The sequence below is a fragment of the Streptomyces sp. SYSU D01066-1 genome, assembly GCF_054956795.1.
The window spans coordinates 57157-112690 of the sequence record NZ_JBUDHV010000019.1 but is presented as its reverse complement, the minus strand read 5'-3'; the positions used below and the strand labels follow the sequence as shown (position 1 = coordinate 112690).

At 71.5% G+C, this 55534-nt stretch carries 56 protein-coding genes, 1 tRNA gene and 2 pseudogenes (2 of these 59 running past the window's edge); 24 read left to right on the top strand and 35 right to left on the bottom strand.

The genetic code is table 11. The features are described 5' to 3' along the window. From ACY1JF_RS19275 to ACY1JF_RS19255, 5 genes are all read left to right on the top strand, one after another. A protein-coding gene (locus tag ACY1JF_RS19275) for a cellulose-binding protein (protein WP_462706387.1) crosses the window boundary here: on the top strand, positions 1-899 show its 3' portion. Its footprint begins 37 nt before the window's first position; the window shows 899 of its 936 coding nt (coding positions 38-936); its start codon lies off the left edge, out of view; it ends in the stop codon at positions 897-899. Positions 900-982: 83 nt separating this feature from the next. Beyond that, on the top strand, positions 983-1951 hold the full coding sequence (locus ACY1JF_RS19270; protein WP_462706386.1) for an ABC transporter ATP-binding protein: 969 nt from the start codon (positions 983-985) through the stop codon (positions 1949-1951). Further along, on the top strand, positions 1948-2724 hold the full coding sequence (locus tag ACY1JF_RS19265; protein WP_462706385.1) for an ABC transporter permease subunit: 777 nt from the start codon (positions 1948-1950) through the stop codon (positions 2722-2724). The genes ACY1JF_RS19270 and ACY1JF_RS19265 overlap by 4 nt, the downstream gene beginning before the upstream one ends. Before the next feature lie 123 nt (positions 2725-2847). Continuing rightward, the gene (locus tag ACY1JF_RS19260) at positions 2848-4182 is read left to right on the top strand and encodes an ABC transporter ATP-binding protein (RefSeq protein WP_462706384.1); all 1335 of its coding nucleotides are present in this window, start codon (positions 2848-2850) and stop codon (positions 4180-4182) included. Beyond that, the gene (locus ACY1JF_RS19255) at positions 4179-5042 is read left to right on the top strand and encodes an ABC transporter permease subunit (protein WP_462706383.1); all 864 of its coding nucleotides are present in this window, start codon (positions 4179-4181) and stop codon (positions 5040-5042) included. The genes ACY1JF_RS19260 and ACY1JF_RS19255 overlap by 4 nt, the downstream gene beginning before the upstream one ends. Before the next feature lie 15 nt (positions 5043-5057). Here ACY1JF_RS19255 and ACY1JF_RS19250 read toward each other — a convergent pair whose 3' ends face one another. Then, on the bottom strand, positions 5058-5390 hold the full coding sequence (locus ACY1JF_RS19250; protein WP_462706382.1) for an ATP/GTP-binding protein: 333 nt from the start codon (positions 5388-5390) through the stop codon (positions 5058-5060). 333 nt (positions 5391-5723) lie between these two features. On the opposite strand from ACY1JF_RS19250, the gene ACY1JF_RS19245 reads away from it, so the two are divergent. Then, a complete protein-coding gene (locus tag ACY1JF_RS19245; protein WP_462706381.1) occupies positions 5724-6752 on the top strand; it encodes an LLM class flavin-dependent oxidoreductase in 1029 nt (342 codons plus the stop codon). A 76-nt stretch (positions 6753-6828) separates the two neighbouring features. Here the strand turns inward: ACY1JF_RS19245 and ACY1JF_RS19240 are convergent, their stop codons facing one another. Further along, positions 6829-7221 (bottom strand): SCO5389 family protein, encoded by a 393-nt coding sequence (locus tag ACY1JF_RS19240; RefSeq protein ID WP_462706380.1) that lies wholly within the window; start codon positions 7219-7221, stop codon positions 6829-6831. Positions 7222-7513: 292 nt separating this feature from the next. Here ACY1JF_RS19240 and nucS point away from each other — a divergent pair, with 292 nt between their 5' ends. Further along, on the top strand, positions 7514-8185 hold the full coding sequence (gene nucS / locus ACY1JF_RS19235; protein WP_462706379.1) for an endonuclease NucS: 672 nt from the start codon (positions 7514-7516) through the stop codon (positions 8183-8185). Between the two features lie 86 nt (positions 8186-8271). Here nucS and ACY1JF_RS19230 read toward each other — a convergent pair whose 3' ends face one another. The 4 genes and pseudogenes from ACY1JF_RS19230 to ACY1JF_RS19215 all read right to left on the bottom strand — a co-directional run. Next, the gene (locus tag ACY1JF_RS19230; protein WP_462706378.1) at positions 8272-10914 is read right to left on the bottom strand and encodes an ATP-binding protein; all 2643 of its coding nucleotides are present in this window, start codon (positions 10912-10914) and stop codon (positions 8272-8274) included. A 278-nt stretch (positions 10915-11192) separates the two neighbouring features. Beyond that, positions 11193-11516 carry an STAS domain-containing protein gene (locus tag ACY1JF_RS19225; protein WP_462706377.1) on the bottom strand — a complete coding sequence of 108 codons (324 nt, stop codon included), beginning with the start codon at positions 11514-11516 and terminating at the stop codon, positions 11193-11195. Between the two features lie 186 nt (positions 11517-11702). Further along, positions 11703-12551, bottom strand: a complete 849-nt coding sequence (locus ACY1JF_RS19220) for a 3-hydroxyacyl-CoA dehydrogenase family protein (protein ID WP_462706376.1) — start codon at positions 12549-12551, stop codon at positions 11703-11705. Between the two features lie 124 nt (positions 12552-12675). Then, positions 12676-13122, bottom strand: a pseudogene (locus ACY1JF_RS19215) (TetR/AcrR family transcriptional regulator); the annotation flags it as partial. Between ACY1JF_RS19215 and ACY1JF_RS19210 the strand changes: the two are divergent. After that, entirely contained in the window at positions 13105-13251 is a 147-nt protein-coding gene (locus tag ACY1JF_RS19210; protein WP_462706402.1) for a hypothetical protein, read from the top strand. The pseudogene ACY1JF_RS19215 and the gene ACY1JF_RS19210 overlap by 18 nt on opposite strands. Before the next feature lie 13 nt (positions 13252-13264). Then, positions 13265-13837, top strand: coding sequence for a cob(I)yrinic acid a,c-diamide adenosyltransferase (locus tag ACY1JF_RS19205; RefSeq protein ID WP_462706375.1), 573 nt, complete (start codon positions 13265-13267; stop codon positions 13835-13837). Here ACY1JF_RS19205 and ACY1JF_RS19200 read toward each other — a convergent pair whose 3' ends face one another. Beyond that, positions 13838-14404: a hypothetical protein gene (locus ACY1JF_RS19200; protein ID WP_462706374.1), complete on the bottom strand. Its 567-nt coding sequence runs from the start codon at positions 14402-14404 to the stop codon at positions 13838-13840. A gap of 153 nt (positions 14405-14557) precedes the next feature. On the opposite strand from ACY1JF_RS19200, the gene ACY1JF_RS19195 reads away from it, so the two are divergent. From ACY1JF_RS19195 to ACY1JF_RS19185, 3 genes are all read left to right on the top strand, one after another. Continuing rightward, positions 14558-15733 carry a sensor histidine kinase gene (locus ACY1JF_RS19195; RefSeq protein ID WP_462706373.1) on the top strand — a complete coding sequence of 392 codons (1176 nt, stop codon included), beginning with the start codon at positions 14558-14560 and terminating at the stop codon, positions 15731-15733. Beyond that, positions 15730-16371: a response regulator gene (locus tag ACY1JF_RS19190; RefSeq protein WP_462706372.1), complete on the top strand. Its 642-nt coding sequence runs from the start codon at positions 15730-15732 to the stop codon at positions 16369-16371. The genes ACY1JF_RS19195 and ACY1JF_RS19190 overlap by 4 nt, the downstream gene beginning before the upstream one ends. Before the next feature lie 124 nt (positions 16372-16495). Continuing rightward, positions 16496-18322, top strand: coding sequence for a glycosyl hydrolase family 18 protein (locus ACY1JF_RS19185; protein WP_462706371.1), 1827 nt, complete (start codon positions 16496-16498; stop codon positions 18320-18322). Between the two features lie 71 nt (positions 18323-18393). On the opposite strand, the gene ACY1JF_RS19180 is transcribed toward ACY1JF_RS19185, so the two are convergent. The 25 genes from ACY1JF_RS19180 to ACY1JF_RS19060 all read right to left on the bottom strand — a co-directional run bounded on the left by ACY1JF_RS19180 (position 18394) and on the right by ACY1JF_RS19060 (position 44636). Continuing rightward, a complete protein-coding gene (locus ACY1JF_RS19180; protein ID WP_462706370.1) occupies positions 18394-18840 on the bottom strand; it encodes a DUF2550 domain-containing protein in 447 nt (148 codons plus the stop codon). Positions 18841-18968: 128 nt separating this feature from the next. Further along, entirely contained in the window at positions 18969-19343 is a 375-nt protein-coding gene (locus ACY1JF_RS19175) for a F0F1 ATP synthase subunit epsilon (RefSeq protein ID WP_189414930.1), read from the bottom strand. Between the two features lie 122 nt (positions 19344-19465). After that, complete coding sequence (gene atpD, locus ACY1JF_RS19170; RefSeq protein WP_462706369.1) at positions 19466-20902, bottom strand: F0F1 ATP synthase subunit beta; 1437 nt, start codon at positions 20900-20902, stop codon at positions 19466-19468. After that, a complete protein-coding gene (locus tag ACY1JF_RS19165; protein WP_462706368.1) occupies positions 20902-21813 on the bottom strand; it encodes a F0F1 ATP synthase subunit gamma in 912 nt (303 codons plus the stop codon). The genes atpD and ACY1JF_RS19165 overlap by 1 nt, the downstream gene beginning before the upstream one ends. A gap of 21 nt (positions 21814-21834) precedes the next feature. Further along, the gene (gene atpA, locus ACY1JF_RS19160) at positions 21835-23427 is read right to left on the bottom strand and encodes a F0F1 ATP synthase subunit alpha (RefSeq protein ID WP_462706367.1); all 1593 of its coding nucleotides are present in this window, start codon (positions 23425-23427) and stop codon (positions 21835-21837) included. Between the two features lie 153 nt (positions 23428-23580). Then, on the bottom strand, positions 23581-24396 hold the full coding sequence (locus ACY1JF_RS19155; RefSeq protein WP_462706366.1) for a F0F1 ATP synthase subunit delta: 816 nt from the start codon (positions 24394-24396) through the stop codon (positions 23581-23583). Continuing rightward, positions 24393-24944 (bottom strand): F0F1 ATP synthase subunit B, encoded by a 552-nt coding sequence (locus ACY1JF_RS19150; RefSeq protein ID WP_215165680.1) that lies wholly within the window; start codon positions 24942-24944, stop codon positions 24393-24395. Before ACY1JF_RS19150 ends, ACY1JF_RS19155 begins: the two co-directional genes overlap by 4 nt. 40 nt (positions 24945-24984) lie before the next feature. Beyond that, entirely contained in the window at positions 24985-25209 is a 225-nt protein-coding gene (gene atpE / locus ACY1JF_RS19145; RefSeq protein WP_215165679.1) for an ATP synthase F0 subunit C, read from the bottom strand. 69 nt (positions 25210-25278) lie between these two features. Then, the gene (gene atpB, locus ACY1JF_RS19140) at positions 25279-26124 is read right to left on the bottom strand and encodes a F0F1 ATP synthase subunit A (RefSeq protein WP_462706365.1); all 846 of its coding nucleotides are present in this window, start codon (positions 26122-26124) and stop codon (positions 25279-25281) included. 210 nt (positions 26125-26334) lie between these two features. Continuing rightward, on the bottom strand, positions 26335-26769 hold the full coding sequence (locus ACY1JF_RS19135) for a hypothetical protein (RefSeq protein ID WP_462706364.1): 435 nt from the start codon (positions 26767-26769) through the stop codon (positions 26335-26337). A gap of 287 nt (positions 26770-27056) precedes the next feature. Further along, positions 27057-28352 carry an MraY family glycosyltransferase gene (locus ACY1JF_RS19130; RefSeq protein WP_462706363.1) on the bottom strand — a complete coding sequence of 432 codons (1296 nt, stop codon included), beginning with the start codon at positions 28350-28352 and terminating at the stop codon, positions 27057-27059. Between the two features lie 131 nt (positions 28353-28483). Continuing rightward, a complete protein-coding gene (locus ACY1JF_RS19125; protein ID WP_462706362.1) occupies positions 28484-29749 on the bottom strand; it encodes a serine hydroxymethyltransferase in 1266 nt (421 codons plus the stop codon). Positions 29750-29854: 105 nt separating this feature from the next. Beyond that, positions 29855-30526, bottom strand: coding sequence for an arsenate reductase/protein-tyrosine-phosphatase family protein (locus ACY1JF_RS19120; protein ID WP_462706361.1), 672 nt, complete (start codon positions 30524-30526; stop codon positions 29855-29857). After that, positions 30523-31170, bottom strand: a complete 648-nt coding sequence (locus tag ACY1JF_RS19115) for an L-threonylcarbamoyladenylate synthase (protein WP_462706360.1) — start codon at positions 31168-31170, stop codon at positions 30523-30525. The genes ACY1JF_RS19120 and ACY1JF_RS19115 overlap by 4 nt, the downstream gene beginning before the upstream one ends. Positions 31171-31222: 52 nt before the next feature. Continuing rightward, a complete protein-coding gene (gene prmC, locus ACY1JF_RS19110; protein ID WP_462706359.1) occupies positions 31223-32068 on the bottom strand; it encodes a peptide chain release factor N(5)-glutamine methyltransferase in 846 nt (281 codons plus the stop codon). A gap of 38 nt (positions 32069-32106) precedes the next feature. Then, the gene (gene prfA, locus ACY1JF_RS19105; RefSeq protein ID WP_462706358.1) at positions 32107-33183 is read right to left on the bottom strand and encodes a peptide chain release factor 1; all 1077 of its coding nucleotides are present in this window, start codon (positions 33181-33183) and stop codon (positions 32107-32109) included. Positions 33184-33290: 107 nt separating this feature from the next. After that, entirely contained in the window at positions 33291-33515 is a 225-nt protein-coding gene (rpmE, locus tag ACY1JF_RS19100) for a 50S ribosomal protein L31 (RefSeq protein WP_019326867.1), read from the bottom strand. 136 nt (positions 33516-33651) lie between these two features. Beyond that, positions 33652-34791 carry an LCP family protein gene (locus ACY1JF_RS19095; RefSeq protein WP_462706357.1) on the bottom strand — a complete coding sequence of 380 codons (1140 nt, stop codon included), beginning with the start codon at positions 34789-34791 and terminating at the stop codon, positions 33652-33654. Between the two features lie 322 nt (positions 34792-35113). Beyond that, positions 35114-37147, bottom strand: coding sequence for a transcription termination factor Rho (rho, locus tag ACY1JF_RS19090; RefSeq protein ID WP_462706356.1), 2034 nt, complete (start codon positions 37145-37147; stop codon positions 35114-35116). 408 nt (positions 37148-37555) lie between these two features. After that, on the bottom strand, positions 37556-38485 hold the full coding sequence (gene thrB, locus ACY1JF_RS19085; protein WP_462706355.1) for a homoserine kinase: 930 nt from the start codon (positions 38483-38485) through the stop codon (positions 37556-37558). 409 nt (positions 38486-38894) lie between these two features. Then, the gene (gene thrC / locus ACY1JF_RS19080) at positions 38895-39953 is read right to left on the bottom strand and encodes a threonine synthase (RefSeq protein WP_462706354.1); all 1059 of its coding nucleotides are present in this window, start codon (positions 39951-39953) and stop codon (positions 38895-38897) included. A 6-nt stretch (positions 39954-39959) separates the two neighbouring features. Further along, a complete protein-coding gene (locus tag ACY1JF_RS19075; RefSeq protein ID WP_462706400.1) occupies positions 39960-41285 on the bottom strand; it encodes a homoserine dehydrogenase in 1326 nt (441 codons plus the stop codon). Between the two features lie 182 nt (positions 41286-41467). After that, complete coding sequence (gene lysA / locus ACY1JF_RS19070; protein WP_462706353.1) at positions 41468-42859, bottom strand: diaminopimelate decarboxylase; 1392 nt, start codon at positions 42857-42859, stop codon at positions 41468-41470. Between the two features lie 40 nt (positions 42860-42899). Then, on the bottom strand, positions 42900-43976 hold the full coding sequence (nrtL, locus tag ACY1JF_RS19065; protein WP_462706352.1) for an ArgS-related anticodon-binding protein NrtL: 1077 nt from the start codon (positions 43974-43976) through the stop codon (positions 42900-42902). Between the two features lie 198 nt (positions 43977-44174). After that, complete coding sequence (locus ACY1JF_RS19060) at positions 44175-44636, bottom strand: response regulator (protein ID WP_462706351.1); 462 nt, start codon at positions 44634-44636, stop codon at positions 44175-44177. A 177-nt stretch (positions 44637-44813) separates the two neighbouring features. Here ACY1JF_RS19060 and ACY1JF_RS19055 point away from each other — a divergent pair. From ACY1JF_RS19055 to ACY1JF_RS19040, 4 genes are all read left to right on the top strand, one after another. Next, positions 44814-44885, top strand: a tRNA-Arg gene (locus tag ACY1JF_RS19055). Positions 44886-45137: 252 nt separating this feature from the next. After that, positions 45138-45404, top strand: coding sequence for a hypothetical protein (locus ACY1JF_RS19050; protein WP_462706350.1), 267 nt, complete (start codon positions 45138-45140; stop codon positions 45402-45404). 301 nt (positions 45405-45705) lie between these two features. Then, entirely contained in the window at positions 45706-45885 is a 180-nt protein-coding gene (locus ACY1JF_RS19045; RefSeq protein ID WP_462706349.1) for a hypothetical protein, read from the top strand. Positions 45886-46425: 540 nt separating this feature from the next. Next, positions 46426-47289, top strand: a complete 864-nt coding sequence (locus ACY1JF_RS19040) for a hypothetical protein (RefSeq protein ID WP_462706348.1) — start codon at positions 46426-46428, stop codon at positions 47287-47289. A 476-nt stretch (positions 47290-47765) separates the two neighbouring features. Here the strand turns inward: ACY1JF_RS19040 and ACY1JF_RS19035 are convergent, their stop codons facing one another. Next, a complete protein-coding gene (locus ACY1JF_RS19035) occupies positions 47766-48047 on the bottom strand; it encodes a hypothetical protein (protein WP_462706347.1) in 282 nt (93 codons plus the stop codon). A gap of 149 nt (positions 48048-48196) precedes the next feature. Between ACY1JF_RS19035 and ACY1JF_RS19030 the strand changes: the two are divergent. After that, positions 48197-48454 (top strand): annotated as a pseudogene (locus tag ACY1JF_RS19030) (CopG family transcriptional regulator). A gap of 35 nt (positions 48455-48489) precedes the next feature. On the opposite strand, the gene ACY1JF_RS19025 reads toward ACY1JF_RS19030, so the two are convergent. Next, positions 48490-48894, bottom strand: coding sequence for an ATP-binding protein (locus tag ACY1JF_RS19025; protein ID WP_462706346.1), 405 nt, complete (start codon positions 48892-48894; stop codon positions 48490-48492). 253 nt (positions 48895-49147) lie between these two features. Between ACY1JF_RS19025 and ACY1JF_RS19020 the strand changes: the two genes are divergently transcribed. From ACY1JF_RS19020 to ACY1JF_RS18990, 7 genes are all read left to right on the top strand, one after another. Continuing rightward, on the top strand, positions 49148-49999 hold the full coding sequence (locus ACY1JF_RS19020) for a helix-turn-helix domain-containing protein (RefSeq protein ID WP_462706345.1): 852 nt from the start codon (positions 49148-49150) through the stop codon (positions 49997-49999). An 11-nt stretch (positions 50000-50010) separates the two neighbouring features. After that, positions 50011-50202, top strand: a complete 192-nt coding sequence (locus tag ACY1JF_RS19015) for a hypothetical protein (protein ID WP_462706344.1) — start codon at positions 50011-50013, stop codon at positions 50200-50202. Between the two features lie 257 nt (positions 50203-50459). Continuing rightward, positions 50460-50534 carry a putative leader peptide gene (locus ACY1JF_RS19010; protein ID WP_403533894.1) on the top strand — a complete coding sequence of 25 codons (75 nt, stop codon included), beginning with the start codon at positions 50460-50462 and terminating at the stop codon, positions 50532-50534. 206 nt (positions 50535-50740) lie between these two features. Then, the gene (locus ACY1JF_RS19005; RefSeq protein WP_462706343.1) at positions 50741-51832 is read left to right on the top strand and encodes an LLM class flavin-dependent oxidoreductase; all 1092 of its coding nucleotides are present in this window, start codon (positions 50741-50743) and stop codon (positions 51830-51832) included. 49 nt (positions 51833-51881) lie between these two features. Further along, entirely contained in the window at positions 51882-53183 is a 1302-nt protein-coding gene (locus ACY1JF_RS19000) for an ABC transporter substrate-binding protein (protein ID WP_462706342.1), read from the top strand. Next, the gene (locus ACY1JF_RS18995) at positions 53158-54051 is read left to right on the top strand and encodes a carbohydrate ABC transporter permease (protein WP_462706341.1); all 894 of its coding nucleotides are present in this window, start codon (positions 53158-53160) and stop codon (positions 54049-54051) included. Before ACY1JF_RS19000 ends, ACY1JF_RS18995 begins: the two co-directional genes overlap by 26 nt. Continuing rightward, positions 54048-54863 (top strand): carbohydrate ABC transporter permease, encoded by an 816-nt coding sequence (locus tag ACY1JF_RS18990; RefSeq protein ID WP_462706340.1) that lies wholly within the window; start codon positions 54048-54050, stop codon positions 54861-54863. Before ACY1JF_RS18995 ends, ACY1JF_RS18990 begins: the two co-directional genes overlap by 4 nt. 126 nt (positions 54864-54989) lie before the next feature. Here the strand turns inward: ACY1JF_RS18990 and ACY1JF_RS18985 are convergent, their stop codons facing one another. Beyond that, positions 54990-55534, bottom strand: partial view of a LacI family DNA-binding transcriptional regulator gene (locus ACY1JF_RS18985; RefSeq protein WP_462706339.1) — the 3' portion only. Its footprint extends 463 nt past the window's final position; only the last 545 of its 1008 coding nucleotides appear in the window; its start codon lies beyond the right edge, outside the window; its stop codon occupies positions 54990-54992.

The following is a 55534-nucleotide window of genomic DNA, read 5'->3' as shown; positions in this document are numbered from 1 at the left end:
GGCGTGGGTACGACCGCGCTCAGGTGGACGAACGAATCTCCAAGCTCGTCTCCGACCGTGACAGCGCTCTCGCCCGCATCACCGCTCTGGAAAAGCGCATCGAGGAGCTTCACCTCGAGACCCAGAACGCCCAGGCCCAGGTCTCCGACGCCGAGCCGTCGTACGCCGGGCTCGGCGCGCGGGTCGAGAAGATCCTGCGGCTCGCCGAGGAAGAGGCGAAGGAGCTGCGCGAGGAGGCCCGGCGCGCGGCGGAGCAGCACCGCGAGCTGGCCGAGTCGGCGGCCCAGCAGGTGCGCAACGACGCCGAGTCGTACGCGTCCGACCGCAAGGCCAAGGCGGAGGACGAGGGCGTCCGGATCGTCGAGAAGGCCAAGAGCGACGCCTCGCAGCTGCGCGCCGAGGCCCAGAAGGACGCGCAGTCCAAGCGCGAGGAGGCCGAGGCCCTCTTCGAGGAGACCCGCGCCAAGGCCGCCCAGGCCGCCGCCGACTTCGAGACCAACCTCGCCAAGCGCCGCGAGCAGTCCGAGCGCGACCTGGCCTCCCGTCAGGCCAAGGCCGAGAAGCGCCTCGCGGAGATCGAGCACCGCGCGGAGCAGCTCCGCCTGGAGGCGGAGAAGCTGCGCACGGACGCCGAGCGCCGCGCCCGGCAGACCGTGGAGACGGCGCAGCGCCAGGCCGAGGACATCGTGGCCGACGCCAACGCCAAGGCCGACCGCATCCGTTCGGAGTCCGAGCGCGAGCTGGCCGCCCTCACCAACCGCCGCGACTCGATCAACGCCCAGCTCACCAACGTGCGCGAGATGCTGGCGACCCTCACGGGTGCCGCCGTGGCCGCCGCCGGCACGCCGTCCGACGACGACTCCATCTCCCGCGGGGTGCCCGCCCAGCAGTCCCGCTGACGTCCACACCCGGGTCGGACCATTGACGTAGCCCTCTGCCACTGGGGTGGCAGAGGGCTACGCCGCGTTCTAGCGTGGGCGGCATGATCGAGCTGACGGGGCTGACCAAGCGGTACGGCGAGAAGGTGGCGGTCGACGACCTGACCTTCACCGTCCGGCCGGGGATCATCACGGGTTTCCTCGGCCCCAACGGCGCGGGCAAGTCGACGACCATGCGGATGGTCCTGGGCCTGGACCGGCCCACCGCCGGGGACGTCCGGATCGACGGCGTCCACTACGACCAGCTCAGGAACCCGCTGACGTACATCGGCGCGCTGCTGGACGCCAAGGCGATGCACGGCGGGCGCAGCGCCTACCACCACCTGCTCTGCCTGGCGCAGGCCAACGGGATCCCGGCCCGGCGGGTGCACGAGGTGCTGGACACGGTGGGCCTGACGGCGGTGGCGAAGAAGAAGGCCAAGGGGTTCTCGCTCGGCATGGGGCAGCGGCTCGGCATCGCGGGCGCGCTCCTCGGCGACCCGCGCATCCTGATGTTCGACGAGCCGGTCAACGGCCTCGACCCCGAGGGCATCCACTGGATCCGGAACCTGATGAAGACCCTGGCCGCGCAGGGGCGGACCGTCTTCGTGTCGAGCCACCTGATGAGCGAGATGGCGCTGACCGCGGACCACCTGGTCGTCATCGGGCAGGGCCGGCTGCTGGCCGACACCTCGATGGACCGGTTCATCGCCGAGAACTCGCGCTCCTACGTCCGGATCCGCAGCCCGCAGCGGGAGCGGCTGCTGGACGTGCTCGCCGCGGCCGGGATCACCCCCGCGCGGACCACGGACGAGGCGCTGGAGGTGGACGGCGACAAGTCCGAGGCGATCGGCGAGCTGGCCGCGCGCCACCAGGTCGTGCTGCACGAGCTGAGTCCCCGGCAGGCATCCCTGGAGGAGGCGTTCATGCGGTTGACGGCGGAGTCGGTGGAGTACCACGCGCACGACGGGCGGCCGCCCGCACAGCGGCAGCCGCAGCAGCGGGCCTGGGGCGGCGACTGGAGGAAGGGATGAGCGCGGCGGTGACGCAGGTGGTCCGCTCGGAGTGGACCAAGATCCGGTCGGTGGCGTCCACCGTGTGGACGCTGGGGCTGGCCGTGGTCGTCACCATCGCCCTCGGCATGCTGATCTCGGCGCTGACGAAGAGCCGGTTCGACGACATGAGCCGGCAGAACCAGCTCGCCTTCGACCCGACGTTCATCAGCTTCGCCGGCATGAGCCTGGGGCAGCTGGCGATGATCGTGTTCGGGGTGCTGGTGGTGGCCAACGAGTACAGCAGCGGCATGATCCGCACCTCGCTGGCCGCCGTCCCGCAGCGCGGCACCTTCCTGACCAGCAAGATCGTGGTCGCCACCCTGCTCGCCCTGGTGGTCTCCATGGCCACCAGCTTCGCCTCCTTCTTCCTGGGGCAGGCGATGCTGGGCGACCTGAGGGCGTCCATCGGCGACGACGGGGTGCTGCGCGCGGTGATCGGCGGCGGCCTCTACATGACGCTGATCGCGATGTTCTCGATGGGCGTCGCGGCGATGCTGCGCTCGCCGATGCTGTCGCTGGGCGTCCTGATGCCGTTCTTCTTCCTGATCTCCAACATCCTGGGCAACGTCGACGTGACCAAGAAGGTCGGGCAGTTCCTGCCGGACCAGGCCGGCAACAAGATCATGCAAGTGGTCCCGCCGCCCGACGACGACACCCCCTACGGCCCGTGGGGCGGTCTGGGCATCATGGTGCTCTGGGTGGTCGCGGCCCTCGTCGGCGGATACACGGTGCTGAAGCGGCGGGACGCCTGAGGAGCGACCGCGGGGCGATGTGATGCGGCCGGATGTGAACGGAACCGTCAGCTCCTGGATAAGCTCCTAACCCTTACGGGGGCGTGCGCCCCGTTGTCCTGATCCTTTCGATGGGTGCGGAGCATGATCGAGGCTGTCGGCCTGACCAAGCGCTACGGCGACAAGACCGCTGTGTACAACCTGTCCTTCCAGGTGCGTCCCGGCACTGTCACCGGTTTCCTCGGGCCCAACGGCTCGGGCAAGTCGACGACGATGCGGATGATCCTCGGTCTGGACAACCCCACCGCGGGACACGTGACGATCGGCGGGTTCCCCTACCGCAAGCTGCCCAACGCCCCCCGTCAGGTCGGTGCCCTCCTCGACGCCAAGGCCGTGCACGGCGGCCGGGCCGCCCGCAACCACCTGCTGAGCCTCGCCCAGCTCTCCGGCATCCCCGCCCGCCGGGTGGACGAGGTGCTCGGCGTGGTCGGCCTCCAGGACGTCGCCAGGCGGCGCTCCAAGGGCTTCTCCCTCGGCATGGGCCAGCGGCTCGGCATCGCCGCGGCCCTCCTCGGCGACCCCCAGGTGCTGCTCTTCGACGAGCCGGTCAACGGCCTCGACCCCGAGGGCATCCTGTGGGTGCGCAACCTGATGAAGGCGCTCGCCGCCGAGGGCCGTACCGTCTTCGTCTCCTCGCACCTGATGAGCGAGATGGCGCTGACCGCCGACCACCTGATCGTCATCGGGCGCGGGCAGTTGATGGCCGACATGAGCGTGCGGGACTTCATCTCGGCCAACTCCGCCGGTTTCGCCCGGGTCCGCACCCCCGACACCGAGCCCCGGCTGCGCGAGAAGCTCTCCTCGGCGCTCACCGAGGCGGGCGGCCACGTGCTGCCGGAGCAGGACGGCGCGCTGCGGGTGACCGGGCTGCCGCTCCCCCGGATCAGCGACGTCGCGCACGAGACCGGCGTACGGCTGTGGGAGCTGTCGCCGCATCAGGCGTCGCTGGAGGAGGCGTACATGCGGATGACGCAGGGCGCCGTGGACTACCGCTCGACCGCCGACGAGAAGGCCGGGCTCCAGCGGCCCCTGCCGCCCGGCGCGCAGCCGCCGCTGCCGGTGCCGGGACAGGGCCAGCCCGGCTGGTACGCCCCGCCGCCGCCCCAGCAGGGCGGGCAGCCGTTCGCGCCCCCCGCGCAGGTTCCCCGGGGCCCGTACGGCGCACCGGGGACGCCCGCCGCGCCGCCGGCCGGCCCGCACCCGCACCCGCACCCGCACCCGCAGACGGCACCGGTCCAGGTGCCGGCACCGGGTCAGGTGCCGCAGCAGCCCGCCGCCCCCTCCCCCGCACCCGCGCCCACCGCCTCTCCCACTCCGCCTCCCGCCCCCACCCCCTCTCCCACTCCCGCCCCCGCTCCCCCTCCCGCCCCCGCCTCCTCTCCCACTCCCTCCCCGACCGAGCCCGAGGACGCCCGATGAGCACGCCCCAGCCCCCGATGCCGCAGGCCGCACCCGACCGGTGGGCGGCGCCCGGTCCGGCGTACGCCGGTTACACCTCTCCCATCCCGGTCGTGCGCGCCAACCTGACGCACGCCGTCGCCTCCGAGTGGACGAAGATCCGGTCGGTGCGCTCGACGCTGTGGACGCTCGGCGTCTTCGTCCTGCTGGTGGTCGGCATCGGTCTGCTGGTCGGCGCGGTGGTGGCCCGCACCGAGGCCGACCTGGCCGGCACCAGCCCGCTGCAACTGGGTTTCTTCGGTGTGCTGCTCGGCAGCATGTGCCTGATGACGCTCGGCGTGCTGACCACGGCGTCGGAGTACGGCACCGGCCTGATCCGGACCACCATGACCGCCTGCCCCAGCCGCGGCCGGGTGCTGGCCGCCAAGGGCCTGGTGTTCTTCCTGCTCTCGTTCGTGGTGACGCTGGTCTCCGTCACGCTCGTCGCCTTCGCGCACGTGGCCCTGTTGAGCGGGGCGGAGGAGCCCACCGGCCAGGACTGGCTCAAGGCCACCGTCGGCGTCTCCCTCTACATGGCGCTGCTCGGCCTGCTCTCGCTCGCCGTCGGCTCGATCGTCCGCCACTCGGCGGGCGCCATCACCGTCATGATCGGCCTGTTGCTGGCGCCGCTGGTGATCGCGATGTTCATGTTCTCGGAGTCGCTGAACGGGGTGCAGGCGTTCCTGCTGGAGTACTCGATCCCGAACCAGCTCAGCGTCTTCTACGCCAACTCGCTCTCGGACTCCGGCCCGTCGGGCTGGGAACCGCTGTGGATCGTCCTCGGCGTCACGGCCGTGGTCTACGGCGTCGCCCTGGCGCTGCTGGAGCGGCGGGACGTCTGAGCCGGCGCCGGGCCGTCAGAACCGCGGCGCGTTCCGGGACCGCCGCACCCGTGTGGTGCGGCGGTCCCGCGCGTTCCAGCAGGACTTGTGCCAGTGCCGGCGGTCGTCGACGCCCGCGTGGTCGGGCCAGGCCACCACGTGCGGGACACCGTCCGGGATCATCTGGTCGCAGCCGGGGCACCGGTAGGACTTGCCCTGCGCGCTCGCGCCCGCCACGTGCCGCACGTACCAGTCCTCGCCCTGCCAGCTCTCGGCGGACTGCCAGCCGCCGTAGCGGCCGGGACGGTCGTCCTCGGCGCTGCGGCCGGACGAACCGGCTCCCTTGGGTCGGTTGCGACGCGGGGACACAGGACACCTCACGGGTCTATACAGGGAAGTACGGGCCGTAACCAGCCTACGCGGGCGCGGTGAGGGGTACGCGTACGGCGCCCGGGGCGGGGGAGATCCGCGCCCGGGGTGTCCCGGGCGGCACGGGGCCGCCGGCGATCCGCCGGACGGCCTGTTCAGCGGCCTGCCAAAGGCCCTGCCCGGCGATCCGCCGACGGACCGCCGACGGACCGCCGGCGGCCTATTCGGCAGACAATCCGGAAATCTCCTCGCTCGGCCGTGTCCTCGTCACGTGTCAGCCGGTTATGCCCTGTGGGGGAGCTCCGGTCGGAGCCGAGGAAGCAGGAAAAGGCAATGCGCGTAGGAAGTTTCGTGCTGGCGGCCCAGTTCCCGGGGCAGGGCCAGGGGGAGGCGCTGCACCGGGCGGTCCGCTCGGCCGAGGTGGCGGAGGAGGCGGGGCTGGACACGGCCTGGCTCGCCGAGCACCACTTCGTGCCGTACGGCACCTGTCCGTCGGCGGTGACCCTGGCCGCGCTGCTGCTCGGCCGCACCCGTCGGCTGAGGGTCGGCACGGCGGTCAGCGTGCTGCCCACCTGCCACCCCGTGGCCCTCGGCGAACAGGCCGCGCTGCTCCACGTGACCAGCGGCGGCCGGTTCTCGCTGGGCGTGGGCCGCGGCGGGCCCTGGATCGACCTGGAGGTCTTCGGCGCGGGCCTGGAGGCGTACGAGAAGGGGTTCCCGGAATCCCTCGACCTGCTGCTGCGCTGGCTGCGGGAGCCGACGGTCGGGGCCATGGGGGAACGCTTCCGGTTCCGTGCGGTGCCGGTCGTCCCGCGGCCGTCGGAGGCGCTCACCGACACGGCCGGCCCCGAGGTCGTCGTCGCCTGCACCTCACCGGCGAGCGTCCGCCTGGCCGCCGAGCGGGCGCTGCCGATGCTGCTCGGGATGCACGTCGGGGACGAGGAGAAGGCCGAGATGATCGCCCTGTGGCGGCGGCACGCGCGGACGGCCGGCCGGACCGCCGAGGAGATCCGGTCCGCCGCCCATGTCTCGGCCGGCGTCTGCCAGATCGCCGACCGGCGTGCCGACGCCTCGGAGGCGCTGGCGAAGGCGATGCCGGGCTGGCTGCGGCAGGGGCTCGACGCCCACGTCACGGTGGACGGCCGCCCCCGCCGGATGCGCGACCCGCTGGCCTACACCGAACTCCTCTGCGGCCTGCACCCGGTCGGCACCCCCCGGCTGTGCGCGGACCGGCTCGCGGCGACCAGCGAGCGCACCGGGGTGGACCGCTTCGCCCTGCTGGTGGAGGGCACCGGCGACCTCGCGGCCACCGAGGAGAACGTACGGCGGCTCGGCGCGGAGGTCCTGCCCCAGCTCCGCTGACCGGCCGCGGAGAGCTTGCCGCTCCGGTACGACCGCACCTCCCGCGTGCGGAGCGGCAAGCGGACGAGCGGCGGCGTCAGCAGTCGCGCAGTTCGGGCGACTGGTTCAGCAACTGGTTGCGCACCGAGGTGAAGCGGGCCAGCGTGTCGTCGACCGAGGGATCGGTCGGGAAGACCGCCACCCGGTGGCAGTTCTGGAAGGCCAGCCGGACACCGAAGTGCCGTTGCAGGGCGCCGCGTATCGCGTCACTCGCGAGCACACGCAGCAGCTGGCCGCGTGCCTGCTCGTTCGGCGGAGGCGTCTGGTTGTCGGCGAAGTCACCGCCGTCGACCTTCAGCTGTGCCACCAGAGAGCTGATCATCTCCCATGCGTAGGGCAGGGAGGTCCGGACGCAGTCGACGAAGTCCGCTTCGTCAACCTCGCCTCGCTCGGCCTGTTCGAGTAGGGCCGGTGAGACGTCGAGCGACATGAGTACTCCTCTCGCACCCCCGACCAGCAGGGGGTTGCCGGACAGAAAAGGGAGACCGCGACAATGAACACGCTGCGTACGCGACCCGCGACCTCCCGTCGAATACCGTAAGCACCCCGACGGGGCCGCACCAGGAGAATGGCCGGATGCGCGGATTCCCGTAGGCACACAATCGGCCAGTGCGCAAGACGGTGCTTATGGGAGAAGTGGGACGGGCCGTGACCGCGCCGGGCGGTGCCGGCCCGGGGCGCGAATCGCGCCGGGGCGGGCGCGTCGAGTAGCGTTGCCGACCATGCGTCTCGTCATTGCCCGCTGCTCCGTGGACTACGCCGGGCGGCTCACCGCGCACCTGCCCCTGGCTCCCCGTCTGATCCTGGTCAAGGCGGACGGCAGCGTCTCGATCCACGCCGACGACCGGGCCTACAAGCCCCTGAACTGGATGTCGCCGCCGTGCGTCCTGAAGGAGGGCACCGGCGACGAGGCGGGCGTGTGGACCGTCGTCAACAAGGCGGGTGAGAAGCTCATCATCACGATGGAGGAGATCCTCCACGACTCCTCGCACGAACTGGGCGTCGATCCCGGCCTGATCAAGGACGGCGTGGAAGCGCACCTCCAGGAACTGCTCGCCGACCGCATCGAGACCCTCGGCGAGGGCTACACCCTGATCCGCCGCGAGTACCCGACGGCCATCGGACCGGTGGACATCCTGTGCCGGGACGCGGAGGGGAAGACCGTCGCCGTGGAGATCAAGCGGCGCGGGGAGATCGACGGCGTCGAGCAGCTGACCCGTTACCTCGATCTGCTGAACCGTGACCCCCACCTCGCCCCGGTGCGCGGTGTCTTCGCCGCCCAGGAGATCAAGCCGCAGGCCCGGGTCCTGGCCACCGACCGCGGCATCGGCTGCCAGGTGCTGGACTACGACGCGCTGCGCGGCATCGAGGACGACAAGCTGCGGCTGTTCTGAACCGGGGCGTGTCCGCGGCGGTACACGCGTGAACGGCCGAGGGCCGGGGGAAGACCCCCGGCCCTCGGCCGTTGCGCCGGTCGCCCTCAGATGACCTGCGGCGACGCCGAGTCAGGACCGCCACCGCTCGCGCCGGGCTGCGGCGCGCTCGCCGAACCGCTCATGGAGGCGCTGCTGGTGGCCGTGGGTCCGCTGGCCGAGTCGGACGTCTCCGGGGACGTCTCGGCCGGCGGCTCCGAGGTCTCCGCCGGCGGCTCGGAGGTGTCCGGCGGCCCGGAGGTGTCCGGGGGCTCGGAGGTGCCCGGCGGCTCGGAGGTGTCCGGGGGTTCCGAGGTGCCCGGCGAACCGGAACCGCCCGGGCGCTCCGTCGCCGACGGGCCGTCCGAGTCGTCCGGGTCGTCCGGGTCGCTCGGCCCGCGGGTGCCGCTCGGGTCGTCCGACGGTGTCCCGCTACCCGTGGGCGAGGGGTCGTCGGAGGTGCCGGGGGTGCCGTCCGGGCCCGGGTCGGTGACGTCGGAGCCGGCCGCGCCGGGCTCCCCCGCGCCGTCGCCGCCGTCGTCCTCGGGGCGGTCGGCGCCCAGGCCGCCGTCGTCGACGCCCTGGCTGGCGGACGGGTTGACGCCGACCTGGTCCGAGGGGTCGGTGCCGTCGCCGTCGGAGGTGGCGCCGAGGGTGACGACCGTGCCGAGCACCGCGACGAGCAGGGCGCTCGCGCCGGCCGCGACCAGGTTGCGCCGGGCGAAGCCCTTGATGCCGCCCCCGGCCTTGTGGGACGGGCCCATGGACGAACGGCCGGCGGCCGGGGCGCCGCGGGTGACCACGGTCGGGGACCGCGGCGTCGGCTGGAGCGGCGGGAAGGGCGCCGGGACACCCGCGGGCGGCGACGCCGACTCCTCGTTCCGGGCGTCGGGCACCTCCTCGCCCGCCGTCGGTCCGAACACGGCGGCGCCGGCCCCCGCCGCCCCGGCCCCGGCGCCGGGCAGGCCGACGGCGCCGGGGCCCGGGGTGTCGCCGGAGCGGTCGGCGACCAGGGCGAGGGCGCGGCGGCCGGCCACGGTGCCGCGCCGGTCGGCGGCGGCGCCGCGCAGCGCGACGGACGCCTCCAGCTCGGCGCGGGCCCGGTCGAGGTGGTCCTCGCACAGTGCGAGGACGCCCAGCTCGTGGTGGAAGTAGGCCTGTTCGGCGACGTCGCCGGCGAGCCGGCTGGCCTCGCTGCCCGAGCGCAGCGCCCGCTCCCAGGCGCTCCAGTGCAGTCCGGCGGCGAACGCGGGCGCCGCCGCGCGGGCCAGCCGCACGGCCGGGTTCCCCTCGTCCTCGTCGGTGTCGCCGTCCTCGGCGGGCGGTGCCGCGGCCGGCGCGAGCACGGCCAGGGCGGCCAGTACGGCGTCGGCCTCGGCGCAGACGCGCTCCGGGGTGACCGAGGGGTGTCCGGACCACCAGGCGTAGTGCCGGGCCGCCTCCAGGAGCCGCCCGTCGGCGGCGTCGCCGTACCCGGCGGCCTCCAGCTGGGTCAGCACCCCGGCGGCGAGCCGGTAGCGGGAGCCGACCGGGGAGACCAGTCCGCAGGCGGCCAGCTCGCCGAGGGCGGCGTCCGCGTGGGTGTCACCGGCCAGCGCGGGCAGGTGGGCCTGGTGGGGCACCTCGCCGCCGAGGGCGACGGCGAACTCCAGGGCGGTACGGGCGGAGCCGCTGAGCGTGGCGGCGAGCAGCGGCGCGGGCGCGGCGGCCTCCCCCAGGGAGGGCAGCGGGACGTCGTCGGCGGGGCCCGCGTCCTCGGGGGCGGCGTCGGTGGGCACGCCGGACTCGTCGGCGGCGCCGGCGCCCGCCCGCAGCCGGTCGCGGTGGCGCAGCAGGGCGCCGGCCTGGACGAAGCGCAGCGGCAGGCCCTCGGACTCGAACCAGAGGTCGCCGGCCCAGTTGGCCTCCTCCTCGGTGAGGGACCGGCCGGCGGCGCGCTCCAGCAGGGCGACGCCCTCGGAGCGGTCGAGGCCGGTGAGGAGGACCTCCTCGACGGCCGCGTCGGCGGAGGGGGCGGCCACCTCGGGGGTGGCGGTGATCAGGAAGGCGCACTCGGGGGTGGCGTCCAGCAGGTCGTCGAGGGCGGGGCCGCCGAACTCGATGTCGTCCAGGACGACGACCGCGCCGATCTCCCGGACGTGGTCGAGCAGCTCCGCCCGCGACGGGCGGTGCAGGGGCGCGCGGTAGACGGCGTGGAAGAGGTCGTGGAGCAGGTCGTCGGCCGAGCGGCGGAAGCCGCTGAGGCGGACCACGCCGTCGGGGGCGAGGTCGGCGCAGTCCTCGGCGACGCGGTCGAGGAGGCTGGTGCGGCCACAGCCGCCGGGGCCGGTGAGGCGGACCGAGCGGCCACGGGCCAGCAGGCGCACCAGGCGGTCCCGCTCGTCCTGGCGGGCCAGCAGCGGCAGCGCGGGCAGTGCCGGGCCGGGCGGGACGGGGGGCCGGGCGGCGCGTTCCACCTCGGCGCGTTCGGCGGCGGTCAGCTTCCGCGGGCGGGCGGGGCGCTCGCCCGGCGGGCAGACCTCGATCTCGCTGCCGTCGACGGGGTTGACGGTGAGCAGGAAGTCGCCCGAGACGAGCTGCACCGTGCGGGCCGGCGCGGGCGCCGCCTGGCCGAAGTCGGGTGTGAGGGGGTCCCTGGGCGGGCGCGGGCGCGGCGCGTCGCCGTCGCCGTCCTGGCCGTACTCCGCAGGTCCCCGGTTGTTCGGGTCCATAGGTTCAAGCCCCCCAAAAGCGTCGTGTGCTTCGGTCACCGGTCGGGACCACCCTTCCCGGCCTTGCCGCACACCGCGCTGTCGCTTCTGGTCCGGGCCCGCCAGTGGGTCGTCGAGGCGGCGGGCAGCCAGACCCTAAACCGTAGTCCAGTATCTCCGACAGTCCGGGGTACCACGCCGCCCGAGACGTCACAGTCTCGTGAGGATTGCGTGTGTCGCGCGGTTCGGCGGAGGCTGTCCGGCCTCGCCCGGCCCCGGGGCCCCGCCGGTCCGCGCGGTCACACCCTGGGCAGGGTCTCCACCCCGATGCCGCCCTCGATCGCCAGGATGCGGTGCAGCCGGGTGGCCACCAGCAGGCGCTGCATCTGCGGCGGTACGTCGCGCAGCACCAGGCGCCGGCCGCGGCGGCCGGCCCGCCGGTGGACCCCCATGATCACACCGAGTCCGGTGGCGTCCCAGGAGTCCAGTTCGGACAGGTCGAGCACCAGGTCGCCGGCCCCGTCGTCGACGGCCGAGTGCAAGGCCGTGCGGGCGTCCGCCGCGCTGCGGACGTCGAGGCGGCCCCCGACGGCCAGCTCGGCGTGGTCGCCCCTGATGTGCATATGCGCTCCCCGTGCGTGCGTCTCGTGCTCCGCGGTGTGGTCTGGTGCCGGTGGCCGGTGTGCTCGGTGTGCCGTGAAGAGGTGATGCATCCTCTGACTGTGTGCAACGCCGCGGGGTTGCCGCTCGTGAGCCAACCGATACCGAATTCACTCCGGCGTGTGACGTCGGCCGGAGCGTGCGCGGGCTCAGTGCTTGTAGAAGCCCTGCCCGCTCTTGCGTCCGACGTCACCGGCGTCCACCATCCGGCGCATCAGCTCCGGCGGGGCGAACTTCTCGTCCTGCGACTCGGCGTAGATGTTGTCGGTGGCGTGCAGCAGGACGTCCACGCCGGTCAGGTCGGCGGTGGCCAGGGGCCCCATGGCGTGGCCGAAGCCCAGCCTGCAGGCGAGGTCGATGTCCTCGGCGGTGGCGACGCCGGACTCGTGGAGCCTGGCCGCCTCCACGACGAGGGCGGAGATGAGCCGGGTGGTCACGAACCCGGCGACGTCCCGGTTGACGACGATGCAGGTCTTGCCCGTCGACTCGGCGAACTCCCGCGCGGTGGCCAGGGTCTCGTCGCTCGTCTTGTGGCCGCGCACCAGCTCGCACAGCCGCATCATCGGCACCGGCGAGAAGAAGTGCGTGCCGACGACGCGCTCCGGGCGGTCCGTCACGGCGGCGATCTTGGTGATCGGGATGGCGGAGGTGTTGGAGGCGAGGACCGCCTCGTCCTTGGCCAGCCTGTCCAGCGCCCGGAAGATCTCGTGCTTGACGTCCAGCTTCTCGAAGACCGCCTCGACGACGACGTCCGCGTCGGCGACCGCCTCCAGCTCGGTGGTCGCGGTGATCCGGGCGAGGGCGGCGTCGGCGTCGTGCGCCTCCAGCTTCCCCTTGGCGACGAACTTGTCGTACGACGCCTTGATGGAGTCGGTGCCGCGCCGCAGCGCCTCGTCAGTGATGTCGCGCAGGACGACGTCCCAGCCCGCCTGGGCGGAGACCTGGGCGATGCCGGACCCCATGAGGCCGGCTCCGATGACGGCGAGCTTCCGTGCCACTGTGCGACTCCCCTGGATACGGGTCCTTGTGTGTCTCCGGCGGACATTAGCGGGCGGGAGGGGCCCTGTGACCGGTAAGTAACGCGCGTCACGTCTCACATGACGGACATCACACCGGGGTGGCTCACCCGGCGCCCCGTACGGCGTAGTTGAGCACCTTCTCGCTCAGCAGCCCCTCCATCTCGTCGAGGAGCAGCAGCATCTCGCGGGAGACCTCGGCGGGGGCGCCGCCGGCCAGCATGCGCTGCCCGACGGCGGCCATCAGGGTGCTGTGCAGCCAGTTGACCTGACCGGCCATCAGGGACGGGAGCGGGTCGTCGTCCGGGGCGCCGGTCTCCTCGCGCAACTCACGCTCCAGGGTGTGCAGGACCTCCTGGCCGATCGCCCAAAGCCGCGACCGCAGCGCGGGCGAGTCCTCGATGACCCGCATGAACTCGGCGTACCCGGCCATCAGGCCGAGGCGCGGGGAGACCGACTCGACCTCCTCGCGCAGGACGGCGGCGCGGCCACCGTCGCCGGACACGACCTGGCCGGCGACCCGGCCCCTGATGCCGTGCGCCATCTGGTCGACGGCCTGCGGGACGCCTACACCGGCTCCTACGCCAGCGCGCCCATGCTCCACGGCGCCCTGGTCGCCGTCGCCTTCGCCGCGCTGGCCGTGGCGGCGGGCGCGCGTGTCTTCCGCGCGGACGCCGCGTAACTACGCTGGCGGCATGGTCAACCTGACGCGCATCTACACCAGGACCGGCGACCGGGGCACCACCGCCCTCGGGGACATGAGCCGCGTGCCCAAGACCGACCTCAGGATCGCCGCGTACGCCGACGCCAACGAGGCCAACGCGGTGCTCGGCACGGCGATCGCGCTCGGGGCGCTGGAGGAGGAGGTCGTCAAGGTCCTCGTACGGGTCCAGAACGACCTGTTCGACGTGGGCGCGGACCTGTCGACGCCGGTGGTGGAGGAGCCGGAGTTCCCGCCGCTGCGGGTGGAGCAGTTCTACGTCGACCGGCTGGAGGCCGACTGCGACCGCTTCCTCGCCGAACTGGAGAAGCTGCGCTCCTTCATCCTGCCCGGCGGCACGCCCGGCGCGGCCCTGCTGCACCAGGCGTGCACGGTGGTCCGGCGGGCCGAGCGCTCGACGTGGGCCGCGCTGGAGGCGCACGGCGAGACGATGAACCCGCTCACCGCCACCTACCTCAACCGCCTCTCCGACCTCCTGTTCATCCTGGCGCGGTACGCCAACAAGGAGGTCGGGGACGTGCTGTGGGTGCCGGGCGGGGAGCGGTAGTCAGCGGCCGGCGCGCTCCTTCTCCAGGGCCGGGCGCTCGGGTGCCTTCTTCGGCCAGATCGCGTAGCTCAGCGCGATCAGGCCGTGGACGCCGGCCACCCGCCAGGCCGTGTACTGCCAGCTCTCCAGGGAGGTGGTGCGGGACGGGTCGGCGACGTACCACACGGCGAGCTGGAGCAGGCCGGTGGCGACGGCCGCGGCGACCAGCGTGCCGAGCCACACCCTGCCCTCGTGCGCGGCGCGGGCCATGCCGTAGCGCGGGGGCCGCGGCAGCGGACGGCCGTCGAAGCGGTGGGCCGCGTGGCCGTCGAGCCACTTCACCGTGCGGTGGCCGTGGCCGACGGTGTAGCCGATGTACAGCGCGGCCAGTCCGTGGGTCCAGTTCGGGTCGGCGCCGTTCCTCAGGTCGAGCGCGGTGACGACCAGCAGCACGACCTCCAGAAGCGGCTCGCACAGCAGCAGGGCGAGGCCGGTGCGCTCCCTCCGCAGCAGGTAGCGGGTGGCCAGCCCGGCCGCCAGCAGTACCCAGAAGCCGATCTCACAGACGACGATCAAAGTGACGATCATGGTGGGTTCCTCTCGGTCACCCTTCCAGGCTTCCGCGCCCGGCGGCCCGGTGCGTCGTCGCCGGTGACGAACCTCCCGTACATCGAAGGATGCAGCCCGGGACCGTCCGCGCGGAGCAGGCGGGGGCCGCGCCCGCCGTGTTGGATGGGTCCCATGGCCGTACGACTCCCCCGCCCGCACCGCTTCGACGGATGCGTCGCGGCCGGCGGTCTGCTCGGCGGGGTGCTGCTGTGGGCCATCGGGCTGGGCGTGCGGCCCGCCGGCGACCCGGTCGTGCTGTTCGACGGGCGCTGGCCGCCGCTGCTCCCGCTCGCCGTCACCGCGGGCTGCGAGCTGCTGCGCCGGGCCGCGCCGCGCACCGCCGTCCTGATCGGCACGGCCGCCCTGGCGCTGGACACGATGACCCAGGGCAGCCTGATCACGCTGTTGATGTACACCGATCTCGTCTACGCCGTCGTCCTGTACGGCAGCCCGGCCACCGCCCGCCGCGTCCCGTGGATCGCGGGACTGCTGACGGTGGCGGCCACGGTCGTGCCGTTCGCGGTGTGGCGGGTGCCCGAGGCCCTGCTGGTCGGGGTGGCGGCCGGGGTGGTCGCCTTCGCCCCCGCCGCCACCGGCCTGATCGTGCGCAGCCACCGGGAGGCCGCCGACGCCGCCCGGCTGCGCGCCGAACAGACCGCGCTGCTGGCGGAGGTGGACCGGGTCCAGGCGGTGACCGCGGAGCGCGCGCGGATGGCACGGGAGCTGCACGACCTGGTCGCCAACCACCTGTCCGCCATCGCCATCCACTCCACGGCCGCGCTCTGTCTGGACGAGCCGGCCACCACCCGGCGGGCGCTCGGCGTGATCCGGGAGAACAGCGTCGAGGGCCTGGCGGAGATGCGGCGGCTGATCGGCCTCCTGCGGGACACCGGCGCCGACACCGAGCCGGCCGCCGCCCCCACCCTGGACGGCCTCGGCGCCCTGGTGGACGGCGCCCGCGCCAACGGCCTGGACGTCACCCTGGAGGCGGCGCACGGCCCGGACCTGCCCACGCCGGTCGAACTGGCCGCGTACCGGATCGTGCAGGAGTCGCTCACCAACGCGCTCAAGCACGCGTCGAAGGGCCCGGTACGCGTATGCCTCACCCGCGCCGACGGCGTCCTGCGCATCCGGGTGACCAGCCCCTACGGCGACCCCGGCACCCCGCGCGCCCCCGGCTCCGGCGCCGGGCTGGTCGGCATGCGGGAGCGGGCCGCGCTGCTGGGCGGCACGTTCGACGCCGGCCCCGACGGCGCGCTGTGGACCGTACGCGCCGCCCTTCCCCTCGATCAAGGAGCTTCCCGATGATCCGCGTCCTTGTCGCAGAAGACCAGTCCGCCGTGCGCGCCGGCCTGGTGCTCATCCTGGGCAGCGCCCCCGACATCGAGGTGGCCGGCGAGGCCGCGGACGGCGAGCGGGCGGTGGCCCTCGCCCGTGAGCTGCGGCCGGACGTGGTCCTGATGGACGTACAGATGCCGCGTCTGGACGGGGTGGCGGCCACCCGTCAGGTGGTCGAGGAGGGGCTGGCCGACGTCCTGGTGCTGACCACCTTCGACCTGGACGCGTACGTGTTCGGGGCGCTGCGCGCGGGCGCCGCCGGGTTCCTGCTGAAGAACACGGAGGCGGCGGACCTGATCGCCGCCGTGCGCACGGTGGCCGCCGGGGAGGGCGTCGTCGCCCCGGCCGTCACCCGGCGGCTGATCGCGGAGTTCGCCGCGAAGCCGGTCCGCGGGAGCGGGGCCGATCCGGCGGTCCTGGACCAGCTGACCCGGCGGGAGCGCGAGGTGCTGTCCTGCCTCGGCGAGGGGCTGTCCAACGCGGCGGTCGCGGACCGCCTCGACATGGCCGAGGCGACGGTGAAGACGCACGTCAGCCGGGTGCTGGGGAAGCTGGGGCTGCGCAGCAGGGTGCAAGCGGCGATGCTGGCGCGGGAGTTGGGGGTTTAGAAACCCACTCTTCGACCAGTGGTCCAGACCTATTGACCTGTGGTCCAGACCTTTCTATCCTCGCGGCACTGCGGGCGTGCCGGTCAGGCATGCCCACGACATCCCCCCTACAAGGGAGGCGCACGTGCGCTTCAGACACAGAGCCGCGGCCCTGCTCGCGACCCTCGCACTCCCCCTCACCGGACTCGTCGCCCTCGCCGCCCCCGCCCAGGCGGCCACCGCCGCGACCGCCACCTACACCAAGGCCTCGGACTGGGGCACCGGCTTCGAGGGCAAGTGGACGGTGAAGAACACCGGCACCACCTCCCTCAGCTCCTGGACCGTCGAGTGGGACTTCCCCTCCGGCACCTCCGTCACCTCCGCCTGGGACGCCGACGTCACCTCCTCGGGCACCCACTGGACCGCCAGGAACAAGTCCTGGAACGGCACCCTCGCCCCCGGCGCCTCGGTCTCCTTCGGCTTCAACGGCACCGGCACCGGCTCCCCCACCGCCTGCAAGCTCAACGGCGGCTCCTGCGACGGCACCTCCGTCCCGGGCGACGCCGCCCCCTCCGCCCCCGGCACCCCCACCGCCTCGGACATCACCGACACCTCGGTGAGACTGTCCTGGTCGGCGGCGACCGACGACAAGGGGATCAAGAACTACGACGTCCTGCGCGACGGCGCTAAAGTCGCCACGGTGACGGGCACCACCTACAGCGACACCGGCCTCACCAAGGGCACCGCCTACTCCTACAGCGTCCAGGCGCGCGACACCGCCGACCAGACCGGCCCGGCCGGCGGCTCGGTCAAGGTCACCACCACCGGCGGCGGCTCCACCGACCCGGGCACCCCGGCCGGCAAGGTCAACCTCGGCTACTTCGCCGAGTGGGGCGTCTACGGCCGCAACTACCACGTCAAGAACCTGGTGACCTCCGGCTCCGCCGAGAAGATCACCCACATCAACTACGCGTTCGGCAACGTCAAGAACGGCCAGTGCACGGTCGACGACACCTTCGCCGCGTACGAGAAGTCCTACACCGCCGACCAGTCCGTCAGCGGCACCGCCGACACCTGGGACCAGCCGCTGCGCGGCAACTTCAACCAGCTGCGCCAGCTGAAGGCGAAGTACCCGCACATCAAGATCCTGTACTCCTTCGGCGGCTGGACCTACTCCGGCGGCTTCGGGCAGGCCGCGCAGAACCCGGCCGCGTTCGCCGCGTCCTGCAAGGCCGTCGTGGAGGACCCGCGCTGGGCCGACGTCTTCGACGGCATCGACATCGACTGGGAGTACCCGAACGCCTGCGGCCTGACCTGCGACACCTCGGGCGCCGCCGCCTTCAGGAACCTCAGCCAGGCGCTGCGCTCGGAGTTCGGCGACGACTACCTGATCACCGCCGCGATCACCGGCGACGGCTCCTCCGGCGGCAAGCTGGACGCGGCCGACTACGGCGGCGCCGCGCAGTACCTCGACTGGTACAACGTGATGACCTACGACTACTTCGGCGCCTGGGCCACCACCGGCCCGACCGCCCCGCACTCCCCGCTGACCTCGTACTCCGGCATCCCGACCGCCGGCTTCGACAGCGCGGACGCGATCGCCAAGCTCAAGGCCAAGGGCGTCCCGTCCGCCAAGCTGCTGCTCGGCATCGGCTTCTACGGCCGCGGCTGGAGCGGCGTCACCCAGTCCGCCCCCGGCGGCACGGCGACCGGCGCGGCCCCCGGCACCTACGAGGCCGGCATCGAGGACTACAAGGTCCTGAAGAACTCCTGTCCGGCCACCGGCACCGTCGCCGGCACGGCGTACGCGCACTGCGGCACCCAGTGGTGGTCCTACGACACCCCGTCGACGATCGCCGGGAAGATGAGCTGGGCCAAGGAGCAGGGGCTGGGCGGCGCGTTCTTCTGGGAGTTCAGCGGCGACACGAGCAACGGCGAACTGGTGAGCGCGATCAGCAACGGACTCCGGTAAAGGCCCCGCCGAGCGGCACCGACGCTCCCCCGGACCCTGTCCGGGGGACCCCACGCGGCGAGTGAGTGCGGCTACGCCACATTCACTCGCTGTCCGGGCGGGGCCGCCTCCAGCCACGCGAGGAATCCGGTCAGCGCGTCCTCGCTCATCGCCAGCTCCAGCCGGGTCCCGCGGTGCACGCACGCGAGGACCACGGCGTCGGAGAGCAGGGCCAGCTCCTCCTCCCCGTCGGGGAAGCGGCGGCCGGCCACCTCGATCGAGCCCCGTTCCAGGACGCGGCGCGGACGGGGGGAGTACGAGAAGACGCGGTACCACTCCACGCGGTCACCGTTGTAGCGGCAGACGCCGTAGGCCCAGCCCTTGCCGTTGCCGTCGCCCTCCTCGGGGGCGTCCCAGCGCAGGGAGCAGTCGAAGGTGCCGCCCGAGCGCTGGATCAGCCGGCGGCGCAGGCCGAAGACGAAGAGTCCCACCACCACGACGGCGATGACGATTCCGCACACGGTCAGAGCGAGGACCACCGGCACCGACCTCCTCGTCTCCTAGGTAACGGAACGTAAAAACATCCACATCTGCCTCAGCCGCGGCCGGGTCCGGATCGCTCCGGTCCCAGCCGCGGCTGAGTCACGTCATAGCACGGCGCCCAGGTTCAGCGCGCCGACGCCGCCCGCAGTCGGACGTCCGCGCGGCGCTCGGCGGAGGCGTCGCCCTCCGCCTTGGCGCGCTCCAGTTCCCGCTCCGCGCGCTGGACGTCGATCTCGTCCGACAGCTCGGCGATCTCGGCCAGCAGCGACAGCTTGTCGTCGGCGAACGAGATGAAACCGCCGTGCACCGCCGCGACGACGGTCCCGCCGTCACTCGTACGGATGGTCACCGGGCCCGACTCCAGCACACCGAGCAGCGGCTGGTGACCGGGCATGACGCCGATGTCGCCGGACGTGGTGCGCGCGACGACCAGGGTGGCCTCGCCGGACCAGACCTCTCGGTCGGCCGCGACCAGCGCGACGTGCAGCTCAGCAGCCAAGGGTGGCTCCTCGGGTCACCACCCGGCGGGTGTGCCGGGTGTTGGTTACAAGTCTAAGGGGCGTGAGTGAGGGGGCGGGACGCGCCCGCCCCCTCACTCGTTCACTCACGCGGCAGCCGGGGTCAGGAGACGCCCAGCTCCTTCGCGTTCTTCTTCAGGTCCTCGATACCACCGCACATGAAGAACGCCTGCTCGGGGAAGTGGTCGTACTCACCGTCGCAGATCGCGTTGAACGCGGCGATCGACTCGTCCAGCGGCACGTCGGAGCCGTCCACGCCGGTGAACTGCTTGGCGACGTGGGTGTTCTGGGACAGGAAGCGCTCCACGCGGCGGGCACGCTGGACGACCAGCTTGTCCTCCTCGCCGAGCTCGTCGATGCCGAGGATCGCGATGATGTCCTGCAGGTCCTTGTACTTCTGCAGGATGTTCTTCACGCGCATGGCCGCGTCGTAGTGGTCCTGCGCGATGTAGCGCGGGTCCAGGATGCGGGACGTGGAGTCCAGCGGGTCGACGGCCGGGTAGATGCCCTTCTCCGAGATCGGACGGGAGAGCACCGTCGTCGCGTCGAGGTGGGCGAAGGTGGTGGCCGGGGCCGGGTCGGTCAGGTCGTCCGCGGGGACGTAGATCGCCTGCATCGAGGTGATCGAGTGACCGCGGGTCGAGGTGATGCGCTCCTGGAGGAGACCCATCTCGTCGGCCAGGTTCGGCTGGTAGCCCACCGCGGAGGGCATGCGGCCGAGCAGGGTCGAGACCTCGGAGCCGGCCTGCGTGAAGCGGAAGATGTTGTCGATGAAGAACAGCACGTCCTGCTTCTGGACGTCACGGAAGTACTCGGCCATGGTCAGGCCGGCCAGCGCGACGCGCAGACGGGTGCCCGGCGGCTCGTCCATCTGACCGAAGACCAGCGCGGTCTTGTCGATGACGCCGGACTCGCTCATCTCGTCGATGAGGTCGTTGCCCTCACGGGTGCGCTCACCGACACCGGCGAACACGGAGACACCGTCGTGGTTGTTGGCGACGCGGTAGATCATCTCCTGGATGAGCACCGTCTTGCCGACGCCGGCGCCGCCGAACAGACCGATCTTGCCGCCCTTGACGTACGGGGTCAGCAGGTCGATGACCTTGACGCCGGTCTCGAACATCTCGGTCTTCGACTCGAGCTCGTCGAAGTTCGGGGCCTTGCGGTGGATGGACCAGCGCTCGCCCGAGTACTTCTCGTCGACGTTCAGCACCTCACCGAGGGTGTTGAACACCTTGCCCTTGGTGAAGTCGCCGACCGGGACGGTGATGCCGTCGCCGGTGTCCACGACCGGGGCCTGGCGGACCAGGCCGTCGGTGGGCTGCATGGAGATGGTGCGGACCAGGCCGTCACCCAGATGCTGGGCGACCTCCAGGGTCAGCGTCTTCTTCTCGCCCTCGTTCGCCGGGTCGGCGACCTCGACGTGCAGGGCGTTGTAGATCTCCGGCATCGCGTCGACGGGGAACTCCACGTCGACGACCGGGCCGATGACCCGGGCGACGCGGCCCGTGGCAACGGCCGTCTCAACAGTGGTCGTCATTACTTGTCACTCCCCGCGGTCGCGTCGGCCAGGGCGCTGGCGCCACCGACGATCTCGCTGATTTCCTGGGTGATTTCGGCCTGGCGGGCCGCGTTGGCAAGTCGGGAGAGCGTGTTGATCAGCTCGCCCGCGTTGTCGGTCGCCGACTTCATCGCGCGCCGCGTGGCGGCGTGCTTGGAGGCGGCCGACTGGAGCAGCGCGTTGTAGATACGGCTCTCGACGTACCGCGGCAGCAGGGCGTCGAGGACGTCCTCGGCCGACGGCTCGAAGTCGTACAGCGGAAGGATCTCGTCCTTCGGCTTCTCGGCCACCTCGTCGAGACGCAGCGGCAGCAGCTGGCCGCCGACCGCCGTCTGCGTCATCATCGAGACGAACTCCGTGTAGACGATGTGGAGTTCGTCCACGCCGCCGTCCGCGGTGTCCTTCTCGATGGCCTCGATCAGCGGCGCCGCGACCTTCTTGGCGTCCGCGTACGTCGGCTCGTCGGTGAAGCCGGTGAACGACTCCGCGATGGCGCGCTCACGGAAGTTGTAGTGGGCGACACCCCGGCGGCCGACGACGTAGACGACGACCTCCTTGCCCTCGCGCTCCAGCCGCTCGGTGAGCTGCTCCGCCTGCTTGATGGCGTTGGAGTTGAAGGCACCGGCCAGCCCGCGGTCGCTCGTCAGCAGCAACACCGCGGAACGGGTGACCGTCTCGGCCTGGGTGGTCAGCGGGTGCTTGGTGTTCGAACCCGTACCGACCGCCGTGACCGCGCGGGTGAGCTCGGTCGCGTACGGCGTGGAGGCCGCCACCTTGCGCTGCGCCTTGACGACGCGCGAGGCGGCGATCATCTCCATCGCCTTCGTGATCTTCTTGGTCGCGGTGACGGATCGGATGCGACGCTTGTAGACCCGGAGCTGGGCTCCCATGAGTCAGGTCCCTTCCTTACGTCACTTGGCGGAGGCGGCCGGAGCGTCCTCGCCGAGCAGCTTGCCGTCCGAGGTCTCGAACTGCTTCTTGAACTCCGCGACGGCGTCGCCGACGGCCTGCAGGGTGTCGTCCGACATCTTGCCGCCCTCGCGGATGGAGGTCATGAGGCCCTGCTCCTTGCGGTGCAGGTACTCCAGGAGCTCCTTCTCGAAGCGGCGGATGTCGGCGACCGGCACGTCGTCCATGCGGCCGGTGGTGCCGGCCCAGACGGAGACGACCTGGTCCTCGGTGGACATCGGCTCGTACTGGTTCTGCTTGAGCAGCTCGACCATGCGCTGGCCGCGCTCCAGCTGCGCCTTGGACGCGGCGTCCAGGTCCGAACCGAAGGCGGCGAACGCCTCCAGCTCACGGAACTGGGCGAGGTCCACGCGCAGCCGGCCGGAGACCTGCTTCATCGCCTTGTGCTGCGCGGAACCGCCGACTCGGGAGACGGAGATACCGACGTTCAGCGCGGGGCGCTGACCGGCGTTGAAGAGGTCCGACTCCAGGAAGCACTGGCCGTCGGTGATGGAGATGACGTTGGTCGGGATGAACGCCGAGACGTCGTTGGCCTTGGTCTCGACGATCGGCAGACCGGTCATCGAGCCGGCCCCCATGTCGTCGGAGAGCTTGGCGCAGCGCTCCAGCAGACGGGAGTGCAGGTAGAAGACGTCACCCGGGTAGGCCTCGCGGCCCGGCGGGCGGCGCAGCAGCAGGGAGACGGCGCGGTAGGCGTCGGCCTGCTTCGACAGGTCGTCGAAGATGATCAGGACGTGCTTGCCCTCGTACATCCACTGCTGGCCGATGGCCGAGCCGGTGTACGGCGCGAGGTACTTGAAGCCGGCCGGGTCGGAGGCCGGGGCGGCGACGATGGTCGTGTACTCCAGCGCGCCGTTCTCCTCCAGCGCGCGGCGGACCGACGCGATGGTGGAGCCCTTCTGGCCGATGGCGACGTAGATGCAGCGGACCTGCTTCTTCGGGTCGCCCGAGCGCCAGTTGTCGCGCTGGTTGATGATCGTGTCGACGGCCAGGGCGGTCTTGCCGGTCTGGCGGTCGCCGATGATCAGCTGACGCTGGCCGCGGCCGACCGGCGTCATGGCGTCGACGGCCTTGTAGCCGGTCTCCATCGGCTCGTGCACCGACTTGCGCTGCATGACCGTGGGGGCCTGCAGTTCGAGGGCGCGGCGACCGGACGTCTCGATCTCGCCGAGGCCGTCGATCGGGTTGCCGAGGGGGTCGACCACGCGGCCGAGGTAGCCCTCGCCGACCGCGACGGAGAGGACCTCTCCGGTGCGGGTGACCGGCTGGCCCTCCTCGATGCCGCTGAACTCACCGAGGACGATGGCACCGATCTCGCGCTCTTCGAGGTTGAGCGCGAGGCCGAGGGTGCCGTCCTCGAACTTCAGCAGTTCGTTGGCCATGGCCGAGGGAAGACCCTCGACCCTCGCGATGCCGTCGCCGGCAAGGGTGACCGTACCGACCTCCTCGCGCGAGGCCGCGTCCGGCTTGTACGACTGGACGAAGGTCTCCAGTGCGTCCCGGATCTCCTCCGGCCGGATCGTGAGCTCCGCCATCTGGGTTCCCTGCTCTCCTTGTTGGGCCCGAAGTTTCACTTTGGGGGGATGGGGACTCCCCCCCGAAAGAGGTGAATCCTCTGCACGGCCCAACCGGGCCGTAGGTACACGTACGTACTGCTCGTACTGCTGGTACTGCTGTGAAGTTGCTGTTCAGCCCGCCAGGCGGCGGCCGGCCTCGGCGAGGCGGTCGGCGATGGAGCCGTTGATGACCTCGTCACCGACCTGCACCTGGATCCCGCCGAGGACCTCGGGGTCCACGTCGAGGTTGAGGTGCATCGGGCGGCCGTAGAGCTTCGCGAGGGCGGCGCCGAGGCGCTGCTTCTGCGGGTCGCTCAGCGGGACCGCCGAGGTGACGACGGCGACCACGCGGTTGCGGCGGTCGGCGGCGAGCTTGGACAGGGACTCGAGGCCCGTCTCCAGGCTACGTCCTCGCGCCGCGGTCACAAGGCGCGTGACCAGCCGTTCCGTGACCGGCTTGGCCCGGCCCCCGAGCAGGCTGCGCAGCAGCGCCGTCTTGGCCGGGGCGGTGGCCTTGCGGTCGGTCAGCGCGGCCCGCAGCTCCGTGCTGGAGGAGACGATCCGCCCGAACCGGAACAGCTCGTCCTCGACGTCGTCGAGGGTGCCGTTCTTCTCCGCGGCGGTCAGGTCGGCGGTGTCCGCCAGTTCCTCCAGGGCGTCCACCAGGTCACGCGACTGCGACCAGCGGGAGCGCACCAGGCCGGCCACCAGGTCGGCGGCGGTGCCGCTGACCTGGGTGCCGAGGAGACGCTGCACCAGCTGGGCCTTGGCCTCGCCGGTCTGCGCCGGGTCGGTGAGGACCCGGCGCAGGCCCACCTCGCGGTGGAGCAGCGCGGTGACGGAGGCCAGCTCGTCGGCGAGCGAGCCGGCGTCCACGGACGTGGAGTCCGTCAGCGCGTCGAGACGCTCGCGTGCGGCGGCCAGGGCCTCGCGGCTCGCTCCGTTCATCGGGTCGCCTCGGCCTTCTCCTCGAGGTCGTCGAGGAAGCGGTCGATGACGCGGCTCTGGCGGGCGTGGTCCTCGAGGGACTCGCCGACCAGCTTGCCGGCCAGCTCCGTGGCGAGCTTGCCGACGTCCTGCCGCAGCGCGGACGCGGCGGCCTTGCGGTCGGCCTCGATCTGGGCGTGACCGGCGGCGATGATCTCCTCACGCTGCCGCTGGCCTTCCGCGCGCATCTCGGCGATGAGCGTGGCGCCCTGCTCCTGCGCCTCCTGGCGCAGGCGCGCGGCCTCGTGCCGGGCTTCGGCGAGCTGGGCCTTGTACTGCTCGAGGACGCTCTGGGCCTCGGTCTGCGCGGCCTCGGCCTTCTCGATACCGCCCTCGATGGCCTCACGACGCTCGTCCAGAACCTTGTTGATGTTCGGGAGGAGCTTCTTGGCGAGGAAGCCGAAGACGATGACGAAGGCGATCAGGCCGATGACGAGCTCCGGCCACGGCGGGATGAGGGGGTTCTCCTTCTCACCCTCAGCCGCCAGGAAAACCAGGGCGGGGTTCACATCAGTGCCTTTCGTCGAAGAAGTCGGTCGTCAGGCCGTCTTAGTAGACGAACGGCATGACGAGGCCGATCAGGGCGAGCGCCTCACAGAAGGCGAAACCCAGGATCTGGTTGGCGCGGATCAGGCCGGCCGCCTCGGGCTGGCGGGCGAGGGCCTGGGTGCCGTTGCCGAAGATGATGCCGACGCCGACGCCGGGGCCGATGGCGGCCAGGCCGTAACCAACGGAGCTGAGCGAACCTTCGACAGCGGCAAGGGTGTTGGACATGCCAGTTCTTCCTTTTCTTTACGGACCGGTGGGGGTTGGCCACCGGACGGCTGGGGCGGGCCGGGACGCTCAGTGGTGCTCGGCGAGCGCGCCCTGGATGTAGGAGCAGGTCAGCAGGACGAAGACGTAGGCCTGGACTGCCTGGATGAAGAGCTCGAAGGCGGTCATGACGATGGTCATGACGAACGAGACACCGGAGTAGGCGATGCCGACGCCGTTCAGCATGTACCAGGTGGCGATCGTGAACAGCACCAGCAGGGTGTGGCCGGCGAACATGTTCGCGAAGAGCCGGACGGCGTGGGTGAACGGGCGGACGATCAGGTTCGAGAAGAACTCGATCGTCATGGCCAGCGGGAGCACCGCGCCGAGGGACTTGTCGTAACCGGTGACGTTCTTGAAGAAGCCGACGAAGCCGTGCCTCTTGAAGGTGAGCGAGACCCACAGGATGTAGACGATCGCGGCCAGGACCATCGGGTAGGCGATGATCGACGTGACCGGGAACTGGGCGACCGGGATGACCGACCAGAGGTTCATCATCCAGACGAAGAAGAACAGGGAGACGACCAGCGGAACGTACTTCTCGCCCTCCCGCTTGCCGATGGTCTCGTAGACCACGCCGCGGCGGATGAAGTCGTAGCCGGCCTCGGCGACCATCTGGAGCTTGCCCGGGACGACCTTCGGACGGGCGAAGGCGGCCCAGAAGAACCCGACGATGATGACCGAGCCGAGCAACGCCAGCAGCATCGGCTTGTTGAAGTAGAAGCCGCCGCCGTCCGCGTCGCCCATGAGCGGCTCGAACAGGAACGAGTGCAGGCCCGGAGAGACTGTGTCGAAGCCACACCCGTCGAAGAGGTGGCAGTCGGTCTCGAAGGCGAGCACCTGCGTCGGGTCAGCACTCACCGCGGGCTCCTTCATCGTGGCGCATGGGTACGGCAACCTCGTTGTGTCGGCGCGGCACGGGGCCGCGGTTCGGCACGGGACTGGTGTAACGGATGTGGGGGCGGCTGTGGGGCATCTCGCCTCGCGAATGAGCAGGCGTCAGCTGGGATGCCCGCGCCCGCGATGCCGCAGTTGGCACCGGACGATAGCAGGACTTCACATGCCTCTTTATCCCGGCCCTACCCCTCACGACGAGTGCCCCGTCTTCTGGGACCTGTCGTCCGCCGAATCCGGTTCGACGTAGAGGATCTTGGCCTTCATGTGCGCGCGGGTCTGGGTCGCGATCCACACGAGGGTGCCGACAACCAAGGTGATCGCGAAAGACCGGGGGTTGAACAGCGACGTGTTCTTGAACGCGGCGAGGAAGATGAACAACAGCAGGATCTGTGCCGCGTAGAGCATCAGGCCCATCGCCTGGAAAAGGTGCGGGAGCGATGCGGCCGTGCGCTGCAGGACGTACAGACCGATCCCCATGAAGAGGATCACCACCAGCGTCGCGACGACCGCCCCGACCGCCCCCTCGCCGCCGGCGAGCACGCCACTGACGACGGCGGCGACGGCGCCGACGGCAGCGGTGGGCACAGCGGCCTGGAGCAGGATCCGGACGTCGTTGGAGGGCATGGCGGCAGCTCCGCTTTTCACAGGGGGCAGGGTGTCGTCATGGACGAGCGTAGTCCCGGGCCGAGTGGGGTCCTCGCGGCCGATAAACCGTCGCAGTGCGGCCCTTCGGCTCTATCCGGGAGTTCTCGTGAACCGTATCACAAACTATTTGATGAGGTCTTTACCTGAGCGTGTGCTCACTGTCACACATGAGGGTGACGGCGCGCGTTTGTGTAAATCCGGTACCCATTTGTCTGGTAATGGGGAGCTTCGCTCCCCCACGAGTTGGCAATGCTCTAGTCAGATTCTTACCTTGGCAGCCGCGATCGGGGGCCGACGGCCGTCGCGCCGTTGACACCGGAGACACCCGCCAGCACCCGGCCGTCCTCCCCCTCGCCGCCTTCCGGCTCCGCGCCGGCGGCCGGGGCGCCCACCGCCCGACGCCGGTACCGCGGCGGCACGATGCGCTGCGCCCACAGCGGGGCGCGCGGCGTGAACCTGGGCATGAGCAGCAGTCCGAGCCCGACCGCGCTGAGGAACACCACACCCAGCACGATCCACATGGACGCCGAGTTCACCGAGTAGGCGAGGGCGCCGAAGGCGATGAGCGCGGACCAGAAGTACATGATGAGGACGGCCCGGCTGTGCGAGTGCCCGACCTCCAGGAGCCGGTGGTGCAGGTGCCCCCGGTCGGCGGCGAACGGCGACTGGCCGCGCCAGGTGCGCCGCACGATCGCCAGGATCAGGTCGGCGGCCGGGATGGCGATGATGGTCAGTGGCATCAGCAGCGGGATGTAGACCGGCACCATCTGGTGCACGGTGTTGCGCTCGGAGCCGGAGAACAGGCTCAGCGCGTCCGGGTCGACCTGTCCCGTCACCGAGATCGCGCCGGCCGCCAGCACCAGGCCGATCAGCATCGAGCCGGAGTCGCCCATGAAGATCCGCGCCGGGTGCATGTTGTGCGGCAGGAAGCCCACGCACATGCCCATCAGGATCGCCGCGAACAGCGAGGCGGGGGCGGCGGCCTCGATGCCGTACGAGTACCAGATCCGGTAGGCGTACATGAAGAACGCCGCCGCCGCGATGCACACCATGCCGGCGGCCAGTCCGTCCAGCCCGTCCACGAAGTTGACCGCGTTGATGGTGATGACGACCAGGGCGACGGTCAGCAGGGTGCCCTGCCACTGGGTCAGCGCCACGTTGCCGACACCCGGGATGGGCAGCCACAGGATCGTCAGACCCTGCACCACCATCACACCGGCGGCGATCATCTGGGCGCCCAGCTTGATCAGGGCGTCGATCTCGAACTTGTCGTCCAGGACGCCGATCAGCCAGATCACGGCCGCGCCCGACAGCAGCGCCCGCGGCTCGTTGGAGGTCTCGAAGACCTCGTTGAGGTTGGTGAGGTGGTCGGCGACCAGCATGCCCGCGCACAGGCCGAAGAACATGGCGATACCGCCGAGCCGCGGAGTGGGCTCCCGGTGCACGTCCCGGGCCCGGATCTCCGGCATCGCCCCCGCCACGATCGCGAACTTCCGCACCGGCCCTGTGAGCAGATACGTCACCGCGGCCGTGATGCAGAGCGTCAGGAGGTATTCACGCACGGGCTTCCCCACAGGTCTCGCTGGCCATTCCAGGCCCATACCCTAGCGATGCGCGCATGCGGGTGAGGACTTCCGGATAGCGACGATGGTCGCACGGGTGGCTGTGCTCCGGTGGGCGCCTCCCCCGCTTTTCACGGATACGGCGGGAACGCAGCGGCCAGATCGCGCGCCTCCTCACGGGCCCGGACGGCCCGCGTGGCGCCCGTGAGCACCCCGGCCAGCAGCCTGGCGACGGTCTGCATCTCGCCCTCCCGCATGCCCTGCGTGGTCAGCGCGGCGGTGCCCAGCCGCAGGCCACGGGCGTCGGCGGCCACGCCGGGCGCCGCCGTGCCGTGCGGCAGGGCGCAGCAGTCCAGGACCATGCCCGCCGCCGCGAGGCGGGCCCTGGCGGTGCGCCCGTCGACACCGAGCGGGGCCGGGTCGGCGGTCACCATGTGGGTGTCCGTGCCGCCGGTGATCACCACCAGGCCCTCGGCGGCCAGCCGGCCGGCGAGCACCCGGGCGTTGGCGACGACCTGCCGGGCGTACGCCGCGAAGGCCTCGGTCGCCGCCTCGCCGAAGGCGACCGCCTTGGCGGCGACGGTGTGCATCTGGGCGCCCCCTTGCGTGAACGGGAAGACGGCCCGGTCCACCCGCTCGGCCAGTTCGCTCCCGCACAGCAGCATGCCGCCGCGCGGTCCGCGCAGCACCTTGTGGGTGGTGGCGCAGACGATGTCGGCGTACGGCACCGGGCTGGGCGCCACTCCCCCGGCGACCAGCCCGATGGGGTGCGCGGCGTCCGCGATGAGGTAGGCGCCCACCTCGTCGGCGGCCTCGCGGAAGGCGGCCCAGTCGAGGTGGCGGGGGTAGGAGATCGAGCCGCACACGATCGCCTTGGGCCGGTGGGCGCGGGCCAGGGCGCGCACCTGGTCGTGGTCGACGAGGCCGGTCTCCGCGTCCACGCCGTAGCCGACGAAGTCGAACCAGCGGCCGGAGAAGTTGGCGGGCGCCCCGTGGGTGAGGTGGCCGCCGTGCGGCAGGCCGAGGGCGAGGACGGTGTCCCCGGGGCGCAGCAGCGCCGCGTAGGCGGCCAGGACGGCGGAGGAGCCGGAGTGGGCCTGCACATTGGCGTGCGCGGCGCCGAACAGCGCCGTGGCCCGCTCGACGGCGAGCCGCTCGGCGAGGTCGACCAGTTCGCAGCCGCCGTGGTGCCGGGCGCCCGGGTAGCCCTCGGCGTACTTGTTGGCGAGCGGGGAGCCGAGCGCGGCCAGCACGGCCGGCGAGGTGAAGTTCTCGGCGGCGGTCAGCTGGAGGGTGGTCTCCTGCCGCCGGCGCTCGGCGAGCAGGATCTCGGCCAGCTCGGGGTCCTGCCGGCCGATGACGTCGGCCTCGTGGTGCGGGGGGTGGGTGACCGACATGGCGCACTCCGGACAGGTCAGGACGTGGTCAGTGGGGCTGACTCCGTCCAATGTAGGCCCGCCGGCCCGGTATGCCCGGTATATGCGGTTGTCGGCGCGTGGTCGTCAGGTCCGGGCGGGCACGCCGGTCAGGGCGGTGACCACCGGGTCGAGCGCCTGGTGTATCTCGTCCCCGATCGACCGGAAGAACGGCAGCGGCGCCCCGTAGGGGTCGTGGACCTCGTCCGCCTCGGCGGTCGGGGCCAGCAGCCACCCGCGCAGCGCCGCCGCGGCCCGGACCAGGGCGCGGGCGCGGGTGACCAGCCCCTCCTCCAGCGAGGGCAGGGTGGCCGGGTCGATGGCGTTCACCAGGCGGGTGAACTCCTTCAGCGTGAAGGTGCGCAGGCCCGCGGAGTGGCCCATGGAGATGACCTGGGCGCGGTGGTCGCGGGTCGCGGTGAGCACCAGGTCGGCGCGGATGACGTGCTCGTCGAGCAGCTCGCGGCCGGTGAAGCCGGTGGCGTCCGCGCCGAAGTCGGCCAGCACGGCCTCGGCGTTGGCCTCCATCGGGGCGCCCTCGTGCCCCCAGGTGCCCGCGCTCTCCACGACGAGCCCGCCGCCCAGGATGCCGAGCCGCTCCGTCACGAAGTGCCGGGTCAGCCGCTCGGTGATGGGCGAGCGGCACACGTTGCCGGTGCTGACGTGGAGGATGCGGAAGCTGTCGCGCGGCAGGCCGACGAAGGTGGTCGTCTGCTCGTTGATACCGCCTATGCCACGCCCCGCCTCAGGGGCCGTCAATTCGCCACCTCGAGGTCGGGTACGACCTTCCTCAGCTCCTCGGCCGACAGCGCGCCGGCCCGCAGCAGCAACGGGACCTCGCGGGTGACGTCGACGATGGAGGACGGGACGTTGCCGGGGGTGGGGCCGCCGTCCAGGTAGACGGAGACGGAGTCGCCGAGCATCCGCTGGGCGGCGTCGCAGTCCTCCGGCGCCGGGTGGCCGGTGAGGTTGGCGGAGGAGACGGCCATCGGCCCGAACTCGGTGAGCAGCTCGATGGCGACCGGGTGCAGCGGCATGCGCACGGCGACGGTGCCCCGGGTGTCGCCGAGGTCCCACTGGAGGGACGGCTGGTGCTTGGCGACCAGGGTGAGCGCGCCCGGCCAGAAGGCGTCGACCAGCTCCCAGGCCAGCTCGGAGAAGTCGGTGACCAGGCCGTGCAGGGTGTTCGGGGAGCCGATCAGCACGGGCGAGGGCATGTTGCGGCCCCGGCCCTTGGCCTCCAGCAGGTCGCCGACGGCCTCCGAGGAGAAGGCGTCGGCGCCGACGCCGTACACGGTGTCCGTCGGCAGCACCACCAGCTCGCCACGGCGGACCGCGGACGCGGCCTCACGCAGACCCGTCACGCGGTCGGTCGCGTCATTGGTGTCGTATCGCCGTGCCATGTCTAGCGGTCCTCCTCGTACACGTACTGCGAGATAGAAGTGTCGGGACCGGTCACGGCAGCGCCTTGCGGGCGGTCGCGAACCGGGGGCGGTTGTTGAGGTCGGGGTGGTCGGCCGCGTCGGCCCAGCCCCGCTCCTCGGTGAAGATCCAGGGCACCTGGCCGCCCTGGGTGTCGGCGTGCTCGACGACGACCACGCCGCCGGGCCGCAGCAGCCGGTGCGCGGTGCGCTCCAGGCCGCGGATCAGGTCGAGGCCGTCCTCGCCGGAGAACAGGGCCAGCTCGGGATCGTGGTCGCGGGCCTCGGGGGCGACGTACTCCCACTCGGTGAGCGGGATGTAGGGCGGGTTGGAGACCACCAGGTCGACCTGGCCGTCGAGGTCGGGGAAGGCGGTCAGGGCGTCGCCCTGGCGCAGGTCGACCCGGGACCCCGCCATGTTCTTGCGCGTCCACACCAGGGCCTCCTCGCTCAGTTCCACGGCGTGCACGCGGGAGCGCGGCACCTCCTGGGCGAGGGCGAGCGCGATGGCGCCGGTGCCGGTGCACAGGTCGACGATGCAGGGCTCGACGACGTCCATGGCGCGTACGGCGTCTATGGCCCAGCCGACGACGGACTCGGTCTCCGGACGCGGCACGAACACCCCGGGCCCCACCTGGAGCTCCAGGTAGCGGAAGTAGGCGCGTCCGGTGATGTGCTGGAGCGGCTCACGGGCCTCGCGCCGGGCGACGACCTCCCAGTACCGGGCGTCGAAGTCCGCGTCCTTGACGGTGTGCAGCTCGCTCCGCTTCACGCCGTGCAGATACGCGGCGAGCTCCTCCGCGTCGGTGCGCGGCGAGGGCACGCCGGCGTCGGCCAGCCGCATGGTGGCCTGGGCCACCTCCGCGAGCAGCAGGTTCACGCTGGTCCTCCGAAGCTGAGCTGGGGTCCGGTGCTGGTTCAGGCGGCCGCGAGCTTGGCGGCCGAGTCCGCGTCGACGCACGCCTGGATCACCGCGTCGAGGTCGCCGTCCAGGACCTGGTCGAGGTTGTACGCCTTGAAGCCGACGCGGTGGTCCGAGATGCGGTTCTCCGGGAAGTTGTACGTACGGATCTTCTCGGAGCGGTCGACGGTGCGGACCTGGCTGCGGCGGGCGTCGGCGGCCTCCTTCTCCGCCTCCTCCTGCGCCGCGGCGAGCAGCCTGGAGCGCAGGATACGCATCGCCTGCTCCTTGTTCTGCAGCTGGCTCTTCTCGTTCTGGCAGGAGGCGACGACGCCGGTCGGCAGGTGCGTGATGCGCACCGCGGAGTCGGTGGTGTTCACGGACTGCCCGCCGGGCCCGGAGGAGCGGTAGACGTCGATGCGCAGGTCGTTGGGGTTGATCTCGACGTCGATCTCCTCGGCCTCGGGGGTGACCAGGACGCCGGCGGCGGAGGTGTGGATGCGGCCCTGGGACTCGGTGGCCGGCACGCGCTGCACGCGGTGCACGCCGCCCTCGTACTTCAGCCGGGCCCAGACGCCCTGCCCGGGCTCGGTGGCGCCCTGGCCGCCCTTGGTCTTCACGGCGACCTGGACGTCCTTGTAGCCGCCCAGCTCGGACTCGGTGGAGTCGATGATCTCGGTCTTCCAGCCGACCCGCTCGGCGTACCGCAGGTACATGCGCAGCAGGTCGCCCGCGAAGAGGGCGGACTCGTCGCCGCCGGCGCCCGCCTTGATCTCCAGGATGACGTCCTTGTCGTCGCTGGGGTCGCGCGGGACGAGCAGCAGCCGCAGCTTCTCGGTCAGCTCCTCGCGCCGCTTCTCCAGCTCCTTGACCTCGGCGGCGAAGTCCGGGTCGTCGGCGGCGAACTCGCGCGCGGTCTCGATGTCGTCGCCGGTCTGCTTCCAGGAGCGGAACGTGGCGACGATCGGGGTCAGCTCGGCGTACCGCTTGTTCAGCTTGCGCGCGTTGGCCTGGTCGGAGTGGACCGACGGGTCGGCGAGCTTCTTCTCCAGGTCGGCGTGCTCGGCGACGAGTTCCTCGACGGCCTCGAACATCTTGGGCTCCTGCTACTGCGGGTGAAGGGGAAAGGCGGGCGACCAAAAACGCCGGTCCCGGCGCGTCCGGTGCGGGACGCGGCCGTGGACCGGCGGTTCGGGGCTCGCTACTTCTTGGAGCCGGCGGCAGCCTTGCCGAAGCGGGCCTCGAAGCGGGCCACGCGGCCACCGGTGTCGAGGATCTTCTGCTTGCCCGTGTAGAACGGGTGGCACTCGGAGCAGACCTCGGCCCGGATGGTGCCGGACTCGATGGTGCTGCGGGTGGTGAACGACGCGCCGCAGGTGCAGCTGACCTGCGTCTCGACGTACTCGGGGTGGATGTCGCGCTTCAAGGTGTCTCCTAGGTTCGGGAGGGCGCCGGGTCGCTGCCGCGGGATGCGGGGGCGTGAACCGGAGCCGACGTACCAGTCTGCCAGGACTGGGGCCATCCCCCAAAACCGGGGACGGTGCCGGGATATTCCGGGGCCGCTAACCGCCGCTGACGACGCCCGCGGCGCCGCCGGCGGCCGTGCCCTCGGTCGCCGCCTCGGGGATCGCCTCGTCGCTCTTGAGAGCGTTCCAGACCTGCTGCGCCTTGGTCTCGTCCACCAGGACCCGGTTGCCGTCGGCGGGGTCGTACTGGACCGGCATCGTGACCATGTTCATGCTGGCCGGGGTGATGTCCTTCAGGCCGGCGGCGAAGGACACCAGCTTGTTGACCGAGCCGAGGCCGGAGTCGGTGGTCACCGTCTTGGTGGCGGTGTCGGCGAGGCCGAGGAGTTTCTTGGGGCTGGTGAGGACGCCGATGTCCTTGACCTGGTCGACCAGGGCCTTGAGGAACGCCTGCTGGAGCTGGATGCGCCCGAGGTCGGAGCCGTCGCCGACGCCGTGCCGGGTGCGGACCAGGCCGAGGGCCTGCTCGCCGTCGAGGGTGTGGGTGCCGGCCTTCAGGTCGAGGTGGCTGTCGGGGTCGGAGATGTCCTGGGTGGTGGTGATCTCGACGCCGCCGAGCTCGTCGATGAGCTGCTGGAAGCCGCTGAAGTCGACCTCCAGGTAGTGGTCCATGCGCAGACCGCTGATCGACTCGACGGTCTTGACGGCGCAGGCGGCGCCGCCGGTGGCGTACGCGGAGTTGAACATCACGCCGCTGGCGGCGTCGTGCACCGTGCCGGAGGCGTCGGTGCACTCGGGGCGGTCGACGAGGGTGTCGCGCGGGATGGAGACCACGCCGGCCTTCTGGTGGCCCTCCTGGACGTGCACGACCATCGCGGTGTCGGAGCGGGCGGTGCCGTCGTCGGTGCCGCCGCCGACCTCGTCGTTGCCGTCGGCGCGGGTGTCGGAGCCGAGGACGAGGATGTTCTGGGAGCCGTTGTCGGCCTTGGCGGGCCGCTCGGTGCCGAGGGCCTGGTCGATGTCGACGCTCTTGAGGTTGCCGTTCAGCTTGAAGTAGAGGTAGCCGGCGCCGCTGCCGCCCAGGACGACGATGCCCGCCGTGGTCCAGGCCGCGACCAGCAGGCCCCTGCGCCGTCCGCCGCGGGACTTGCGGCGGCGGTCCTTGGCCCGGTGGCGCGGCCCGCTGGCGCCGGCCTCCTGCGGTATGCCGGGTTCCGGCGTGCGCTCGGCAGACATGTGCTCCTCGGCTCTCGTACGGCGGCGGTACCCCCCGCTGTCGGCGCCGGATCGGCTCCACGGCACCATCGTCGCTCCGTTCGGCCGGACGGAGGAACCCGGGACAGGGTCGCACGGAGCGCTGTGCGCGAGCTGTGGCTTCCTGGTGACTTTCTGTGTTCGGACTTGTCCGGAAGTCCGCCACTCGCCTTGCTTTTCGCCCTTTGACGGGCGTTTTCGACCGCCCGGGTGGACACCCCCGTGTGGGAAAGGTCTCCTCCATGCGTGAAGGCCGCTCCCCGTGCTGCGGGAGCGGCCTTCACGGCTGGACGGTCGGACGGCGTCAGTCGCCGTTGCCGGGCGCCGGGGTCGTCTTCTGGATCTGGAGCAGGAACTCGGCGTTCGACTTGGTCTGCTTCATCTTGTCGAGGAGCAGCTCGATCGCCTGCTGGGAGTCGAGCGCGTGCAGCACCCGGCGCAGCTTCCAGACGATGCCCAGTTCCTCGCCGCCGAGCAGGATCTCCTCCTTGCGGGTGCCGGACGCGTCGACGTCCACCGCGGGGAAGATGCGCTTGTCGGCGAGCTTCCGGTCGAGCTTGAGCTCCATGTTGCCGGTGCCCTTGAACTCCTCGAAGATCACCTCGTCCATGCGGGACCCGGTGTCGACCAGCGCGGTGGCGAGGATGGTCAGCGAGCCGCCGTCCTCGATATTGCGCGCGGCGCCGAAGAAGCGCTTGGGCGGGTACAGGGCGGTGGAGTCGACACCACCGGAGAGGATGCGGCCGGAGGCCGGGGCGGCGAGGTTGTACGCGCGGCCCAGACGGGTGATCGAGTCGAGCAGCACGACGACGTCGTGACCCAGCTCCACCAGGCGCTTGGCGCGCTCGATGGCCAGCTCGGCGACGGTGGTGTGGTCCTCGGCCGGACGGTCGAAGGTCGAGGAGATGACCTCGCCCTTGACCGACCGCTGCATGTCGGTGACCTCTTCGGGACGCTCGTCGACGAGGACGACCATCAGGTGGCACTCGGGGTTGTTGTGCGTGATCGCGTTGGCGACCGCCTGCATGATCATGGTCTTGCCGGTCTTCGGCGGGGCCACGATCAGACCGCGCTGGCCCTTGCCGATCGGCGACACGAGGTCGATGATCCGCGTGGTCAGCACGCCCGGGTCGGTCTCCAGGCGGAGCCGGTCCTGCGGGTACAGCGGGGTGAGCTTGTTGAACTCCGGCCGTCCGCGGCCGTGTTCGGGCGCCATGCCGTTGACGGAGTCGAGGCGGACCAGCGCGTTGAACTTCTCGCGCCGCTCGCCCTCCTTCGGCTGGCGGACCGCGCCGGTGATGTGGTCGCCCTTGCGCAGGCCGTTCTTGCGGACCTGGGCGAGGGAGACGTACACGTCGTTGGGGCCCGGCAGGTAGCCGGAGGTGCGGATGAACGCGTAGTTGTCGAGGATGTCGAGGATGCCCGCGACCGGGATCAGGACGTCGTCCTCGGTGATCTGCGGCTCGGAGGCCATGTCGTCGCGTCCGCGACGGCCCCGGCGGTCGCGGTAGCGTCCGCGCCGGCCGCGCCGGCCGCCCTCGAAATCGTCGTCGTCCTGCGGACCGTTGTTGCGGTCCTGGCGGCCGCCCTGCTGCTGGCGCTGCTGGCCGCCGCCCTGGTTCTGCTGGTCGTCGCCCTTGCCCCGGCGGTCGCGGTCGCGGTCCCGGCCGCGCTCGCGGCGGTCGCGGCGGCGGCCCTCGCCGCCGTCGGCGTCGGACCGGCCGTCGCCCTGGTGCTGCTGACCGCCCTGGTTCTGGTTCTGCTGCGACCGGTCGGACGCGGTGTCCTTGGGCTCGGTCCTGGTCTCGGCGGCGACCGTCTCGGCCGCGGCGGCCGGGCTGCCGGCGTCGGCGGTGGCGCGGCGCCGGCCGCGGCCGGCGGGGGCCTCGTCGGCGGCGGGCTGCCCCGGGATCTCGATCTGCTGCTGGGACGACGCGGCCTTCTCGGCGGAGTCGGTGGCCCTGGCCGCCTTCTTCTCGGCCTTGTCGGCCTTGTCCGGCTTGCCGGCGGCGGAGCCCTCCTCGCCCGTACGGGTCCGGGAGGTGGCGCGGCGCTTCGGCTTGCTCTCGCCGGCGCCGTCCACGGCCTTGGCGGGAGCCCCGCCCGAGGCCTGCGCTTCCCTGATGACCTCGATCAGCTGGCTCTTGCGCATCCGCGCGGTGCCCCTGATGCCCAGGCCGGAGGCGACCTGCTGCAGCTCGGCCAGCACCATGCCCTCGAGGCCGGTACCGCGGCGCCGCCGGGAGCCGGCACCGCTGGCAGGCGCGGAGGCGTCCGTGGCGGGCGCGGCAGCGGTCTCCTCGACACGTGCGCCCATCAGATCGGTGGTGTCGCTCACGAAGGGTCCTTCCCTGGAGCGGACGTCGGCCTGTCTGGCTCGGCGACCGGTTGTGCTGTCCGGCTTCGGTCCTTGCTGTGTGAACCGTGCCGGGGCGGTGGTCCGCCCAATCGGCGGAAGAGATATCTGGTGATGGCGCTTCCCCTGGCCGTGGCACCCGGTGTCTGTGTCAGGTGGCCCGGTCGCGCCGGTTCCGGAGCGTTTCCGGACCGCTCAGCGTCGGTGGACGCCGTACTGCCCGCGTACGGCGCTCACCACACAAGGCGGTTGGGGGGGCTCCCGGAAGAATGTCTGTCCCGGACGGGGACACGAGGCACCTCGCCATGGTGGCGCCGGGTGCAGACTTGAGGTTAACACTACCGGATCCAACAAATATTCCCCCTCTCGAAATCCGGCAACCGTGCGCGACTACATGTCATGGGAGGGCGCGAGCGGGAGCACGCAGGCCCCCTTGAGGTCCAGGCTCAGCCGGTTCGCGGCCCAGTCCTCGCCCGCCAGCGCCTCGACCTTGTCGGCGGTGCCGGCGTCGGCCAGCGCCATGACCGTGGGTCCGGCGCCGGAGATCACCGCGGGGACGCCGTCGCCCCGCAGCCGCTCCACCAGCGCCGCGCTCTCCGGCATGGCCGGCGCGCGGTACTCCTGGTGGAGGCGGTCCTCGGTGGCCGGCAGCAGCAGCTCGGGGCGCCTGGTCAGGGCCTCGACGAGCAGCGCGGCCCGGCCGGCGTTGGCGGCGGCGTCGACGTGCGGGACGGAGCGCGGGAGCAGTCCGCGCGCCGTCTCCGTCAGCACCGGCCTGCCCGGTACGAAGACCACCGGAACGACGGAACCGGCGGGCTCCATCCTGATGGCGCGGGCGGCGCCGCCCTCCAGCCAGGACAGAGTGAAGCCGCCCAGCAGACAGGCCGCGACGTTGTCGGGGTGGCCCTCGATCTCGGTGGCGAGGTCGAGCAGCGCGGCGTCGTCGAGACGGGACTCGCCGCCTATGGTGACCGCGCGCGCCGCGACGATGCCGGCGCAGATGGCGGCGGAGGAGGAGCCGAGGCCGCGGCCGTGCGGGATGCGGTTGGCGCAGACGATCTCCAGGCCGCGCGGCTGTCCGCCCAGCAGATCGAAGGCGGTGCGCAGGGAGCGTACGAGCAGGTGCTTCTCGTCGCGCGGCAGCGTCTCGCTGCCCTCCCCCGCGATGTCGATGTGCAGCCCGGAGTCGGCCACCCGGACGACCACGTCGTCGTAGAGCCCCAGGGCCAGGCCGAGGGCGTCGAAGCCCGGGCCGAGGTTGGCGCTGGTGGCGGGGACGCGCACCCGGACGGCGGCGGCGCGGAAGGCGGGACCGGCCATCGCTCGTTGACTCTCCTTGAGCTGCGTGATGGTCGAATGGTTTCGATGTCAGTGACGTGTCGAGCTCTCGATGTCGAATGACCTTCGATGCGCATCCGATGACGTACGGGAACCCGGGGCCGCCGCTTCCTCCCGGACGGGCGACCGCACCCCCGGCCGCTTCCGTCCGCTTTCCGGCCGCGGAGACGACGCGGCACCGCGGCATATGCGGCGGGCGGGTTCGGTACAGCCTATCGAAGGAAGGTTCTGTGGCGACATAGGGCGCACGGGAGGCGCACGATGCGTGTCGTAAGCCCCTCGTGCAACCCCCCGCTTCCGAGGCCCCGCGCGGGGCCTGTCAGGACACTTCCCCGGCGGGCGGCGCTTACGCCTGCCGCGCCGGGGAGGCGTCCGTCCGGGGGCGCCGGGCTCAGACCAGGCCGAGGCGCTCGGCCGCCGTCGCGGCGTCGACCGGGACGGTGACGGGCTGCGGGGCGCCGGCGACGGCCCAGTCGGGGTCCTTGAGGCCGTTGCCGGTGACGGTGCACACGATCTTCTGGCCCGGGTCGACCTTGCCCTGCTCGGCGGCCTTCAGCAGACCGGCGACCGACGCGGCGGAGGCGGGCTCCACGAAGACGCCCTCCTGGGAGGCCAACAGCCGGTAGGCGCGCAGGATCTCACGGTCCGTCACCTCGTCGATGGCGCCGCCGGACTCGTCCCGGGCGGCGAGCGCGAAGTCCCAGGAGGCCGGGTTGCCGATGCGGATGGCGGTGGCGATGGTGGAGGGGTCCTTGACGACCTCGCCGCGCACGATGGGCGCGGAGCCGGAGGCCTGGAAGCCCCACATGCGCGGGGTCCGCGTGCTGATCCCGTCGGCGGCGTACTCCTTGTACCCCCTCCAGTACGCGGTGATGTTGCCCGCGTTGCCGACCGGCAGGACGTGGATGTCGGGCGCGTCGCCGAGCATGTCCACGATCTCGAAGGCGGCGGTCTTCTGCCCCTCGATCCGCACCGGGTTGACGGAATTGACCAGCGCGACGGGGTAGTTGTCGCTGAGCGCGCGGGCGAGGGTGAGGCAGTCGTCGAAGTTGCCGTCGACCTGGAGGATCTTCGCGCCGTGCACGAGGGCCTGGCCCATCTTGCCGAGCGCGATCTTGCCCTGCGGCACGAGGACGGCGGAGACCATCCCGGCCCGCACCCCGTACGCGGCGGCGGAGGCCGACGTGTTGCCGGTGGACGCGCAGATGACCGCCTGCGCCCCCTCCTCCTTGGCCCTGCTGATGGCCATGGTCATGCCACGGTCCTTGAAGGACCCGGTGGGGTTGGCGCCCTCCACCTTGAGGTGGACCTCGCAGCCCGTGCGCTCGGAGAGCACCTGCGCGGGCACGAGCGGCGTGCCGCCCTCGCGGAGCGTCACGACGGGCGTGCTGGCGGAGACGGGCAACCGGTCCCGGTACTCCTCGATGATTCCGCGCCACTGGTGGGTCATTGCTGGTTACTCTCCTTCAACCCGCATGATGCTGGCGACACCCCGCACGGTGTCGAGTTCGCGCAACGCCTCGACGGTGCCGCCGAGGGCGGCGTCGGACGCGCGGTGGGTGACGACGACGAGGGATGCCTCTCCCCCGCTCTCGGCTTCGCTCGAGCGGGAGGGACCCCCTTCCTTGCCCGACTGCCGGACGGTGTCGATCGACACCCCGTGCTCGGCGAACACCGTGGCCACCTGGGCGAGCACGCCCGGCTTGTCGGCGACGTCGAGACTGATGTGGTACCGCGTGACGACCTCGCCCATGGGCGAGACGGGCAGCGCGGCGTACGCGGACTCACCGGGCCCGCGCCCGCCGCCGAGCCGGTTGCGGCAGACGGCGACGAGGTCGCCGAGGACGGCGGAGGCGGTCGGCGCACCGCCGGCGCCGGGCCCGTAGAACATGAGCTGCCCGGAAGCGTCGGACTCCACGAACACCGCGTTGTAGGCCCCGCGCACACTGGCCAGCGGATGGCTGAGCGGGATCATCGCCGGATGCACGCGCGCCGTGACCGAGCCGCCGTCCGCGGCCCGCTCACAGATGGCGAGCAGCTTGATGGTGCACCCCATCTCCTTGGCGGAGGCGAAGTCGGCGGCGGTGACCTCGGTCATGCCCTCGCGGTGCACGTCGTCGAGGCGTACCCGGGTGTGGAAGGCGATCCCGGCGAGGATGGCCGCCTTGGCGGCGGCGTCGAACCCCTCGACGTCGGCGGTCGGGTCGGCCTCGGCGTACCCGAGCGCGGTGGCCTCGTCGAGGGCCTCCTGGTACCCGGCGCCGGTGGTGTCCATGGCGTCGAGGATGAAGTTGGTCGTCCCGTTGACGATCCCGAGCACCCGGTTGACCTTGTCGCCGGCGAGGGACTCGCGCAGCGGCCGGAGCAGCGGGATGGCGCCGGCGACGGCGGCCTCGTAGTAGAGGTCCCTGCCGTTCGCGTCCGCGGCGGCGTGCAGGGCGGCACCGTCCTGGGCGATGAGCGCCTTGTTGGCGGAGACGACGGAGGCGCCGTGCTCGAAGGCGGTGGTGATGAGCGTACGGGCGGGCTCGATGCCGCCGATGACCTCCACCACCACGTCGATGTCCCCGCGCTTGACGAGGGCGGTGGCGTCGGTGGTCACGAGGGCGGGGTCGATCCCGGCCCGCACCCGGTCGGGCCGGCGTACCGCGACACCCGCCAGCTCCAGGGGCGCCCCGATCCGGGCGGCGAGGTCGTCGGCGTGCGTCGTCATGATGCGCGCCACCTCTGAGCCGACCACTCCACAGCCCAGCAGCGCCACTTTCAGCGGACGCGTACGCATCATCCGACCTCGTTTCCTCATACCGTATGCGGTGGAACCAGTCTCACTCACCGGACGGGACTTTCTGCCCTTCGTCCGGATCCTGAGACATTTATTTCATTTGCGGGGGCCGGTGGACGTGAAGATCTCCGGCCCCCTCCCGTTCTGCCGCGCTGCTCGTCCGGCGTCTCATCCGACGCTTCTCACCCGACGTCGAGGCGCAGCAGGTCCTCCTCGGTCTCCCGCCGCACGATGACCCGCGACTCGCCGTCCCGGACGGCGACGACGGGCGGCCGGAGCACGTGGTTGTAGTTGCTGGCCATGGACCGGCAGTACGCCCCGGTCGCGGGTACGGCGATCAGGTCACCGGGTGCCAGGTCACCCGGCAGGAAGGCGTCCTTGACCACGATGTCCCCGCTCTCGCAGTGCTTGCCGACGACGCGGGCGAGCATCGGCTCGGCGTCGGAGGCGCGGGAGACCAGGGCGACGCTGTACTCGGCCTCGTAGAGCGCGGTGCGGATGTTGTCCGACATGCCGCCGTCGACGGAGACGTAGGTGCGCAGTCCGTCGAGCGGCTTGACGGTGCCGACCTCGTAGAGCGTGAAGGCGGTGGGCCCGACGATGGCCCGGCCGGGCTCGACGGAGATGCGGGGAGCGCGGAGGTCGGCCCTCTCGCACTCCCGCGTGACGATCTCGGTGAGCGCCTTGGCGATCTCGTGCGGCTCGCGGGGGTCGTCGTCGCTGGTGTACGCGATCCCGAGCCCGCCGCCGAGGTCGATCTCGGGCAGCTCGACCCCGTGCTCGTCCCGGATCTCCTTGAGCAGCCCGACGACCCGGTGCGCGGCGACCTCGAACCCGGACATGTCGAAGATCTGCGACCCGATGTGCGAGTGGATGCCGACCAGCTCCAGTCCGTCCAGCTGGAGCACCCGCCGCACGGCCTCGGCGGCCTGCCCGCCGGCCAGCGGGATGCCGAACTTCTGGTCCTCGTGCGCGGTGGCGATGAACTCGTGGGTGTGGGCCTCGACACCGACGGTGATCCGGATCTGCACCTTCTGGCGCTTGTTCAGGGACTGCGCGATGTGGGCGACGCGGACGATCTCCTGGAAGGAGTCGAGCACGATCCGCCCGACGCCGGCGCGGACCGCCCGCTCGATCTCGGCCTTGGACTTGTTGTTGCCGTGGAAGGCGATGCGCTCGGCGGGCATGCCGGCGGAGAGCGCGGTGGCGAGTTCGCCGCCGGAGCAGACGTCGAGGTTGAGCCCCTCCTCCGCCAGCCAGCGCACGACGGCCCGGGACAGGAACGCCTTGCCGGCGTAGAACACGTCGGCGTCGTCCCCGAAGGCCCCGCGCCAGGCGCGTGCCCGGTCCCGGAAGTCGGCCTCGTCGAGGATGTAGGCGGGGGTGCCGTGCTCCTCGGCGAGCGTCTTGACGTCGACGCCGCCGACGGTGACGACACCGTCGGCGTTCCGGGCGACCGTGCGGGCCCAGACCTTGGCGTCGAGGTCGTTGAGGTCGGCGGGGGGTGCGGTGTAGTGGCCCTCGGGGAGGACGTCCGCGTGGCGGGGTCCGGCGGGGTGTGCGGAACGGCTCATGGCTCTGGTGACTCTCTCGGGTCTCTCGGGTCTCTGGGGGTCAGAGATGGTCGGGCGCGTCGATGCCGAGCAGGGACAGGCCGCCGGCCAGCACCGCCCCGGCGGCTTCGGCGAGCGCGAGCCGGGCACGGTGGGCGGCCGAGGGTTTCTCGTCCCCGACGGGCAGTACGGCGGGGAGCAGCGGCGGTACGGCGTCGGCGACGGCGACGAGGTGCCGGGCGAGCCGGTCGGGGGCGTGGTCGCGGGCGGCGGCGGCCAGGACGCGGGGGTGGTCGGCGAGGGTCTTCGTCAGGGACGCGGCACCGGGTGTCGCCGCCGCGCCGGGCTCGGGGGCGAAGCCGAGGTCGGCGGCGTTGCGCAGGAGGGCGCGGGTGCGGGCGTGGGCGTAGCGGACGCGGAAGAGGGGATTGGTCTCGCGCTGGGCGAGGTGTTCCCCTGCGCTGGGGCGGGGCCGGTCGTGGGGGGCGGGGTGGAGCAGGGCCCAGCGTCCGGCGTCGCGACCGAGGGCGAGCGCGGCGTGGGGGTCGGTCACGGGGACGGGGAGGGGGCGGAGGGCGACGTCGCGGGGGTCGGACGGGACGTCGACGGGGTGGGACATGACGTCGACGCGAGCGTCGCCCAGCAGCGCCGCCCACTCCGGCGGCGGAAGGGCTTCACAGCTGGTACGCACGGACACACCCTGGGCGCGCAGCAGCCGGGCGACGCCGTCCATGACGACGAGGGCGCGGAGCTCGCGGGGGCAGTGCAGCGCCACCACGCCGGCGCCCGGTCCGTCGGCGTACCCGTAGCGGGGGCCGCGGCGCAGTATCTCGGCGACGAGGGCGCCGGGGGCGGCGTCACCGAGGGAGAGGTTGAGGAACCCGGGCCCGGTGACGACGACATCGGTGATCCCGTCGACGCCGGTGAGGTAGGACCGCAGCGTCTCGGCGACCGCGCGAGGGGGCTGCCCGGCCGGCCGGGCCAGCTGCAGCGCGAGGTTGCTGGCGTAGTCCCCGCATCCCCCCGGCCCCGGCGGCCCGACCACGACCCGCTCAGGGACGGTCACGGTGAGCTTCCCGTCACCGACAGCGCGACGCACCGCGTGCAGCAGGGTGCGGGAGAGCTCGACGGGGGTCACAGGACCAGCGTAGGGGAGGAGGGGGGAGGGTAGGCGAACTGGTTTGGGGGGCGTTCCGGGATGTGGACGGGGGTGCTCTGCCCCTTGGTGTTGGTGTTGATGTTGGCGTTGGTGATGCGGTGCCCCGGCGCGCTGGTGACCCGGCGCTGTGGTCGCTGCCGCTGCCCGGCGCGCTGGGTGGGTCTGTGGTCGCTGCCGCTACCCGGCGCGCTTGGCGGGCGGCGCGGAACCGCCCTCCGCCTCGCGGCAACCGACCGCGCTCTGTCGGCCGTCACCGCCCCCCGCCCCCCGCTCGGCCAGCCTGCGCACGAGCCCGACGAGCGCGGCGGGTTCGAACGGCTTGGACAGGAAGGCGTCGACGCCGGCGCCGAGCCCGGCGTCGACCTCGTACTGGCTGCACGCGCTGATGATGGCGAGGGGAAGATCCCGGGTCCGCGGATCGGCACGCAGCCGCCCGGCGGTCCGGAGCCCGTCGAGACGCGGCATGACGACGTCGAGGGTGATGACGTCGGGCCGCACCTGATGAACGACTTCCAGACACTCGGCACCATCGGCCGCGGTCACGACCTCGAAGCCCTCCAGCTCGAGGTTGACCCTGATCAACTGCCGGATGACCTTGTTGTCGTCGACGACAAGGACCCGGCCCGACGCGCCTGGCACACCTCGAGAGTAGGTCGGGACCGGCCATCGCGTCCGGGTTTTCCCCACTTCCACCCCGTGCGGGGAACCCTCCGCCGTCCGGCTCCTCCCCCACCCCGGGAAACCCGTTCATGACCACCCCGGACGAGCTGGTAGTGTTCTATCCGTCGCCGCGAGCAACAGCACCGCGACCGACACGCCCCCGTAGCTCAGGGGATAGAGCAACGGCCTCCGGAGCCGTGTGCGCAGGTTCGAATCCTGCCGGGGGCACCCAGCATGAGGTGCCCAAAGACCCCGTCACCAGCGGAAACGCTGAGAACGGGGTCTTCGCGTATGTGTGGGCAGATGTCGATCTGAGCGACCTTATGCCGGGGTCCGTGGACGGGATTTTGAAGCATCGCCGCAGGTGACTGGCGCTTTCGGCGGGCGGTCAGCCGATGCTCGTTGCAGCGGTGCGCCTGCCGATCCCGTGCCCCCGGCCACCGCGCCGTCACACGGCAGTCGACTGCTTGGATCAGCGGCATGACTGACTGGTTTCGGCTCCACCACGCCTATGGCACGGCAGAAGACATCCCCGGGCTGCTCGATGGAGCGCGTACGGACCCACACAGCCCCGACTGGGACGAACTGTGGTCCCGGCTGTGCCATCAGGGCACCGTCTACTCGGCGAGCTACGCCGCCTTGCCCGCTCTGACTCAGATGGCGCGGCAATGGTCGACCCCGGACCGTCAGGCCCCGCTGTATCTGGCCGGCTCGATCGTGATCAGCGCGGACCGGCCTCACGACTGAGAAGATCCCCGGGTGACCTACGCCTCGGAGATATCCGAGCTGATCCGACTGACCGAGGAAACTCTTCAGGACCCCACACTCGCTGGCGCCCCTGGAACTTACATCGATCTGCTGGCCACGCTCTTGAGTCTTCAGGGTGTCGGGGTCTGGGGCGAGCAGCTCGAAGGGGTTGCACGTCGGGGAGTACGAGGTCTCCTGTCCCGCATGCGCCTCGGAGAACTTCATAGTCCTCGGAGAGGACGGTTTCTTCTCCACCACGGACAGCATGTACATGGAGCGATCCGCGGCAGGAAAGATACCGTTGCAGCCCCGGTCCTCCGAAGCCCTGGACGGGCTGGCCCGCACCCTCCACTCGCGCGCGCTCGCGGATGGCCACCCCGGCATCGCACACAAGGTGACCTATGTCTTCGGCGACGCGCAGTGCGCCGAGTGCGACACGGTCTTCAGCGTCGAGGAAGCCATCACCACCCGATGGGGCTGATGAGACCGCATCCGCTCCCCACGGACGGCCCCAGGTGACACGGGAGCCCCTGGAGAAGGCTCCAGGGACTCCAGTCCCGAGGTCGGTGACGTCACTCGTACTCGCGCAGCAGGTCCTCAATGCGGCGGTTGGCGATGTCCTGCCGTCCGTCGAGGCACTTCGTGTCGCGAGCCAGCAGGGCCCTGAGATTCCCCCGAGATGCGGGGGACGGTGGCAGCAGGTCGGACAGGGCTCACAGAGAGGAGCCCTGCTGATGCCCGCCCCGAGGAAATATCCGTTGGAGTTGCGTGAGCAGGTGCCTCGCTCAGGAAGGTGTGTTCCCGAGTCGGCCGGGGAAGCCGGCGCCGGCCGGTGCCTGAGCGAGACCGTGCCTGTGTCTGCGTACGGGGGGCTCACCCGCGCCGGCATAGCAGGCCGCCACCGGGCGGACCTGCCCGACCCGCGACCTCGCAATGTCCCTGGGTGCGGAGATGAACCGTCCACGGACACGGGACGTCGTTGGATGCGACGGAGCAGCCATCACTGAGTCCAGGAGTTCCCGTGCCTCCAACTACAGGTCCCCTTCATCCCGAAATTCAAAAATATCTTGACACGCTCGACAGAGACGTCCAGGATTTGGTCGAAGCGGGTGTGCTAGAGCCTGGAGATGCAGACGCCGCGGAAAAAGTGAACAAGGCGAGAGCGGCTGCCCACGCAAGGCATGATGAGATTGTGGGCTTGATCCCTCTGATGGGTATCGACGCTGCAATGCGCGAGGGCGAGCAGCGCCATGAAGCCGAAAATTTGCAGGATCCTCGCCTCAAAAACCTGGTCACGCAGTTCCCGGAGATGCGGGACAGGGTGCTGCAGACAAGGGAAAGATTGACTCAGCATATGGAGCGCGGGATGAGCGCGTTGGACGCTTACTATGAGACGGAGCTTGAAAAGTCCGGCCGTGCCAACGACCATGATTTCCGGAGGGATGTAGAAGCTGCTTACTCGGCGGGCTACTATGAGACCAGAATCGACGCCGCGATCGCTCTTCATATTGAACGTAATAACGTATGGTTGCAATCGCCACCGGGGCGAAACACCGTGGCCGAGCACGCAGCCGCAGCCCCGCCGTACATACGGGACCGTCAGCAGGATCCGCACTCCAATACACCTTGGCGGACTCCCAACGTGCCACCGGCGTACACCTCGCCGGGACAGCCGCCCGCGTATACCCCGGGCGAGCAGTTTCCAGCACCCGTGGAGTCCATGAACACAAGTGTGGCCCAGGCTGCTGCGATCGGGCAGGGACAGCCCGACGCACAGTCACCGCGTCGTTCATCACGAATCGCAGCCCGCGAAAGTTCCGCCCGGAGCGCTTCCCAGCAGAATGCGCGGGGCGGCGGCGCCCCCAACGGACGGCGATCACGCTAAACGTTGTCCCGGTGATCTGTGGCGTACCGGTGGCCAGCGGTCTTCAGTGCTTTCCAACCCGTCCGGCATCGCGCTCGGCGCGGGCGCGGACCGTGCGGTGTGAGCGGCTGTGCTCTTTTCCGTCCGGGCGTTCACTCCGGCCGCGTTCGTGGCGGTGCGGAACGGGTGACGGCTGAGACCGAAACGGCGACGGTCGAGGCGGAGTCGCGAGCGCCGGGGGGGCGGCCCGGGCCGAGCGAAGCGGCTGCGAGCACAGGCGGCCCGCATCCAGACCCACCCGACATGACCGGGTACACCGTGCACCACCGGTGCATTTTCCCCGACTCGCGAACTCGCAAGATCCCTGCGGTAATACCGCGCTGGAGATCGAAGGAGAGGGCAGCGCCGGCCTTGGCGGCCCGTTTGAGCCGTGTGCGTCGAGAGGCGCTCGCACGGCTCGAACGGGCCGGCGATGAGCGCTCCGGTCGGCGGGTGTCTCACGCCGTCGCCCGGGCCTCCGCGAGCGATCGTTGCACGTCGCTCACCAGGTTCCGGAGGCGTCCGGGCCGCACGTCCTCTTGGTCCATCCACTCGTCGAGGCGAGGACGCAGGTGCCGCGCCATGTCCGTCCCGTGGCGACGCAGCACCGAGCGATTGACCGATATCTCCTCCTGCACCTCTCTTCTGAGGTCGTCGGTCCAGCCTTGCGCCCGGTCGTCCTCGTTCAGCGGAGCCCTGAGAGCGGCCACCGCTTCGTCGAGGAGTGCGAGCAAGTCCATGGCATCCTCCGGAGATCACAAGGTGCGCCGCACCGGTTCCCGTCAACTCATGAACACCAAGGCAGCCCAGCGCCGACCACCACCGACCCGGCATAGTGAACGGCGGTCGGCTCGCTCCTGTCGGTAGCATCCCCAGTGGCATGAAAGGCGTGAGCGAGCCTACCCGGAAGTACTCGCTCCCGTCGCTCCGGAACATCGCCGAAGCCACCGACGCCCGTAGTGGCCCCTCCGGCCTCTCCGACTCCGTCGCCGTCGCCTGACAGGGCGAGCGCGACAACCTCGACGAACTCGTCCGGATCACCGAGGCGCAGCCCGGCCCCATCACCGAGGATGAGGTGCGGGCCTTGCGCGATCAACTCCACCAGGCACGTGCGTGGCAGACCGGTGAGGGGGCGAGCGCGGCGTGACACGCCCGGCCGGCCGCTCTCCCCCGTCACGCGCCCTACTGAAAGGGCAGGCCCGCGATCACGGATGTCCCGCGGGCGGGACGGGACCGGACGGTCCAGGCGGCGGCGAGGCGGTCGACGAGGAGGAGGCCCCGGCCGTTCTCGGCTTCCGCGTCAGGGTCGGCCGGTACGGGTCTGCCGGTGCCGGGGTCGGAGACAGCGAGCCAGTAGTGCCCGTCGGCGGGCCACAGGACGACCTCGATCAAGTCCTCGTCCTCTCGGCAAGCACCGTGGCGGAGGGCGTTGGTGACCAGCTCGGAGGTCAGCAGACAGAGGTCGTCACCGAGATGAGTACGGAGTTCGCGCGGCAGTGATGCGGCGACGGCACACCTGGCCCGTCGCACGGAGGCGGGACGGGCGGGGAAGCGCCAGAGGTCAGGTACGTGAGGGATGTCGAGCATGACGAACTCCACGGCTCTGTGAAGGGGTTGGGGATCGCCGGTGGCCTGCCGCCCTGGCTGCGGGCGCACCCGTCCAGGGCAGACGGGCAAGCTCGCGCGGCGCGCTTCCGGTGTCGCGGTGTGTAGCGTGCGCGATACTGACGGTAGAGCAATCGGGGCCATATTTGCCATCTGGTCCGTAATAATGGCCTCGTCACGATGAAACTGTGCTTATAGGACCGATGCGAGCGTCGCGCGGCACGGAAGGAACGCCATGCCCCCGAGGACGATCCTCACCCAGCGCCAGATGCGCCTGGGGAGCGAACTGCGCAGGATGCGCACCTCAGCCGGGATGTCCGCGGAGTACGCCGCAGGGCTTCTCGGCGTCGACCGAAGCAGGATCTCCAACATGGAGTCCGGGGCGCGCGGGATCAGCGCCGAACGGCTGCGCACGCTGGCCTGCAACTGTGACTGCACCGACGAGAAGTACATCGACGCCTTGGTCGAGATGGCGGAGCCGAGCCGAGCGGGATGGTGGGAGCGCTACCGGGGCAGCCTGCCCCAGGGGCTGCTGGACATCTCCGAGACCGAGGCCAACGCGGTACGTCTACGGGGCGCGAACACCGTGCACGTGCCGGGGCTGCTCCAGACCTCGGAGCATGCCATGGCCATCTTCCGTGCCGTGGTCCCCAGGCTTCCCGAGCATGAGGTCGCTCTCCGCCTGGCCCACCGTTCGGAGCGCCAGGGCGTGCTCACCGGCGACCACCCGGTTCCGTACGTGGCCGTGATCCACGAAGCGGCGCTCCGGATGCAGTTCGGCGGACGGGACGTCGCCCTGGCACAGTTGGAGTACCTGCTGGAGGTCTCCGAGCGGGACAACGTCACCGTGCTCGTTCTTCCCTTCACCCACGGTGCCTTCCCCGGGGCGGGGCAGACGGTCGTCTACGCCGAGGGGCCCGTGCGACAGCTCGACACCGTGCAGATCGACAACTCCCATGGACCTGTCTTCCTGCACGCCGACGGTCAACTCGCGAAATACCGCGCGCAACTCGACCTGTTGGAGGATCTGGCACTGTCCCCGGAGCGCTCCCGCGACTTCATCCGGGACATCACCCACCAGCTGTGAGGAGAAGCAAGATGGCCGGCATCACCTGGGAAGCCCCGTTCTGCGGCGAGGGCAGCTCCTGCTTCCGCCTCGGCACCGACACCGAAGGCAACGCCTACATAGCCGTCGACGGGCAGGAGGACCACTACCTCACCGACTCCCTCGAAGCCCTGCGCGCCCTCATCACCGACATCAAGGCCGGCAAGGCCGACCACCTGCTGTAGGAGCCGCCGCGCGCCGCGCCCGGTCGGTACCGCGCGCAGTGGTCCGCCGACGGGGCGTCGGAGCGGCGGGGCGCGACGCGTGGCGCGTGGCACGTGGCGCAGGTACGGCGGATCGGTGGATCGGCGGGCTGGCCTGCAACAGGGCCCTGCCCTTCCGGTCGTGCGTCGCGCCCCGGGGGCCGGTTCGGTGGAAGCCGGCCGTCCATCGTGCGAGACGGCCCCTTGGCCGTCACACCCGGTGTGTATAGTCCCGGGCCATGGAAACCGGTGTCGAGCTGGTCAAGCGCGCGCACGTCGACCTGTTGAGGGTCGCCGGCGCGCTGTGTAGCTGACCCCTGGCCCGCGCGCCCTCGCGGCGCCCTTCCCTTCCCTCTCCTCTCTTCCCTTCGGCCGTCCGGTCGTGCGCCGTCGTCTTCGGCGGCTGCGCCGCCGGCGCCGGAGGCGTGATTCAACGTTGCAGCAGGGCGGGCCGCTTCCGGTACGTCCCTCTCGTCCCCTTCCCTTCCCTCCCCGCCTTCCGCACCCCGCTGGAGACGCCATGACCGTGCGCCTGCACTGGTTCCTGCCCACCACCGGCGACGACCGGAACGTGGTCGGTGTGACCGCCCGCGACAGCCTCCGGTCGCGGGCCACGCCCCGGCCGCCGACCCTCGGCTACCTCTCCCAGGTCGCCCGCGCCGCCGAGTCCGCCGGGTTCGAAGCGGTGCTCACGCCGACCGGCAGCGACTGCGAGGACGCCTGGCTGACCACGGCCGCGCTCATCCCGCAGACCACCCGGCTGAAGTTCCTCGTCGCCTTCCGTCCCGGCGTCATCGCCCCGCCGCTCGCCGCGCAGATGGCCGCCACCTACCAACGGCTGTCCGGCGGGCGGCTGTTGCTCAACACCGTGACCGGTTCCGACGCCGACGAGCAGCGCGCCTACGGCGACTTCCTCGCCCACGACGAGCGCTACGCCCGCACCGCGGAGTTCCTGCACCTGCTGCGCACCGCCTGGGAGGGGCAGCCGTACGACTTCGAGGGCGTCCACTACCGGATCGCGGGCGGGCATCTGCGCAGGCCGCCGGTGCCCCGGCCGCCGGTGTTCTTCGGCGGCTCGTCGGCGGCCGCGCTGCCGGTCGCGGCGCGGTACGCCGACACCTACCTCACCTGGGGCGAGCCGCCGGCCGCCGTCGCGGCGAAGCTCGCCCGGGTGCGGGAACTGGCCGCCGCCGAGGGCCGGGAACTGTCGTACGGCATCCGGCTGCACGTCATCAGCCGGGACACCGCGGCCGAGGCGTGGGCGGAGGCCGACCGCATCCTCGCCGCCCTCGACCCGGCCGCGATCCGCGCCGCCCACGAGCGGTTCAGCCGCTCGGAGTCGGCCGGGCAGCGGGCGATGGCCGCGCTGAGCGGCGGGCGCACCGACCGGCTGGAGATCCACCCCAACCTGTGGGCCGGTTTCGGCCTGGTCCGGCCCGGCGCCGGCACCGCGCTCGTCGGCAGCCACGAGCAGGTCGCGGAACGCATCGAGGAGTACGCCGCCCTCGGCATCGAGCACTTCATCCTCTCCGGGCAGCCGCACCTGGAGGAGGCGATCCGGTTCGGCGAGTGCGTCCGCCCGCTGCTGACCCGTGCGACGGCCGCCGTATGACGTCGTCGCGCCCCCTTCCACTCTCACACCGACTCCCCAAGGAGCTGTCATGACCGGCATCCTCGACAGACGGTCCGCCCTGCGCCTGTTCGGCGCGGCGGGGCTCGGCCTGGGACTGGCGGCCTGCGCCGGGCCCGGTGGCGGCTCCGGCGGTGGCGCGAGCAGCGCCTCGCCCTCCGGCGTCGCCACCTCCGGGGCCGTCGAGGGCACCGTCTCCTTCGCCCACTGGCGGGCCGAGGACAAGGCCGTCCTCGCCGAACTGATCAAGGCGTTCGTGAAGGCCCACCCCGACGCGGGCGTCGAGCAGGACATCTCGCCGTCCGCCGACTACCAGTCCACCGCCCTGCGCCGCATCAAGGGCTCCGAGACGGGTGACGTGTTCACCGCTTTCCGGGGTGCACAGTTCGAGCAGATCGTGAAGGCGGGCGTGTACGCGCCGCTGACCGGCACCGGGGTCGTCGACCGCTACCAGCGGGAGCTGATAGGCCCCGGCGCCACCGGCGGCGTCCAGTACGGGCTGCCGTACCAGCTCGTCTTCAACATGCCGCTGGCCAACACCGACGCCCTGGACAAGGCCGGCCACACCAGCGCCCCGAAGGACTGGGACGGATTCCTCCAGTTGCTCGACGACCTGAAGGCCAAGGGGTACACGCCACTGGCCTGGCCGGGCGGCGACAGCGCCAACTCGGGGCAGTTGCTCAACTCGATGGTGATGAACAACGCGCCGTCCGACGACATGTTCACCAAGATCGAGTCCGGTGCGTACAAGGTCACCGACGACTGGTTCCTGACCACCCTGGAGCAGTACGCCGCCCTGCGGCCCTACTTCCAGGACCGCGCCACCGGCTCCAGCACCGACGCCGTCACCCAGCTCTTCGCCGAGGGCAAGGCGGGTCTGCTGGCCACGGGTTCCTTCCAGATGGCGGGGGTGCGCGCGCTCGGCGCCGAGTTCCCGTTCGACCTGCTGGCGCCCATCACCACCACGGCCGGCGAGGCCAAGTACGAGGGGGTGTTCAACACCACGTTCGTCCTGGGCGTCAACAGCGCCTCGTCCGTGCAGCCCGCCGCGTACGCCTTCCTGGAGTTCCTCAGCGACCCGGAGCACGCCGGTGCGTACGCCGACGGCACCGGGCAGCACGTCACCGTCGAGGGCGTGGAGTACACCAACGACGACCTCAGGGCGGTGGCTCCCTGGCTGACCAGGAAGACGCTGCTCGCGCCCCGTTTCCAGTTCCTGGACCTCGACATCCGCAGTGCCGTCGAGAACGCGACCGTGGCCGTGGCCGGCGGGACGGAGCCGGAGCGGGCGGCCGAGGAGGCCCAGCGTGTCATCGACCAGAAACGGTCGTAGGCGGCGCACGGCGCGGGCACTGTGGCTGTTCCCGGTGCCCGCCCTCGCCCTCTACCTGTTCTTCTTCGCCTACCCGGTCGTGCAGGCCGTGCAGTACGCGCTCACCGACTGGGACGGCTACAGCGCCGCCTACCGCACCGTCGGCCTGCGCAACTTCACCGAACTGGCCACCGGCGACGACACCTTCCGCAACGCCGCCGCCAACAACCTGAAGCTGACCGTCACCGTCGTCCTCGCCCAGACCGCCCTGGCCCTGCTGCTGGCCCTGTGGCTGGTGCGCACCACCCGGGCGTCGACCCTGCTGCGGGCCGTGTTCTTCCTGCCCACGGTCCTGTCGTCGGTGTCGGTCGCCTTCGTGTGGCGGTTCGTCTACGACCCGGACGGCGGCCTGCTCAACTCCGCCCTGCGCGCGGTCGGCCTGGACCGTGCGCAGTCGGTGTACCTCGGCGACCCGGACGCGGCCGTGTACTGGCTGGCCCTGACCCAGGTGTGGTTCCACGCCGGACAGATGATGGTCGTCTTCATCGCCGGCCTCCAGGCGATCCCGAGGGAGCTGTACGAGGCGGCCGAAGTGGACGGCGCCGGGCGCCTCGCCCGTTTCCGCCACATCACCTGGCCGCTGGTCGCCCCGGCCACCGGCATCGTCGTCGCCTACACCACCGTCCAGTCCTTCAAGGCGTTCGACCTGGTCCTCGGCCTGGGCGGCAACCCGCCCGGCCCCGGCCTCGACATCCTGTCCACGCGGGTCTACACGACCTTCTCCAACAACCAGTTCGGCTACGCCGCCGCCCAGTCCCTGGTGTTCATGGCGCTGATCGCGCTGCTCACCTGGGTGCAGCGGCGGGCGATAGGGAGGGCCACGCGATGACCAGGACCGTGCTGCGCCCGGTGGCCCTGCTCGTGGGCGCCGCCGTCGTCGTACTGCCCCTGCTGGTGGTGGTGTTCGGTACGTTCAAGACGCTGCCGCAGCTGTTCGACGCTCCGCTCGCCCCGCCGACGTCACCGACGCTGGACAACTACCGCGCCGCGGTGCGGGAGGGCGGCCTGGGCGGGGCCTTCGCCAACAGCGTCGTCGTCACGGCGTGCGCGGTGACGCTGACCCTGGTGGTGGCGAGCCTGGCCGCGTTCTTCTGCGCCCGGGTGCCCGGCCGGGTGAGCTGGATCGTCTTCGGGGTGCTGGTGGCGGGGCTCGCGGTGCCCTCGCAGGCGGCCATCGTCCCGCAGTACGTCCTCTTCGACCGCCTCGGCCTGACCGACAGCCTCCTGGGCCTGGTCCTCGTGGACACGGTGATGACGCTGCCGACCGCCGTGTTCGTCCTCGGCGGCTTCCTGCGCACCATCCCCGGGGAGCTGTACGAGGCGGCCGAACTGGACGGCGCGTCGCCGCTGCGCGCCTTCCGTTCCCTGGCCCTGCCCCTGTCCCGGCCGGCCCTCGCCACCACCGGAATCTTCCTGTTCGTGATGGACTGGAACGACCTCCTCTACCCCCTGCTGTTCCTCCGTTCCCGGGAGCACCGCACGCTGCCGCCGGCCCTGCTGGACTTCCAGGGCGAGTTCCTCACCCGGTACCCGCTGCTGTTCGCGGGCGTCGTCATCGCCTCGGCGCCCGTGGTCGTCGTGTACGTACTGCTGCAACGGCACTTCGTGACGGGGATGACAGCGGGGGCGGTGCGTGGGTGACGGGGGGGCGGTACGTGGGTGACGGGGGGTGGTGCGTGCGTGACGGGGGCGGTGCGTGACGGCGGGGGCGGTACGCCGGTGACGGGGACGGTGCGCCTGTGACGGGGTGGTCGTCGTCCCCCGTCGTCAGCCGCTGTCCCGGACGACCAGCCGGTGGCCCGCCCTCAGCACCGCCGGGCGGGCCGGCCGGTCGCCGTCGACGCCCTCCAGTACGGCGGTGATCGCGAGCCGGGCCAGTTCCCGTTTGTCGGGGGCCACGGTGGTCAGCGCGGGGGCGGTGAACCGGGCCGCCTCGATGTCGTCGAAGCCGATCACCGCGAGGTCCTCGGGCACCCGTACGCCGTGGGCGCGCGCCGCGTGCAGCGCGCCCTCGGCGAGGGTGTCGGCGAAGCAGAACACCGCGTCGGGCGGCTCGGGCAGGCCGAGCAGCGCGTGGGCCGCGGCGGCGCCGTCGTCCCGGTGGTAGCCGGCCACCGGCGGTGCGAACTGTTCGTCGTAGTCCAGGCCCGCCTGTTCGAGGGCCGCGCGGTATCCGGCGAGCCGGGTGGCGGAGGTCGCCGCGTGCGCGGCGGTCTGCCGGCCGATCACGGCGATCCGCCGCCGGCCACGGGCGAGCAGCCGCGCCGTCGCCTCCCGGGCGGCGCCGGTGTTGTCGACGGTGACGTGCGCGA

What these genes read in the sequence shown, in the direction of transcription:
- ACY1JF_RS19245 (WP_462706381.1), top strand. Translation starts at nt 5,724, where the DNA reads ATGCGCGTAGGAAGTTTCGTGCTGGCGGCCCAGTTCCCGGGGCAGGGC.
- ACY1JF_RS19205 (WP_462706375.1), top strand. Translation starts at nt 13,265, where the DNA reads ATGGTCAACCTGACGCGCATCTACACCAGGACCGGCGACCGGGGCACC.
- atpE (WP_215165679.1), bottom strand. Translation starts at nt 25,209, where the DNA reads ATGTCCAACACCCTTGCCGCTGTCGAAGGTTCGCTCAGCTCCGTTGGT.
- atpB (WP_462706365.1), bottom strand. Translation starts at nt 26,124, where the DNA reads ATGAAGGAGCCCGCGGTGAGTGCTGACCCGACGCAGGTGCTCGCCTTC.
- ACY1JF_RS19095 (WP_462706357.1), bottom strand. Translation starts at nt 34,791, where the DNA reads ATGTCTGCCGAGCGCACGCCGGAACCCGGCATACCGCAGGAGGCCGGC.
- ACY1JF_RS19125 (WP_462706362.1), bottom strand. Translation starts at nt 29,749, where the DNA reads ATGTCGGTCACCCACCCCCCGCACCACGAGGCCGACGTCATCGGCCGG.
- ACY1JF_RS19020 (WP_462706345.1), top strand. Translation starts at nt 49,148, where the DNA reads ATGCCCCCGAGGACGATCCTCACCCAGCGCCAGATGCGCCTGGGGAGC.
- ACY1JF_RS19200 (WP_462706374.1), bottom strand. Translation starts at nt 14,404, where the DNA reads ATGATCGTCACTTTGATCGTCGTCTGTGAGATCGGCTTCTGGGTACTG.
- ACY1JF_RS19050 (WP_462706350.1), top strand. Translation starts at nt 45,138, where the DNA reads ATGACTGACTGGTTTCGGCTCCACCACGCCTATGGCACGGCAGAAGAC.
- ACY1JF_RS19255 (WP_462706383.1), top strand. Translation starts at nt 4,179, where the DNA reads ATGAGCACGCCCCAGCCCCCGATGCCGCAGGCCGCACCCGACCGGTGG.
- atpD (WP_462706369.1), bottom strand. Translation starts at nt 20,902, where the DNA reads ATGACGACCACTGTTGAGACGGCCGTTGCCACGGGCCGCGTCGCCCGG.
- ACY1JF_RS19195 (WP_462706373.1), top strand. Translation starts at nt 14,558, where the DNA reads ATGGCCGTACGACTCCCCCGCCCGCACCGCTTCGACGGATGCGTCGCG.
- ACY1JF_RS19270 (WP_462706386.1), top strand. Translation starts at nt 983, where the DNA reads ATGATCGAGCTGACGGGGCTGACCAAGCGGTACGGCGAGAAGGTGGCG.
- ACY1JF_RS19135 (WP_462706364.1), bottom strand. Translation starts at nt 26,769, where the DNA reads ATGCCCTCCAACGACGTCCGGATCCTGCTCCAGGCCGCTGTGCCCACC.
- ACY1JF_RS19260 (WP_462706384.1), top strand. Translation starts at nt 2,848, where the DNA reads ATGATCGAGGCTGTCGGCCTGACCAAGCGCTACGGCGACAAGACCGCT.
- atpA (WP_462706367.1), bottom strand. Translation starts at nt 23,427, where the DNA reads ATGGCGGAGCTCACGATCCGGCCGGAGGAGATCCGGGACGCACTGGAG.
- ACY1JF_RS18990 (WP_462706340.1), top strand. Translation starts at nt 54,048, where the DNA reads ATGACCAGGACCGTGCTGCGCCCGGTGGCCCTGCTCGTGGGCGCCGCC.
- nucS (WP_462706379.1), top strand. Translation starts at nt 7,514, where the DNA reads ATGCGTCTCGTCATTGCCCGCTGCTCCGTGGACTACGCCGGGCGGCTC.
- ACY1JF_RS19025 (WP_462706346.1), bottom strand. Translation starts at nt 48,894, where the DNA reads ATGCTCGACATCCCTCACGTACCTGACCTCTGGCGCTTCCCCGCCCGT.
- ACY1JF_RS19015 (WP_462706344.1), top strand. Translation starts at nt 50,011, where the DNA reads ATGGCCGGCATCACCTGGGAAGCCCCGTTCTGCGGCGAGGGCAGCTCC.
- ACY1JF_RS19005 (WP_462706343.1), top strand. Translation starts at nt 50,741, where the DNA reads ATGACCGTGCGCCTGCACTGGTTCCTGCCCACCACCGGCGACGACCGG.
- ACY1JF_RS19225 (WP_462706377.1), bottom strand. Translation starts at nt 11,516, where the DNA reads ATGCACATCAGGGGCGACCACGCCGAGCTGGCCGTCGGGGGCCGCCTC.
- prfA (WP_462706358.1), bottom strand. Translation starts at nt 33,183, where the DNA reads ATGTTCGAGGCCGTCGAGGAACTCGTCGCCGAGCACGCCGACCTGGAG.
- thrC (WP_462706354.1), bottom strand. Translation starts at nt 39,953, where the DNA reads ATGACCCACCAGTGGCGCGGAATCATCGAGGAGTACCGGGACCGGTTG.
- ACY1JF_RS19000 (WP_462706342.1), top strand. Translation starts at nt 51,882, where the DNA reads ATGACCGGCATCCTCGACAGACGGTCCGCCCTGCGCCTGTTCGGCGCG.
- lysA (WP_462706353.1), bottom strand. Translation starts at nt 42,859, where the DNA reads ATGAGCCGTTCCGCACACCCCGCCGGACCCCGCCACGCGGACGTCCTC.
- ACY1JF_RS19115 (WP_462706360.1), bottom strand. Translation starts at nt 31,170, where the DNA reads ATGGCACGGCGATACGACACCAATGACGCGACCGACCGCGTGACGGGT.
- ACY1JF_RS19265 (WP_462706385.1), top strand. Translation starts at nt 1,948, where the DNA reads ATGAGCGCGGCGGTGACGCAGGTGGTCCGCTCGGAGTGGACCAAGATC.
- ACY1JF_RS19190 (WP_462706372.1), top strand. Translation starts at nt 15,730, where the DNA reads ATGATCCGCGTCCTTGTCGCAGAAGACCAGTCCGCCGTGCGCGCCGGC.
- ACY1JF_RS19075 (WP_462706400.1), bottom strand. Translation starts at nt 41,285, where the DNA reads ATGCGTACGCGTCCGCTGAAAGTGGCGCTGCTGGGCTGTGGAGTGGTC.
- thrB (WP_462706355.1), bottom strand. Translation starts at nt 38,485, where the DNA reads ATGGCCGGTCCCGCCTTCCGCGCCGCCGCCGTCCGGGTGCGCGTCCCC.
- ACY1JF_RS19240 (WP_462706380.1), bottom strand. Translation starts at nt 7,221, where the DNA reads ATGTCGCTCGACGTCTCACCGGCCCTACTCGAACAGGCCGAGCGAGGC.
- ACY1JF_RS19165 (WP_462706368.1), bottom strand. Translation starts at nt 21,813, where the DNA reads ATGGGAGCCCAGCTCCGGGTCTACAAGCGTCGCATCCGATCCGTCACC.
- ACY1JF_RS19155 (WP_462706366.1), bottom strand. Translation starts at nt 24,396, where the DNA reads ATGAACGGAGCGAGCCGCGAGGCCCTGGCCGCCGCACGCGAGCGTCTC.
- ACY1JF_RS19230 (WP_462706378.1), bottom strand. Translation starts at nt 10,914, where the DNA reads ATGGACCCGAACAACCGGGGACCTGCGGAGTACGGCCAGGACGGCGAC.
- ACY1JF_RS19035 (WP_462706347.1), bottom strand. Translation starts at nt 48,047, where the DNA reads ATGGACTTGCTCGCACTCCTCGACGAAGCGGTGGCCGCTCTCAGGGCT.